The organism is Nonomuraea sp. NPDC005692 (assembly GCF_040631115.1).
Lineage (GTDB): Bacteria > Actinomycetota > Actinomycetes > Streptosporangiales > Streptosporangiaceae > Nonomuraea.
The window spans coordinates 170,156-214,747 of sequence record NZ_JBEXYU010000016.1 but is presented as its reverse complement, the minus strand read 5'-3'; the positions used below and the strand labels follow the sequence as shown (position 1 = coordinate 214,747).

The 44,592-nt window shown below is 73.9% G+C and carries 32 protein-coding genes (1 of these 32 running past the window's edge); 14 read left to right on the top strand and 18 right to left on the bottom strand.

Annotated features, from left to right (window positions below):
- Positions 1 to 307: 307 nt before the first annotated feature.
- The 4 genes from ABZ459_RS29805 to ABZ459_RS29790 all read right to left on the bottom strand — a co-directional run bounded on the left by ABZ459_RS29805 (position 308) and on the right by ABZ459_RS29790 (position 3,603).
- Entirely contained in the window at positions 308 to 670 is a 363-nt protein-coding gene (locus tag ABZ459_RS29805) for an STAS domain-containing protein (RefSeq protein ID WP_357977092.1), read from the bottom strand.
- Positions 671 to 844: 174 nt separating this feature from the next.
- Complete coding sequence (locus tag ABZ459_RS29800) at positions 845 to 2,305, bottom strand: MFS transporter (RefSeq protein ID WP_357977089.1); 1,461 nt, start codon at positions 2,303 to 2,305, stop codon at positions 845 to 847.
- Positions 2,306 to 2,482: 177 nt separating this feature from the next.
- A complete protein-coding gene (locus ABZ459_RS29795; RefSeq protein ID WP_357977086.1) occupies positions 2,483 to 3,085 on the bottom strand; it encodes a TetR/AcrR family transcriptional regulator in 603 nt (200 codons plus the stop codon).
- A 74-nt stretch (positions 3,086 to 3,159) separates the two neighbouring features.
- Entirely contained in the window at positions 3,160 to 3,603 is a 444-nt protein-coding gene (locus tag ABZ459_RS29790; protein WP_352329152.1) for a CBS domain-containing protein, read from the bottom strand.
- A 478-nt stretch (positions 3,604 to 4,081) separates the two neighbouring features.
- Here ABZ459_RS29790 and ABZ459_RS29785 point away from each other — a divergent pair, with 478 nt between their 5' ends.
- Entirely contained in the window at positions 4,082 to 8,872 is a 4,791-nt protein-coding gene (locus ABZ459_RS29785; protein WP_357977083.1) for a DNRLRE domain-containing protein, read from the top strand.
- A gap of 237 nt (positions 8,873 to 9,109) precedes the next feature.
- On the opposite strand, the gene ABZ459_RS29780 is transcribed toward ABZ459_RS29785, so the two are convergent.
- A complete protein-coding gene (locus tag ABZ459_RS29780) occupies positions 9,110 to 9,652 on the bottom strand; it encodes an RNA 2'-phosphotransferase (RefSeq protein WP_357977080.1) in 543 nt (180 codons plus the stop codon).
- Between the two features lie 35 nt (positions 9,653 to 9,687).
- Complete coding sequence (locus ABZ459_RS29775) at positions 9,688 to 10,656, bottom strand: helix-turn-helix domain-containing protein (RefSeq protein ID WP_357977077.1); 969 nt, start codon at positions 10,654 to 10,656, stop codon at positions 9,688 to 9,690.
- Between the two features lie 83 nt (positions 10,657 to 10,739).
- On the opposite strand from ABZ459_RS29775, the gene ABZ459_RS29770 reads away from it, so the two are divergent.
- From ABZ459_RS29770 to ABZ459_RS29760, 3 genes are read left to right on the top strand one after another with little or no spacing between them, the layout of a single operon-like run.
- Positions 10,740 to 11,957, top strand: coding sequence for an MFS transporter (locus ABZ459_RS29770; RefSeq protein WP_357977074.1), 1,218 nt, complete (start codon positions 10,740 to 10,742; stop codon positions 11,955 to 11,957).
- Positions 11,954 to 12,493: a DUF892 family protein gene (locus ABZ459_RS29765; protein WP_352351383.1), complete on the top strand. Its 540-nt coding sequence runs from the start codon at positions 11,954 to 11,956 to the stop codon at positions 12,491 to 12,493. Before ABZ459_RS29770 ends, ABZ459_RS29765 begins: the two co-directional genes overlap by 4 nt.
- A gap of 57 nt (positions 12,494 to 12,550) precedes the next feature.
- A complete protein-coding gene (locus ABZ459_RS29760; RefSeq protein WP_357977070.1) occupies positions 12,551 to 15,487 on the top strand; it encodes an FAD-linked oxidase C-terminal domain-containing protein in 2,937 nt (978 codons plus the stop codon).
- 76 nt (positions 15,488 to 15,563) lie between these two features.
- Here ABZ459_RS29760 and ABZ459_RS29755 read toward each other — a convergent pair whose 3' ends face one another.
- From ABZ459_RS29755 to ABZ459_RS29745, 3 genes are read right to left on the bottom strand one after another with little or no spacing between them, the layout of a single operon-like run.
- Positions 15,564 to 17,696, bottom strand: a complete 2,133-nt coding sequence (locus tag ABZ459_RS29755) for an ATP-dependent RecD-like DNA helicase (protein ID WP_357977067.1) — start codon at positions 17,694 to 17,696, stop codon at positions 15,564 to 15,566.
- Positions 17,697 to 17,730: 34 nt separating this feature from the next.
- A complete protein-coding gene (locus tag ABZ459_RS29750; protein WP_357977065.1) occupies positions 17,731 to 18,987 on the bottom strand; it encodes an erythromycin esterase family protein in 1,257 nt (418 codons plus the stop codon).
- Positions 18,980 to 20,137: an acetate/propionate family kinase gene (locus ABZ459_RS29745; RefSeq protein ID WP_357977063.1), complete on the bottom strand. Its 1,158-nt coding sequence runs from the start codon at positions 20,135 to 20,137 to the stop codon at positions 18,980 to 18,982. Before ABZ459_RS29745 ends, ABZ459_RS29750 begins: the two co-directional genes overlap by 8 nt.
- Positions 20,138 to 20,268: 131 nt before the next feature.
- Between ABZ459_RS29745 and ABZ459_RS29740 the strand changes: the two genes are divergently transcribed.
- The 4 genes from ABZ459_RS29740 to ABZ459_RS29725 all read left to right on the top strand — a co-directional run bounded on the left by ABZ459_RS29740 (position 20,269) and on the right by ABZ459_RS29725 (position 24,307).
- Positions 20,269 to 20,757: a 2Fe-2S iron-sulfur cluster-binding protein gene (locus ABZ459_RS29740; protein ID WP_357977060.1), complete on the top strand. Its 489-nt coding sequence runs from the start codon at positions 20,269 to 20,271 to the stop codon at positions 20,755 to 20,757.
- The gene (locus ABZ459_RS29735; RefSeq protein ID WP_357977057.1) at positions 20,754 to 21,725 is read left to right on the top strand and encodes a xanthine dehydrogenase family protein subunit M; all 972 of its coding nucleotides are present in this window, start codon (positions 20,754 to 20,756) and stop codon (positions 21,723 to 21,725) included. Before ABZ459_RS29740 ends, ABZ459_RS29735 begins: the two co-directional genes overlap by 4 nt.
- Positions 21,722 to 23,743, top strand: a complete 2,022-nt coding sequence (locus ABZ459_RS29730) for a xanthine dehydrogenase family protein molybdopterin-binding subunit (RefSeq protein ID WP_357977055.1) — start codon at positions 21,722 to 21,724, stop codon at positions 23,741 to 23,743. The genes ABZ459_RS29735 and ABZ459_RS29730 overlap by 4 nt, the downstream gene beginning before the upstream one ends.
- A 66-nt stretch (positions 23,744 to 23,809) precedes the next feature.
- Positions 23,810 to 24,307, top strand: coding sequence for a DUF6328 family protein (locus ABZ459_RS29725; protein WP_357977052.1), 498 nt, complete (start codon positions 23,810 to 23,812; stop codon positions 24,305 to 24,307).
- On the opposite strand, the gene ABZ459_RS29720 is transcribed toward ABZ459_RS29725, so the two are convergent.
- The 7 genes from ABZ459_RS29720 to ABZ459_RS29690 all read right to left on the bottom strand — a co-directional run bounded on the left by ABZ459_RS29720 (position 24,259) and on the right by ABZ459_RS29690 (position 32,130).
- A complete protein-coding gene (locus tag ABZ459_RS29720) occupies positions 24,259 to 24,597 on the bottom strand; it encodes a monovalent cation/H(+) antiporter subunit G (RefSeq protein WP_357977049.1) in 339 nt (112 codons plus the stop codon). The genes ABZ459_RS29725 and ABZ459_RS29720 overlap by 49 nt on opposite strands.
- A gap of 5 nt (positions 24,598 to 24,602) precedes the next feature.
- Positions 24,603 to 24,863, bottom strand: coding sequence for a monovalent cation/H+ antiporter complex subunit F (locus ABZ459_RS29715; RefSeq protein ID WP_352351365.1), 261 nt, complete (start codon positions 24,861 to 24,863; stop codon positions 24,603 to 24,605).
- Positions 24,860 to 25,402, bottom strand: a complete 543-nt coding sequence (locus tag ABZ459_RS29710) for a Na+/H+ antiporter subunit E (RefSeq protein ID WP_357977046.1) — start codon at positions 25,400 to 25,402, stop codon at positions 24,860 to 24,862. The genes ABZ459_RS29715 and ABZ459_RS29710 overlap by 4 nt, the downstream gene beginning before the upstream one ends.
- A complete protein-coding gene (locus ABZ459_RS29705; protein ID WP_357977043.1) occupies positions 25,399 to 26,967 on the bottom strand; it encodes a Na+/H+ antiporter subunit D in 1,569 nt (522 codons plus the stop codon). The genes ABZ459_RS29710 and ABZ459_RS29705 overlap by 4 nt, the downstream gene beginning before the upstream one ends.
- A gap of 21 nt (positions 26,968 to 26,988) precedes the next feature.
- The gene (locus tag ABZ459_RS29700; RefSeq protein WP_357977040.1) at positions 26,989 to 27,813 is read right to left on the bottom strand and encodes a Na(+)/H(+) antiporter subunit C; all 825 of its coding nucleotides are present in this window, start codon (positions 27,811 to 27,813) and stop codon (positions 26,989 to 26,991) included.
- Positions 27,810 to 30,581 carry a Na+/H+ antiporter subunit A gene (locus tag ABZ459_RS29695; RefSeq protein WP_357977037.1) on the bottom strand — a complete coding sequence of 924 codons (2,772 nt, stop codon included), beginning with the start codon at positions 30,579 to 30,581 and terminating at the stop codon, positions 27,810 to 27,812. Before ABZ459_RS29695 ends, ABZ459_RS29700 begins: the two co-directional genes overlap by 4 nt.
- Before the next feature lie 145 nt (positions 30,582 to 30,726).
- Positions 30,727 to 32,130 carry an alpha/beta hydrolase gene (locus ABZ459_RS29690; RefSeq protein ID WP_357977035.1) on the bottom strand — a complete coding sequence of 468 codons (1,404 nt, stop codon included), beginning with the start codon at positions 32,128 to 32,130 and terminating at the stop codon, positions 30,727 to 30,729.
- Between the two features lie 127 nt (positions 32,131 to 32,257).
- On the opposite strand from ABZ459_RS29690, the gene ABZ459_RS29685 reads away from it, so the two are divergent.
- Positions 32,258 to 32,626, top strand: a complete 369-nt coding sequence (locus ABZ459_RS29685) for a hypothetical protein (protein ID WP_357977033.1) — start codon at positions 32,258 to 32,260, stop codon at positions 32,624 to 32,626.
- Positions 32,627 to 32,720: 94 nt separating this feature from the next.
- On the opposite strand, the gene ABZ459_RS29680 is transcribed toward ABZ459_RS29685, so the two are convergent.
- Positions 32,721 to 33,140, bottom strand: a complete 420-nt coding sequence (locus ABZ459_RS29680) for an SRPBCC family protein (protein WP_357977030.1) — start codon at positions 33,138 to 33,140, stop codon at positions 32,721 to 32,723.
- 179 nt (positions 33,141 to 33,319) lie between these two features.
- On the opposite strand from ABZ459_RS29680, the gene ABZ459_RS29675 reads away from it, so the two are divergent.
- The 5 genes from ABZ459_RS29675 to ABZ459_RS29655 all read left to right on the top strand — a co-directional run bounded on the left by ABZ459_RS29675 (position 33,320) and on the right by ABZ459_RS29655 (position 44,385).
- Complete coding sequence (locus tag ABZ459_RS29675) at positions 33,320 to 34,900, top strand: TIGR02677 family protein (protein WP_357977028.1); 1,581 nt, start codon at positions 33,320 to 33,322, stop codon at positions 34,898 to 34,900.
- Positions 34,897 to 36,087, top strand: a complete 1,191-nt coding sequence (locus ABZ459_RS29670; protein ID WP_357977025.1) for a TIGR02678 family protein — start codon at positions 34,897 to 34,899, stop codon at positions 36,085 to 36,087. The genes ABZ459_RS29675 and ABZ459_RS29670 overlap by 4 nt, the downstream gene beginning before the upstream one ends.
- On the top strand, positions 36,084 to 40,163 hold the full coding sequence (locus ABZ459_RS29665; protein WP_357977022.1) for a TIGR02680 family protein: 4,080 nt from the start codon (positions 36,084 to 36,086) through the stop codon (positions 40,161 to 40,163). The genes ABZ459_RS29670 and ABZ459_RS29665 overlap by 4 nt, the downstream gene beginning before the upstream one ends.
- Before the next feature lie 61 nt (positions 40,164 to 40,224).
- On the top strand, positions 40,225 to 41,781 hold the full coding sequence (locus ABZ459_RS29660) for a beta-N-acetylhexosaminidase (protein ID WP_357977019.1): 1,557 nt from the start codon (positions 40,225 to 40,227) through the stop codon (positions 41,779 to 41,781).
- Positions 41,782 to 41,802: 21 nt separating this feature from the next.
- Entirely contained in the window at positions 41,803 to 44,385 is a 2,583-nt protein-coding gene (locus ABZ459_RS29655) for a hypothetical protein (RefSeq protein ID WP_357977016.1), read from the top strand.
- A 78-nt stretch (positions 44,386 to 44,463) separates the two neighbouring features.
- Here ABZ459_RS29655 and ABZ459_RS29650 read toward each other — a convergent pair whose 3' ends face one another.
- Positions 44,464 to 44,592 carry the final stretch of a carbohydrate kinase gene (locus ABZ459_RS29650; protein ID WP_357977013.1) on the bottom strand. 804 nt of this gene lie beyond the right edge of the window, so the window shows 129 of its 933 coding nt (coding positions 805-933); the start codon falls outside the window, past its right edge — the gene reads right to left on this strand; it ends in the stop codon at positions 44,464 to 44,466.

Genomic DNA, 44,592 nt, shown 5'->3' with positions numbered 1-44,592 from the left:
CGATCTCACCCAGCAACCCGTCGGCATCCTCGGGCAGACGAGTACGGAAATCACCGTCACGGACCGCCGTCAGCCCGCCGAGCAGCTGACGCAGCTCGGTCTCGCCGACCTCGGAAGGGCCTCGGACACGTTTGCCGCGCCCGCTCGAACGTGCGTTGCCGACCGTGGGGTCGCTCATGTCGTGTTCCTCGTTCCGTGCTCGCCCGGCATGGAAGAACTTCAACCCTGGGTAGCGGAAGAGTAGCCGCCTGCGCCCAGACGCGCGCTAGCCCCGAAGTTAGCCGAGATTGCCCCCGCGCGCCGCCCGTCACACGGAACGTTCCGCGGCGGCCCTGGCGGCGGCCACCGCCTCCTCGACGGTGTCGTGCACGGGGACGTGCCCGAGCACCCCGGTGATGTCCAGCAGCCGGGCGGGCAGGGGCTGCACGGCGGCCAGGCGCACCGCGCCCGACCGCCTGAGCTGGTCGGTGGCGAAGGCCAGCAGGACGTGCAGGCCCGAGCTGTCCACGAACGGGACCCGGGCCAGGTCGAACACGACCTGGTGGCCGGGCTCCGGACGGTCTCTGAGGAAGCTCTCGAACTGGGCGCGGTTGGTGGCGTCGAGCTCGCCGGACACCACGATCACGGTCACGCCCGGCTGCTCCCGGCGCAGGAGCGTCAGCGGTGGCATCGCCGTCGCCCACCGCGCCTCGGACGCGACGCGACCGGCGGAGGAGGGGCGCCGACCGGCGCCCGGTGATGACCGGCCCCGGCGGAGGCCGGGTGTGTCGAGAAGCCGCGTCCCGCGGGGGGCGGAGCAGTCACGCAAGCAGAATAGCCTCCCGGGGTCGCCGGGGACATCCCGTCAGTGGCCGTGACCGTGACCGACGAACGCGCCCGCCGGCCTGCCGGGCGGGACGAGGCCGAGCGAGATCACCGCCGCCACCCCCGCGACGACCGCGCACAGCACGAGCCCCGAGGTGAAGCCGCCGGCGCCCGCGCCCGGCACCAGGCTGGACGCGGCGACCGTGGAGACCACCGCCACCCCGATCGAGCCGCCCAGCTCGTGGAAGGTGTTGATCACCCCGGAGGCGACGCCGTTCTCGCCGGGCGGCACGTTGGCCATCGTCGTGGTGGTGGCGGTCACGAACGCCGGCCCGATCCCCACGGCGGCCAGCACGAACCCCGGCACCAAGGTGGTGAACGCGCCCGCCTCGGGGGAGACCCGCGTCATCAGCGCCGCCCCCGCGGCGGTCAGCAGGAACGACGCCACGGCCACCGGCCGGCCCCCGACCTTGCCGATGAGGCGGCCGCCGAGATGCGCGCCGAGCGTGATGGCGACGGCGACGGGCAGGAACGTGAGCCCCGTCCGCAGGGGGCTGTAGCCCAGGACGTGCTGCAGGTAGAGGGAGCTGAGGAAGAACAGGCCCAGCATCAGTCCGGTGGCGACCAGCATGACGAACGCGCCCGAGACGACAGGCCGCCTGGCCAGGGTCTCGACCCGCATGAGCGGCGCCCGTACCGACCGCTCGACCAGCACGAACGCGACATAGGACAGGGCCGCTCCGGCCAGCGGCAGCACGGTTCCCGCGGAGCCCCAGCCGCCGTCGCCGGCGGAGACGAGCCCGTAGATCAGCAGGGCGGTCGCCAGGGTGACGAGCAGCGCGCCGCCGACGTCGACACGACCGCTGCGCCGGGCCTCGTTCTCGATACCGCCCTCGACGCCGTCCTCGGCGCGGGCGGGGACGACGCGGGGGACGGCGGCCAGCACCAGCAGGCCGACGGGGACGTTCACGAAGAACACCCACGTCCAGCCGGGGCCGTCGGTCAGGACGCCGCCGAGCAGCACGCCGATCGCCGCGCCCGAGCCGCCGATGGCCGCCCACACGGCGAGCGCGCGGGCCCGGCGCTCGCCCTGGAAGACGGTGGTGACGACGGCCAGAGCCGCGGGGGACATCAGCGCGGCACCGACCCCCTGGACGGCCCGCCCGGCGATGAGCGTGCCGCCGTCGTCGGCCAGGCCGCAGACGAGGGAGGCCGCGGTGAACAGCGCCAGCCCGGCCAGGAGCGTGCGGCGGGCGCCGAGCGCGTCGGCGAGCCGCCCGCCGAGGACCATCAGGCCGCCGAAGCACAGGGTGTACGTGGTCACCACCCAGGTCAGCGCCTCCCGGCCGAGTGCGAGGTCGGCGCCGATGGTGGGCAGGGCCACCTGGACGACGGTGATGTCGATGATCAGCATGAACTGCGCCAGGCACAACAACGCCAGCACCGCCCAGCCCTTGCTCTGTGCGGGGGCGGAAGCCCGCGTCCCGACGTGATGGGTCATCTCGTGTCTCCTTAACTCGTACACTTGTGTTCAAGTTAAGCACAAAGAAAACGGTACGCCGGTAGGGTGTCGCGCCGGGCTTGGGAGAAGGGGGCTGAATGCCCACGCCGGGGCAGCCGAGCGTGAGGCCGTGCCGGAAGACCGGCGGGGGGACGGGGAGTGCCTGGAGGGTGGCGGTCAGGCCGGGGAGGGCGCGGTGAGGAGGGAGAGCATGGTGCGGATCAGGACCGGCTCGACCTCCTCGGCGGCCAGGCGGCCGGCCTCCCGTTCCTGGGCCGCGCTGTGGATGATCGCGAAGAACGTCGTCACCAGCCACTCCAGCGGCAGGTCGGTGCGGAAGTCCCCGTCGTCCTGGCCGCGGGCGATCAGGCGCTCCACCCGGCGCAGCGGACGGTCGTGGTGCTCGCGGATGCGCTCGGTGGGCAGCACCCGGTCGGCGGCCACGAAGAGCCGCCGGTGACGGTCGAGGATCTCCCACGACGAGTGCAGCAGCCCGGCCATCGCCTCCGGCGCGGGAGCCGTGTCGAGTGCCTCGCCCTCCAGGACGGCGTCGGCCAGCCCGACGGTGTGGTCGAGGACGGCGTCCACCAGAGCCTCGCGGGAGGGGAAGTGCCCGTACAGGGTGACCCGGCCGACGCCCGCGGCCTTGGCGATCTCGGCCACGCTCGCGCCCGGGTCGTCGCTGAGCAGCCGTGTCCCGGCCTCCAGGATGGCGGCGATGTTGCGTTCGGCGTCGGCCCGCCGGGCGGGGACGGGCTGTCGGGCGGCGGTCTTCCCCATGGGCACCAGCCTACGACGCCCCCGGCCGGGGATCGCCGCTGCCCTCGGCGCGTCACCGGCCCCAGGAGAGGTGGTCAGAGGGCGAGCGCGTGGTCCAGGAGGGACTGGAGGGTGACGGCTCCGGCGACCCGGCCGTCCTCCACGATCGCCACCAGCGGGCTGCGCGTGCGGGCCATGAGCGCCGCCAGCTCGAGCACCGTGGCCTTCATGTCCGCCACCGGCAGCTCGCGCGGCTGCTCAGGAAGGCACTCGCGGACGGTACGCGTGCCGAGCCGGCGCAGGAACAGGTCGGCGTGGGCCTCGTCCACCACCCGGGCCAGGGCCGGGTCGTCCTGGCAGTAGGGCGGCACAGCCAGCCGGAGCACCTGCGTCCCAGGGAGGATGCTGTGGGGACGGCCGTCGTCGCCGATCACGATGAGGCCGGGCAGGTCGCGCTCGGCCAGCAGCCGGGCGGCGTCGAGCGCCGACATGTCCAGCGTGACCGCCGGGAACTCCGTGACGAGATCGCGTGCGCGCATGGGTGATCATCCTCCGGCCCACAGCCTAGCCAACCCCCCTCTCGCCCGGCGCGCAGGCAGGCGGGTGGGACGTGGGCAGTGATCGTCGGCCGAATTCCGCGGTACGCCTCCGTCATCCGCCGAGTTGCCGGATCGCCGGCGAAGAAAGCGTCCGCCGTGCGCGGCGCCCGTCGGCCCGTGCTTTGTTTCCGATCGCCATGATGACGAAAACGGGGGCTGTTTTCGAAGCTCTTTCCTGGCGGCAAAACCAGGCTCGAAGGTGTGGCGCGACACCATGAGTAGGGGCCGATCCTAAACGGTCGCCGCGAAATGCATATCACTCATCGAGATGTCCCTGCAACGCTCTTCCGGGTCGGAGAATGAGCGGCTTCGGTCGATCACGGAGCATCCCGTTCCCGTTACTGGAAACGATCTTTACATTCAATCCCGCGCATGTGACGATCACTGCGTTTTCCGACATCTGTTCGAAAGGCTGTGAGTGAACACACGTCGATTAGCGTCCGGCTTTTCCCACCGGACGCGCCGTCGCGCTGCCCTGATCACCACTCTGACGCTGCCGCTGTCGCTCCTGAGCGCCCCCGCGATCGCCCAGGGCCCCACGTCGCCCCCCACCTCGGCGCCTCCGGCGACGCCATCGGCCACCACGCCGCAACCGGCACTCAAGGCCGCCTGGCAGCAGGCGGCCAAGTCCGGCAAGCCTGTTGAAGTCCCGTCCCAGTTCACCGAGACCATGAAGGTCTGGGCGAACCCCGACGGCAAGCACATGCGGGCTGAGCTGTACACCCGGCCCGTCCAGCTCAAGAACCCGGCCAGCGGCGCCTGGGAGCCCGTCGACACCCGCATCGTCACCCGGGACGGCAAGCTGCGGGCCGCCCGGGTCAAGACCCCGCTGACCTTCGGCGGGCGCGGCGCCAGACAGCTGGTGTCGGCGGAGGGCGAGCGGGGCGCGACCGGGCTGCGCGTCACCCGGGCGTTGCCGGAGCCGAAGGTCTCCGGCAGCACGGTCACCTACCCCGACGCCGTCGCGGCCGGAGCCGACCTGGTGGTGCAGGCCCAGCCTGACGGTTTCGTCTCGCAGGTGGTCTTCCGGCAGCGGCCGGCCGGCCCGGTGACCGTCCGGCTGCCGCTCACCCTGCCCAAGGGCACCGCCTTCGGCACCACCTCCGATGGGCAGCCGCAGCTCAAGGACGCCAAGGGCAAGGCCGCGGCGGCGCCGGTCGTCCTGACCGCCGTGGACGCCAAGGTCGAGACCGGGCCCGACGCCGGCAGGTCCGCCCCCGTCCGGGCCCGGGTGGACAGCTCCGGCGCGACGCCGGAGCTGGTGTTCACGCCGGACGAGAAGTTCCTGGCCGATCCGGCGGTGACCTACCCGGTGACGATCGCCGCGGCCGACGACTGGTTCGGCGGCGGCGAGCCCGACGACGCCTGGGTCAGCAAGAACAACCCCGGCACCAACAACGCCGCGGCCGGCTGGCTACGCGCCGGCACCACCTCCACCAGCGCCGACGTCGCCCGCGTGTACCTGAAGTTCGACACCGACGACCCCGTGCTCAGGGGCGCCACCGTGGTGGACGCCGACCTGTCGGTGTGGAACTACAAGTCGGGCGGCCCCGGCGGCCAGCTGTGCGGCGACACCATGGGGTCGGGCATCGCGGCCGCCCTCGTCACCTCGGCCTGGGACACCTCCACCTTGAGCTGGTCCCGGCAGCCCACGGCCGCCGGCAGCCTGGAGGGCGTGAACAAGGCCGGCTACAACTACGATGCCGACCCCACCTCCTGGTGCGCCACGGAGGAGACGCTGGTCCACCGCGTCACGAACATGGCCAGCGCCTGGATCGAGCAGGGCGTGGCCAACCACGGGCTGGTGCTGCGGGCCGTCAACGAGACCACGGCGATCAACTGGCGCCAGTACTACTCCAAGGAGCAGAACGGCGACCCCTACCCGGGCTACCGCCACCCGCCCACCCTCATGATCCAATACACTCCGGCGCCTGAGCCGCAGGAGGTCGCCATCGTCCGCGACTATCCCGGCGGCCAGGAGGTTCCGGCCGGCTCCTTCGCGGAGGACAAGGCCTGGGCGACGTCGTCGATGCGCGACGGGGAGACGGTGCCCGGCCGCGCGATCACGCCGGAGAAGGCGCTGGACGAGGCCATCGCCCGGAACAGCACCGTCGAGCTCGACGCGATGGACGCGTCCTACCCGAGCGGCCTGTCCGACGAGGAACTGGTCGCGGGGTTCGACCCGGTCTTCGAGGATCCGGGAACGCCGCCCGCGCCCAACCCCGACCCGACGCCGACGGCGCCCGGCAAGGTGCTCAACGCCAACCCGTCCTTCGAGAGCGACCTCCAGCCGTGGACGGCGACCGGCGGCACCTTGGAGCGGTCGGCCGACCGCGCACACGAGAGTGGCGGGACCGCGTCGGCGAAGGTGGTCGTGCCCGCGGGCGGTCAGGCGGAGGTCCGCTCCGAGACCGGGATCGCGGTCCGTCCGAACGCCCTGCACGCGACCAACGGCTGGTTCTACCCGCAGGGCGGCGGCGTCGCCCTCGCCTGGGGCGTGGACTGGTTCGACTCCGCCGGAACCCTGCTCAAGTCCAGCACGGCCGAGCGCACCCTGGCGGCCGACACCTGGACCGCCGTCGACGTGACCGTTCCACCGCCCTCCGGGGCCGCGACGGCGCAGCTGAAACTGTCGGTCAAGGCCGATCAGGACGCTGCGGCGACGTTGTACGCGGACGAGCTGAAACTGCTCGGCAGCGGAGGCACCGACCCGGGGCCCGGTCAGGAACGCACGATCGAACTCCCGCTGAAGGAGAACCTCTCGATCGACAGCGAGGGCGCCTTCGACGACAGCGGCGCCAACCTGTGGGCGGGCCTGTACGACGGCCCCAACAACCCGGTCAAGGAACGGACCTACCTGCGGTTCGACTCCGCCGCCATCACCGGCAAGCAGGTCAAGTCGGCGGAGCTGCGCCTGTCGAACGTCTATGGGTACGGATGCGGCGACAGCGGCGCCGGCATCCTCGCCCAGCAGGTGACCGGGGCCTGGGGCGCCGGCACGCTGAGCTGGGGCGCGCAACCTGCGGTGACGGCCGCGAACCAGGCCACCGCTCGTGACCCGCAGCCCTGCCGGAACGAGGATCCGGTCATAGGCGACACGTGGACGTGGCCGGTCACGGGCATCGCGCAGGCGTGGGGCTCGGGCCAGCCGAACCATGGGCTTCTCCTCCGAGGCGTCCACGAGTCGTCCACCGCCTCGGCGTACGACCGGGGGTTCGCCTCCTCGCGGTCGGACAGGCAGGCGCCCACGCTGGTCGTGACCTACCTCGACACCACGACCCCGACCCCCACTCCCACGCCGACCCCGACGCCCACGCCGACCCCGACTCCCACGCCGACCCCGACCCCCACGCCCGGGGACGACACCACGCCCCCGGAGGTCGTCGAGGTCCAACCCGCCAACGACGCCGAGAACGTGCCGGCCGGCGCCAAGGTGATCGTGCGGTTCAACGAACCCGTCACGAACGCCCGGCTCTCGGTGACCGACCTGTTCGACGAGCAGGAGGTGGCGGGGCAGTCCAGCATGAGCCCGGACGGGAAGACGTTGACCTTCACGCCCTCCCAGGGGCTCGGCAGCTACTACACGGCGGAGGTGAGCGAGGCCAAGGACGCGGCCGGCAACATCATGATCGGCTCCTATCCCTGGTGGTTCACCAACTACCAGTGGGCCCCGCTGAGGGCGACGGCCAAGAAGGCCGCGCCCGGCGCCCTGGCGGCCGGCAAGCTGCGCGTACGCGGTGCCAAGGAGTCGTCGGGACGCCTGATCGTCTCGACGACGCAACCTTCCTTGCTGGTCAACGTCCCCCGCCCGGCAGGTCGGCACGCTTCGGCGGAGGTCCAGGTCGAGCACGCCTCGGCGCGTCAGGGCAAGGGCGTGATCTGGACGGGCAGGGCGCAGGCCGGCGCGAACGGCTCCCCGGCGATCACCGGCATCCAGGTGCCCGCGGGCAAGCTGCGTGACGGCTGGCAGGTGCGCTGGCGGGCCCGGGTGTCACTGGCGGGAGCCGTGGGCGCCTGGTCGGACTGGCAGCCGTTCACGGTGGCCGAGACCGCGGGCGGGTCCGAGCTCGCCGCCACCGCGGTGGCGGACGCGGCGAGCATCAAGAAATACCTGCCCACCGACAAGGACATCGCCCAGGACGTCACCTTCACCGAATGCCAGGCGGGCGCCACCACCGAGTCCTGGAACGGTTACACCAAGAACCGTTTCGCCTACTGCAACAAGGGGCCCTGGGTGAGCCGGATCACCGCGAAATACCCGGACGGTCAGGAGCAGGTGCTGACCAAGGTGCAGGGCAAGCGGCTGGTACGGATCTCGACGGACCAGACCGGCCGGGAGTTCGAGGTCACGACCCGCGTCTGGGTCGACGCGGGAGGCTTCGGCGCCCTCGCGACGGCTCCGCACGCGTTCTGGACCGAGGTGAGCGACCCCGGGCCGGGAGCCGGTGCCTGCCAACTCGTCTCCAGGACCGGGACGAAGTGGGCCACTCCCTCGCAATGGAACAACGCGAGCCAGGAGTGGCAGATCACTGAACGTTTCCGTACCGACCGCGCGGACGGCGAACACAAGATCGGCTCCTGCACGCTGACCCCCGCCCTCGCGCACGACCACCAGGGCAAGCGGGCCGCGCCCGGCTTCCGGTCCTTCACGGTCAGGTGTGACACGTCACCACTCGTCAACTGGCACAACAAGGACGCGCAGGGTAATTCCGTGGGCGGATGCGTGGTCATGGACGCCATTCCCGCGCAGTCCTTCGCGAAGGACGACAAGAACGACAAGGGCGTGGCGGTCGACCAGATCTACGACCACATCAAGCGCGCGCTGACGCCTGATTCCTTCACCAATCCGGTGCCCGGCGGCGTCACCTTCCCGGACCTGCGCCAGGCGAAGAGCATTCCGGGCGGGACGCCGCAGAACCCGTTGTCCCGCGTGCGATACTCGCCGCAGGTCGACGCCAACCGTCGATTCGCCGGTAAAACGTGCGAGTTCGAGTTCGGCAAGGAGCAACTCGCCCCCGAGGACGCCGAATGCGATGAGTTCCCCTTCGCCTCGACAATGCAGGGAGCCGCTTACGCGAAACCGGAACACAATTTCTCGGTGCAGATCCTCGGCAAGGAACAGAAGCTGGGCTATGGCGCGATGCTGCAGGCCTGGTACAGCAACAACCGAATCCTTCGGCAGGACAAGTTCTACATGCGACTGAAATAGCCGCCGCCGCGGCCCGCTTCCCGCAGCCCGGGAAGCGGGCCGCGCTGCCCTGGAACTGAAGGAACGCCGTCATGGAAAAGATCCTCGCTGAGCGCTCCGACGGCATCGAGGTGTGCCGTTTCCACGCGTCCGCGGACGTCGAGGCCGCCCAGGATCTCCGTCCCCGCCGGCCGGGCATCTGGGACGTCGGCGTGTTCGTCCGCCACGAGAGCTGGGACGGTGACGCGCCGGGGAGGGTCAGGAGGGGAGGCGCAGGTAGCCCGGTGGGACGTGGGCGGTGAGCCAGACGCCGTTGGCGCTGCGCAGGAAGAGGTGACCGGCGACGTGCATGTCCCCGGCGGCGACCGCCAGCACCACCGGCCTGCCCCTGCGCGCGCCCACCCGGACGGCGGTCTCCCGGTCGGGGGACAGGTGCACGTGGTGGCGGCTCATCGGCCGCAGGCCCTCCCGGCGGATCGCGTCCAGGTTGCGCGCCACCGTCCCGTGGTAGAGGTACGCGGGCGGCTCCACGGCGGGCAGGCCGAGCTCCACCGGCACGGAGTGGCCCTGGCTGGCGCGGATCCTGCCGTCCTCGATGGCGTAGCGCCGCTTGTCGTTGGTCTCCACGACCTGGCGCAGCTCGTCGGGGGTGATCGGGAAGTCGTGCGCCGCGGCGGCGGCGAGCAGGTCGTCGACGGCGACCCAGCCGGCCGGGTCGAGGGTGAGCCCGATGCGCTGCGGGTCGTGGCGCAGGTGCCTGGCCAGGTACTTGGAGATGCGGATCATGCGTCGTTCGTCCATCGAGATCCCATTGTGGCAGCGAGGGGCGGGCGCGGTCAGTTGGTTTGTGCCCGTACGAGGTCTTCGCCGACGGACGTACGGCCGTAGAGCACCGAACGGCCCGCCCGGACGCGGCCGACCAGCCCTGCATCGAGCAGCACCTTGAGATGGCGGCCCACCGAGCCCAGGCCCTGGCCGGTGAGCGCGACGAGCTGCGTGGTGCTCTTCGGGGTGTCCAGCAGCACCAGCACGCCCGCCCGCGCCCCGCCCAGCAGCCTGCCCAGCGCCTGCGGCGTAGGCGGCGGGCCGACGTCGGCCAGCGGCCCCGAGCACGGGTAGACGATCGCGCAGCGGCGGGAGCCGTGCCAGCTCACCCAGCCCTGCCGCGGCGTGACCGGCACGAACATCAGCCGGGCGCCCGCCAGGTCCCGCGGCGGGTGGTCGTGGGCGTTGATCTGCAGCCGTCCGTCGCCGAGCCAGCGCAGGCCGGGACGCATGCCGTCCAGCGCCGCCGCCCAGCCGCCCCGGCCCAGCCGCGCGGCGCGGGCCGTGACGTCGGCCTCGATGATCCGGCGGCGCCGCGGCCAGGTCGGCAGCACGGTCTCGCGCCACACCCACTCCAGCCGGGCGGCCATGCGTCCGGGCAGGTCGTCGCGGCGCAGCGCGGCGGGCACCGGGCCGCCCAGCGACTCGACCAGGTCCGCGCGCGCCTGCTCGGGCGGGGTGTCGCGGACGCTCGCCACCTCCTCCTCGAAGGCGGCCTCGCCCTCTCCCTCGGGCGTGGGCGTGAGGAAGGTCGCGTTCCACGTACGGCCCAGCGCGGCGCGGACGAGCAGCGCCGTGACCGGGTCGGCGGCCTGCTCGGCGCGGTAGGCGGGCAGGTGGGCGGCCAGCCAGGCGTCCTCTCCGGGATGGGCGGCGACGGCGCGGTCCAGCGTCTTCAGCGCGGCGATCGTCTCGGCCAGCGGCGACAGGACGAACCGGCCGTCCGCGAGCGTGTCCGCGTCGACCTGCCAGAAACCCACCACGTCCTCCCCGCCCCCGCGTTGTTTCGCGGGTGGGCGAAACAGTAACGCCTGCCGCCGCCGGTCGCGAAGACTGCCGTCCCATGCGCACGTACCGGGACCTGTTCGGCAGGTCCGGATTCACCCCGCTCTTCCTGGTCTCGTCCGGGCAGGTGGCCGGGCAGACGGTCAGCGGGCTGGCCCTCGGCACCCTCGTCTACGCCGACACCGGATCGCCGCTGCTGTCCGGGCTGGCCATGTTCGGCCCGGCGCTCGCCCAGGTGGTGGGCGCGGCCACGCTGCTGTCGGCGGCCGACCGGCTGCCGCCGCGGGCCGCCCTGTCCGGGCTGGCGCTGGCGGCCGCGCTCGGCGCCGCCTTCCTGGCCCTGCCCGGCCTGCCGGTGTGGGGCATGCTCGCCGTCGTGCTGGCACTCGGCGCGCTGTCCGCGCTCGGCGGCGGCGTCCGGTACGGGCTGCTGAACGAGCTGCTCGACCGGGACGGGTACCTGCTCGGCCGGTCGATGCTCAACATGTCCTCCGGGATCGTGCAGATCGCCGGGTTCGGCGCGGGCGGCGTGCTGGTGACCGTCCTGTCGCCGCGCGGGACGCTGCTCGTCGCGGCGGCCCTCCACCTGGCCGCCGCGCTGGCCGGGCTGGGGCTCGGACGGCGGCGGCCGCGCGCGTCCGGACGGCCCTCACCCGCCGAGACCTGGCGCGACAACGCCCGCCTGTGGTCCGATCGGCCGCGCCGGCACGTCTACCTGGCCCTCTGGCTGCCCAACGGCCTGATCGTCGGCTGCGAGTCGTTGTTCGTGCCGCTCGCGCCGGACCGGGCCGGGCTGCTGTTCGCCTGCGCCGCCACCGGGATGCTCGCCGGTGACGTGCTGGTCGGCCGGTACGTGCCGCCGCACTGGCGGGCGCGGCTGGTCACGCCGCTGTACCTGCTGCTCGCGCTGCCGTACCTGGTGTTCGTGGCCCACCCGTGGCCGGTGCTGGTGGCGCTCGCCTCGGCAGGGTTCGCCGCCACCCTGCTGCTGCAGGAGCGGCTCATGGCGCTCACGCCCCCCGAGCTGAGCGGGCACGCGCTCGGGCTGCACTCCTCCGGCATGGTCGCCATGCAGGGGCTGGCCGCCGCGCTCGCCGGCGCCCTGGCCGAGCACACCTCGCCCGGCACGGCCATGGCCGTGCTGGCCGCGGCGTCGGCGGCGGTCACGCTCGCGCTGGCGCCCCGCCTGCGGTCCGCCCGTGTCGCAACCCCGGCGCAGGCTCCGGCGAAGTTACCGTTGACCAGGGGAAATCGCCGGGGGAAGGACACATCATGACGCAGACGGACGACTTCGTGCTCGACGTCACCAGGATCCGCGAGCAGGTGCGGCAGAAGATGGACGAGGGCCCGATCACGCAGACCTTCGGCCGCGACCCGGAGAAGGTCATCGAGATCCTCAACGACGTGATCGCCACCGAGGTGGTGTGCTGGCTCAGGTACACCAGGCACGCCATCTCGGCCAAGGGCATCGACCGCGCGCAGGTGGCGGCGGAGTTCACCGAGCACGCCAAGGAGGAGCTCGACCACGCGCTGCGCGCCGCCGAACGCGTCAGCCAGCTCGGCGGCGAGCCCGACTTCGACCCGGCCAAGCTCGTCCAGCGCTCGCACACCGACTACCAGGTGCCCGCCGACACCGACCTGAAGGCGCTGCTGGAGGCCAACCTGTGGGCCGAGCGCATCGTCATCTCCACCTACCAGGAGATCATCCGCTGGCTCGGCGAGGGCGACCCGACCACCCGCCGGCTCATGGAGTCGATCCTGGAAGAGGAGGAGGAGCACGCCGACGACCTCACCGACCTGCTCGGGGTCTAGGACCGGGCTTGGCCCGCCGTTGGGCGGCCCCTGAGCCGGCCCGGGTAAGGGCCCGGCATGAAGAGCCTGGTCAACACGCCCGTCACGCACACGCCGCCGTCCCGCGAGATCGACGTCGAGACGCTGAGCCGACGCCTCGCCGAGGCGGTCGACGGCGAGGTGCGTTTCGACCTGGGCAGCCGCGCCGCCTACGCGCGTGACGCCTCCAACTACCGGCAGGTCCCGATCGGCGTCGTCGTGCCGCGCGACCTGGACGCCGGGGTGGCGGCGGTGGCCGTGTGCCGGTCCAGGGACGTGCCCGTGCTCTCCCGCGGCGGCGGCACCAGCCTGGCCGGGCAGTGCTGCAACGCGGCGGTGGTGATCGACTGGTCCAAGCACTGCGGCGCGGTCGAGTCCGTGGACGCGGCGGGCCGCCGGGTCGTCGTCCAGGCGGGGGCCGTGCTCGACCAGGTGGACCACGAGCTGGCGCCGTACGGGCTGATGGTGGGGCCGCGGCCGTCCAGCCATCGGGCCTGCACGATCGGCGGCATGATCGGCAACAACTCGTGCGGGGCCTCGGCGCAGGCGTACGGGAAGATGTCGCAGTCGGTGCTCCGGCTGGAGATCCTCACCTACGACGGCGTGCGCGCCTGGGTGGGGCCGACGAGCGACGCCGAGTACGACCGCGTCCAGGCCCAGGGCGGCCGCCTGGCCGAGATCTACCGCCAGGTGCGCGACCTGCGCGACGAGACCATGGAACTGGTCCGCACCCGCTACCCCAGGCTGGAACGCCGCATCTCCGGCTACAACCTCGACCAGCTCCTGCCCGAGAACGGCTTCGACCTGGCCCGCGCCCTGACCGGCAGCGAGGGCACGCTGGTGACCGTGCTCCGCGCCGAGCTGCGCGTCGTGCCGGCGCCGCCCGCCAGGGCGCTGGCCGTGCTCGGGTTCGAGGACGTCTTCACCGCCGCCGACGCCGTCCCGGCCGTGGCCCGGCACGCGCCGATCGCGCTGGAGGCCATGGACGAGACCATGTACCGGCTGGCCAAGCGGGAGCACCCCGGCGACCCGGCGCTCCAGGACCTGCCCGAGGGCGGCGGCTGGCTGCTGGTGCAGTTCGGCGGGGACACGCCCGAGCAGGCGCGCGAGCGGGCCGAGACGATGATGCGCGACGTGGGGGAGCGGGCCGGGGCGCCCACGCCCACGCACGCCTTCCTCGGCGACCCGGCCAGGGAGGACCGGCTGTGGCGGTGGCGGGAGTCGGGGCTCGGCGTGGAGGCGTACCCGCCGACCGGCCGCCAGACGTACGAGGGCTGGTCGGACGCGGCCGTGCCGCCCGAGCGGCTGGGCGCCTACCTGCGCGACTACGAGCGGCTGCTGCGCACGCACGACTACCAGGACTCCGCCCTGTACGGCCACTTCGGCCAGGGCTGCGTGCACGGCCGGCTGCCGCTCGACCTGCACACCGACGACGGCATCGCCCGGTACCGCGCCTTCGCGAAGGAGGCCGCCGAGCTGGTCGCCGCCTACGGCGGCTCGCTGTCCGGCGAGCACGGCGACGGCCAGGCGCTGGCCGAGCTGCTGCCCGTCATGTTCGGCCCGGAGGTCGTCGAGGTGTTCGGCCGCTTCAAGGCCATCTTCGACCCACGCGACCGGATGAACCCGGGCAAGGTCGTCCACCCCCGCCACCTGGACCAGAACCTGGCCCAGCACCGCTTCTACCCGCACGAGCCGCGCCAGACGTTCTTCCAGTACCCCCACGACCACGGACGGTTCGGGCACGCGGCCACCCGCTGCGTCGGCACCGGGACCTGCCGCAAGCACACCTTCGAGGGCGGCGTCATGTGCCCCAGCTACCGGGTGACCCGCGAGGAGGAGCACTCCACGCGGGGGCGCGCCCGCCTGCTGGAGGAGATGGTGCGCGGCGACGTCATCACCGACGGCTGGCGTTCGGCGGCCGTGCGCGACGCGCTCGACCTGTGCCTGTCGTGCAAGGGCTGCCGCTCCGAATGCCCCGTGAACGTGGACATGGCCACCTACAAGGCCGAGTTCCTCGCCCACCACTACCGGCACCGCGTCCGGCCGCGGGCCCACTACTCGATGGGCTGGCTGCCGGTGTGGGCCGCGCTCGCCTCGGCCGCGCCCGGCCTGGTCAACGCGGTCAGCTCGGCGCCCGGACTGTCGCGGCTGGTCAAGGCCGTCGCGGGGATCACGCCGGAGCGCGACCTGCCGAGGTTCGCCCGCCAGCGGTTCACCGACTGGTTCAGGCGGCGTCCCCAGAGCCGGCCGGGCACGCGGGGGCGGGTGGTGTTGTGGGCCGACACCTTCACCGACCACTTCGACCCGCACATCGGGCGGGCCGCCGTGGACGTGCTGGAGGCGGCCGGGTTCGAGGTGGTGGTGCCGCCGGTGACGCTGTGCTGCGGGCTGACCTGGATCAGCACCGGGCAGCTCGGGGTGGCGCGGCGGGTGCTGGCGCGTACGGTGGGGGCGCTCGCCCCCTGGGCCGAGGCCGGGGTGCCGGTGGTCGGCCTGGAGCCGAGTTGCGCCGCCGTGTTCCGCTCCGACGGGCCCGAACTGCTCAACACGGCCGAGACGCGGCTGCTGGCGGAGCGGTTCCTGACGCTGGCCGAGCTGCTGGAGACGCGCGCCGCCGACTGGCGGCCGGCCACGACCGGCGGGCAGGCGATCGCGCAGGTGCACTGCCACCAGAGCGCCATCATGGGCTACGACGCCGACCGGGCCGTGCTCGACCGCTTCGGCATCCGGACCAGCGTGCTCGACTCCGGCTGCTGCGGGCAGGCCGGGAACTTCGGGTTCGAGCGGGAACACCACGAGGTGTCGAAGGCCTGCGCCGAGCAGGGGCTCTGGCCGGCCGTACGGTCGGCGGGGCCAGGGGAGGAACTGCTCGCCGACGGCTTCTCCTGCCGCACCCAGATCGCCGCCGCGGGCACCGGACGCCAGGGCCGCCACCTGGCCGAACTGCTCGCCACGGCCCTCGTCCGCCAGGACTGACCCGGCCGCGCCCCGGCCCGGCCCCGCCCCGGCCAGGCACGCCCCGGTCACGGCTGCGGCCGGGACCGGGACGGCGTCAGGCCGACAGGCTCTGGGACAGGCGGCGGGGCAGGCCGGTGTTGCGGGGGCGGCCCACGCGGTGGACGGCCAGCTCCAGCGCCTCGCGCTGCCCCACCAGCACGACCCACGCCTTGGCCCGGGTCACCAGCGTGTACAGCAGCTTGCGCCGCAACATGATCCCGCCCGCCTCGGCCACGATCGGCGCCACCACGAACGGGTACTCGCTGCCCTGCGAGCGGTGCACGCTGATCGCGTAGGCGTGGGTGAGGTCGTCGAGCTCGCCGAACCCGTACTGGACGGTCTCGCCGTCGTCGGTGCGGACCTCGACCACGCGGTCCTGCGGCAGCACGGCGGTGACCGTGGCGGTCTCCCCGTTGAAGACGCCCTTGTCGTAGTTGTTGCGGATGGGCATGACCCGGTCGCCCACCCGGAACACCGACGCCCCCGACCAGTGCTCGGGCTTGTCGTCGGCCGCCGGGTTGAGGCGGTCCTGGAGCAGCCGGCCCAGCGTCACCGCGCCCGTCTCGCCCTTGCGCATCGGGCACAGCACCTGCACCTGCTCGGGCGGGACGCCCTGCTTGCGCGGGATCGCCTCCATGGCCAGATGGGCCACCCGCTCGGCCACCCGCGCCGGATCGTCGAGCTCCTCGAACCAGAACCCGCCGCGCCCCGGCGTCGCCGGCATGCGGCCGGCCCGGATGAGGTGGGCGGCCTCGACGATGCCGCTGCCGCCCGCCTGGCGGAAGACGTGGGTGAGCCGCACGCGCGGGATCGCCTCCACGCGCAGCAGGTCGGCCAGCACGTCGCCGGCGCCGATGCTGGGAAGCTGGTCGCTGTCGCCGATGAGCAGGAGATGGCTGCCCGGCTGGACGGCCGCCGTGAGCCGGGTGGCGAGATGGAGGTCGAGCATCGACGCCTCGTCGACCACGATCAGGTCGGCCTGCGCGGGCGCCTCCTCGAACAGCGTGGACGGATCGGGATCGGGCTGGTGGGCGAGCATGCGGTGGATGGTCATCGCGGGCATGCCGGTCAGCTCCGACAGGCGCTTGGCCGCCTTGCCGGTGGGGGCCGTGAGCGTGACCGTGCCGCCCGACGCCCGCACCGTGGTGGCCACGGCCTTGACCGTGTGGCTCTTGCCGCAGCCGGGCCCGCCGGTGATGATCGAGACAGTGCAGGTCAGCGCCATGTTGACGGCCGCGCGCTGGTCGTCGTGGAGGGTCTCGTCCTCGCGGAAGGAGCGCAGCGGCAGCGTGGAGCGGGCCCGCATGAGCCGGGTGAGCTGCTCGGTGAGCTGCCGCTCGCGGGCGTGCACGTGTTTGGCGTAGGCCACCGCCCGCCCCGGCTGCTGCTCGTCGGCCTCGACCACCACCCGCCGCTCGGCCACCAGGGCGTCGATCATCGGCCCGACCGCCTCGGGATCGAGCTCGATCAGCTCGGCCGCCCCCGCCACCAGATGGGGCACCGGCACGAAGCAGTGGCCGTCGCGGACCGCCGCCGACTCCAGCCGGTCGAGCAGCGCCGCCTTGATCCGCTGCGGGCTGCGCTCGGGCACCCCCCGCTGCAGCGCGATGCGGTCGGCGACGCGGAAGGCGATGCCCCTGACCCGGCCGATCAGCCGGTAGGGGTCGGTGGCCAGGACCTCCTCGGCCTCGCCGCCGAACACCTGGTGGATCTTGGCCGCGAGCAGCGGGCTGACGCCCAGCCCCTGCAACGTCACCATCAGCGCGGCGATGGCCTTCTGCTCCTGCCACGCCTGGACGATCTGCGCCTGCCGCAGCGGCCCGATGTTGACGACCTCGGTCAGCCGCCCGGGCTCGGCGTCGATGACCTTGAGCGTCTCCTCGCCGAAGTGGTCGACGATCGCGTACGCCAGCCGCGGCCCGATGCCCCGGATCAGCCCCGACCCGAGGTAGACGCGGATCGCCCGGACCGTGGCGGGCACCACCCGCTCGCACCCGGCCACCGCGAACCGCCTGCCGTGGCGCGCGTGGTGGCTCCAGTCGCCGGTCAGCCGGAGCGTCTCGCCCGGCTGCGCGCCCGACAGCGCCCGGCCGGTGGCCACGAAGTCGGGCACGCCCTCGGCGCTCATGCGCGCGACGGTGTATTCGTCGTCTCTGACGTAGACGAGCTGCTCGACCGAGGCCTCCACAGCAGCGATCAAACCATCTGCCACCGACAGTCCGTCACATGGCGCTGGGATAGGTCTCCGGCTCGACGTCGTCCCACGGCTCGGCGTGCAGCGGGTGCAGGGCCTCGGTGACGTCCAGCCAGAGGAAGGCGTCGTAGCGGTCGCCGAGCGCGGTGGGCACGTAGTTGCCCCACTTCTCGCGCTCCGGCCGGTAGACGACGCCGATCGCGCGGTGGTCCAGCGGCTGGTCGAACCAGCGCGGACGGGGCCGCCGGGGCGTCACGAACAGGGCGCGCTCGCCTCCGAGCGCATCGTGCAGCAGCGCCTCCAGCGATCCGGGCCGGGCCGGCGGGACGGGCATGACGTGCGCCCGCGTGCCCCAGCTCGCCCCGGCCACGACCGTCCCCCGGTAGCCGCCGAAGCCGACCAGGACGACGTCCTCGCCGTGCCGCTCGCGGGCCAGCTGGCCGAGGTTGGTCATGCCGGCGGCGGCCATGTCGGTGGCGCGGGCGTCGCCGACGTGCGTGTTGTGCGCCCACACCACGCCCTTGGCGCCGTGGAAGGCGGTCAGCCGGTCCAGGGTGTCGGCCATGTGCACGTCCCTGATGTTCCACGAGCCGGGGCCGCCGCCGACCATGGTCCGGTAGTAGCTCTCGGCCCCGGCCACGACCTCGGCGTTCTGCCGGGCCTCGAAGCCGTCCTCGTCGGCGGGCGCGGCCGCCACGACCGCCCTGAGCAGCTCCACGACCTCGTTCTCGCAGGAGTCGGGGACCAGGCGGGTCTCCAGGCCGTACCGCTGCGGGTCGTGGCCGTAGGACTCGAAGCAGTACAGGGCCTCCATCACCGTGCCGAGCTGGTCGGGCAGGTGGTCGACGGCGTAGCGGCGTACGGCGCGCAGGGACTCCCAGAGGCTGTAGACGTCGAGGCCGTGGAAGCCGACGCGCTCGCCCGGCGGCAGGGCCGAGTTCCAGCGGCGCAGCCAGCGGCAGAACTCGGCGACCTCCTCGTTGGCCCACATGAACGCGGGCCAGCGCTGGTAGGCGTACAGGGCGTCGAAGGGGTCCTCGCCGTCGCGGGTGACCGCGCGGTGGACGCGCTCGCAGTCGGGCCAGTCGCCCTCGACGGCGACGAACCCGAAGCCCTTCTCGGCGATCAGGCGGCGGGTGAGCGCGGCCCGCCAGGTGTAGAAGTCGTGGGTGCCGTGACTGGCCTCGCCGATCAGCACGAGACCGGCCTCGCCGACGCGGTCGAGCAGCGGGTCGAGATCCTGCTCGCCCGACAGCCGCAGCGCCGAGCGGGTGACGTCATCCATAGCCGTCCTCCTCTGCCGGCCGGAAGACGCCCAGGCATTCGCGGGCGAGCTGGAGCTCCTCGCGCACCTGGACGACCAGGACGGGCACGGCGGCGCCCGGCCCGCTGACCGGGCCGTCGTCGTGCCGGTTGCCGGACTCGGGCGGCTCGACGCCGAGCAGCCCGAGACGGCGGCAGACCGCCTCGCGCACCTCGGGCTGGTCCCAGCCGATCTCGCCGGTGAACACCAGCGCGTCGATCCTGGACAGCGACGTGGCGGCGGCGGCGATCTCCCGGCTCACCCGGTGGCAGAACACCTCCAGGGCCAGGGCGGCGTCGGCGTCGCCGGCGCGTTCGGCCTCGACCAGCTCGCGGGTGTCGCCCGAGCGGCCGCCGGACAGCCCGAGCAGCCCGGACCGGCGTTGCAGGCCCTCGCCCAGCTCGTCGGCCGACAGGTGGCCCTGCGACAGCAGCCACACCAACATCCCGGGATCGACGCTGCCCGAGCGCTTGCTCATCGGGACGCCGTCCAGCGGGGTGAACCCCATCGAGGTGTCCAGGCTGCGCCCGCCCGACACCGCGCACACCGACGAGCCGCCGCCCAGGTGGGTCAGCACCAGCTCCAGGTCGGCGAGCGGCCGGCCGAGCAGCTCGGCCACCCGGTCGGCGGTCCAGGCGTAGGACAGGCCGTGGAAGCCGTAGCGGCGCAGGCCGTACCGGTCGCGCCACTCGCGCGGCAGGGCGTAGACCGCGGCGGCGTCGGGCAGGCCGGCGTGGAAGGCCGTGTCGGGGCAGAGCACGTGCGGCACGGCGGGAAGCTGCTCGCGGGCCGCCTCCAGCAGCGCCAGCGCGGGCGGCAGGTGCAGCGGCGCCAGGCTCACGACGCCGCGCAGCGCCTCGACGGTCTCGTCGTCGGCGACCGTGGGCGCGCGGACGACGTCGCCGCCGTGCACCAGCCGGTGCGCCACCGCGCGGATGTCGCGGTCGAAGTGGCCGCCCAGGAACGCCGCCAGCTCCTCGCGCGCCGAGCCCGGGTCCGCGGCCCGTTCGGCGTGCGCGCTGTCCAGCACGCAGCCGCCCTGCACAAGGTCGAGGCGCAGGCTCGACGAGCCCGCGTTGACGGTGAGCACCGCCTCGGACTCCGCCACCTGCTCGTCGAACGCTCGCCCCATGCATCCCTCCGCCGGCCGATCCCTCCCCGGCTACCCGCCGGCCGCGACCCGACACCTGGACTCCGTCACCTTTACCCCGAGATGTCCGAGCCCGTGGTTGCCCCCGGCGGTGGCCGGGTAGGCGAGCGCCTATGGACATCACCCTGCAGGTGAACGGCGTGCCGCACACCGTGGCCGTCGACCCCAGGATCTCCTTGCTCGACCTGCTGCGCGAACGGCTCGGCCTGACCGGCTCCAAGAAGGGCTGCGACCACGGCCAGTGCGGCGCGTGCACGGTGCTGATCGACGGCCGCCGGGCCAACTCCTGCCTGGCGCTGGCCGTGGCGGTGGACGGCAGCGAGATCGTCACCGTCGAGGGGCTGGCCTCGGGCGAGCAGCTGCATCCGCTGCAGGCCGCGTTCATCGAGCACGACGCCTTCCAGTGCGGCTACTGCACGCCGGGCCAGCTCTGCTCGGCGGTCGGCATGCTGGGCGAGCCCGGCCCGAGCGCCGTCACCGCCGACCTCCTCCTCGACCCGGCCCTGACGCCCGAGGAGATCAGGGAACGCATGAGCGGCAACCTGTGCCGGTGCGGCGCCTATCCCGGCATCGTGGCCGCGATCGGCGAGGTGGCCCGGTGAAGCCGTTCGACTACGTCCGCGCCCAGAGCCCGTCGGACGCGGTCGGCCGGTACGGCCCCGGCACGATGTACCTGGGCGGCGGCACCAACCTGGTCGACCTCATGCGCCTCGGCGTGGCCGCCCCCGACCACCTCGTGGACGTCAGCCGCCTGCCGCTGGACGCCGTCGAGCCCGTACGCGACCGGCTGCGGATCGGCGCGGCCGTGCGCAACAGCGACCTGGCGGCCGACCCGCTCGTCCGCGCCCGCTACCCCATGCTCGCCAGGGCCGTCCTGACCGGCGCCTCCGGCCAGGTCAGGAACATGGCCACGGTGGCCGGCAACCTGCTGCAACGCACCCGCTGCCCCTACTTCCAGGACGTCACCAGGCCGTGCAACAAGCGCGAGCCCGGCACCGGCTGCCCCGCGATCGAGGGCGACCACGGCAACCTGGCCGTGCTCGGCGCCTCGGACGCCTGCGTGGCCACCCACCCCTCGGACATGGCCGTGGCGCTGGCCGCGCTCGACGCCGAGGTGCACGTCACCGGCCCGGCCGGCGACCGGATCATCCCCATGCCCGGCCTGCACCGCCTGCCCGGCGACGCGCCCGAGCGCGACACCGTGCTCGAACCCGGCATGCTGATCACCGCCGTCGAGCTGCCCGCGCCGCCCCCGGGCGCCTCCCTCTACCGCAAGGTGCGCGAGCGGGCCTCGTTCGCGTTCGCGCTGGTGTCCGTCGCCGCCGTGCTCGACGTGCGCTGGGACGGCGTGGTGACCGGCTGCCGCATCGCGCTCGGCGGCGTGGCCCACGCGCCCTGGCGGGCCGAACGCGCCGAACGGGCGATCATCGGCGGCCCCGCCACCGGCGAGGCGTACCTGCGGGCCGCCGAGGCCGAGCTCGACCAGGCCCGCCCGCTGCCGCGCAACGCCTACAAGCTGCCGCTGGCGCGCAACCTGATCGTCCGCACGCTGGAGGAGCTGACGCCGTGAACCGCATCGAGGGGCGCGTCAAGGTCACGGGGCTGGCCACGTACGCCGCCGAGTACCCGGTCGAGGGCGTCGCCTACTGCTACCCGGTGCAGTCCACGGTCGCCAGGGGCCAGATCACGCGGGTGGACGCCGAGGAGGCGCTGGCCATGCCGGGCGTGCTCGCCGTGCTGTCCGTGGAGGACCCGCCCGACCTGGCCGAGGACGCCGACCCCGAACTGGCGCTGTTCCGCTCCAGGGACGTCGTCTACCGGGGCCAGCTCGTGGCCGCCGTCGTCGCCGGCAGCTACGACCAGGCCCGCGCCGCCGCCGACGCCGTCCGCGTCGAGTACCGGCCGCAGGCGCACGACGTGCGGCTGCGGGCCGACCACCCGGACCTCTACCGGCCGGAGGTGGTCAACCCGAACCTGCCGCCCGACACCGAGAAGGGCGACGTGGAGGCCGGGCTGGCCGCCGCCGCGTCGGCCGTGGACGTGACGTACACGACGCCGCCGCTGCACAACAACGCGATGGAGCCGCACGCCGCGGTGGCCGTGTGGGCCGACGACGGCCGGCTGCTGGTCTACGACTCGACCCAGGGCACCAGCGGCGACCGGGACAGCATCGCCAAGACCCTCGGCCTGCCCGCCGCCCAGGTGCGCGTGGTGTCCAGGCACGTCGGCGGCGGCTTCGGCTCCAAGGGCACCACCAGGCCGAACGCCGTGCTCGCCGCCCTGGCCGCCCGGGCCGCCGGCCGTCCGGTCAAGGTCGTCTTCACCCGGCAGCAGATGTTCGACCTCACCGGCTACCGCACCCCGACCGTCCAGCGGCTGCGGCTCGGCGCGGACGCCGAGGGCCGGCTCACCGCGGTCGAGCACACGGCGTACGTGCAGACCAGCAGGCTCGTCGAGTTCGCCGAGCAGGCCGCCACCCCCGGCCGCGTCATGTACGCCACGCCCGCGCTGCGCACCGCGCACCGGCTCGTCCGCCTCGACGTCGCCACGCCGTCCTGGATGCGCGCCCCCGGCGAGTGCCCCGGCATGTACGCCCTGGAGTCGGCGATGGACGAGCTGGCGGAGGCGGCCGGGATCGACCCCGTCGAGCTGCGCATACGCAACGAGCCCACGACCGAGCCGGACGGCGGGCTGCCGTTCAGCTCCCGCAGCCTGGTGACCTGCCTGCGCGAGGGCGCCCGCCGCTTCGGCTGGGACCGCCGCGACCCGGCGCCCGGCGTCCGGCGCGAGGGGGAGTGGCTGGTCGGCACCGGCGTGGCCGCCTCCACCTACCCGGCCAGGCGCGGCCCGTCGCAGGCCACCGCGACCGTGCGCGACGGCGACTTCGTCATCCGGGTGGCCGCCGCCGACATCGGCACCGGCGCCCGGACCGTGCTCACCAGGATCGCGGCCGACTGCCTCGGCGTCGCCCCCGGCCGGGTGCACGTCGAGCTCGGCGACAGCGACCTGCCCGCCGCCCCCGTCGCGGGCGGCTCGATGGGCACGGCGTCGTGGGGCTCGGCCGTCGTACGGGCCTGCGAGGCGCTGCGGGCCGACGGCGGCGAGGGGTCCGCCGACACCACCGAGGAGGTCAAGGCCGACGAGGAGCTGGCCAGGCACGCCTTCGGCGCCCAGTTCGCCGAGGTCAGGGTCAGCTCCGTGACGGGCGAGATCCGCCTGTCGCGGCTGCTCGGCGTGTTCGCCGCCGGCCGCATCCTGGACGCCAGGCTGGCCAGGTCGCAGTTCGTCGGCGGCATGACCATGGGCATGGGGATGGCGCTGATGGAGGAGACGCTGACCGACGACGAGTTCGGCGGCTTCCTCCACCGCGACCTGGCCCAGTACCACGTGCCGGCCTGCGCCGACGTGCCGGCGATCGAGGCGGTGTGGATCGACGAGCAGGACGGCCTGCTCAACCCGATGGGCTCCAAGGGCATCGGCGAGATCGGCATCGTGGGCACCGCCGCCGCGATCGGCAACGCCGTTCACCACGCCACCGGCCGGCGGGTGCGCGACCTGCCCATCACGCCCGCCAAGATCCTCGCCTGAGCTCCGAAATCCATGTTTCGACCGGCCTCCGCCAAGGAAGAGGAGAACATCCAACGAGGAGGCCGAGTGAAGAACGAGTCGCACGAGGAACGCGCCGACCGCAACTTCGTCGAGCTGCTGCAGGGCGCCCGCGTCGCGGTGACCGGCGTGCAGGTGCTGTTCGCGTTCCTGCTGACCGTCCCCTTCTCGCCCGGCTTCGTCAAGCTGGACCAGACCGACCGCTGGCTCTACTTCGCCGCGCTGGTCAGCGCCGCCATCGCGTCGATCTGCTACATCGCGCCGACCGCCCAGCACCGCGTGCTGTTCCGGCAGGGCCACAAGGAGACCCTGGTACGCCGGTCCAACACCTACGGCCTGTTAGGAGCGCTCGCCCTGGTGGTGTCGATGACCACGGCCACCATGCTGGTGATCGACTACCTGTTCCACTCCACCCTGGCCCTGATCACCGCCGGCGTCCTGGCCGGGCTGGCCGCCTGGACCTGGTTCGGCCAGCCCGCCCTCGACCGTAGGGGCGATCAGTCCTCCTCCGAGGGCGGCATCTCGGTCTCGTCCCGCGACGACTGACGCGAGTAGGCCGCCCGTCCCACCATGTACGCCGCCACCGACACGGTGATCACCTGCGAGGCCCCCACGATCAGCAGCGGCCCCGCGTTCCACCAGGTGGGCCGGTGGAACCACATCGCGGCCAGCACCAGCAGCACGCCGAGCACCTGCGGTTTGGTGCCGGCGTGCATCCGGTCGAGCGTCGTGCGGAAGCGCACCAGCCCGGCGCCCGCCGACAACGCCAGCACGGCCCCGAGCACCAGGCAGACCGCCGCCGCGGCGTCCATCACGCCGTCCATCACGCCGTCCATCACGCTCACCCCGACCGCCCCGGGAAGAACCGGGCCAGCGACACCGAGCCCACGAACCCCAGCAACGACAGCACCTGGAGCACCGGCAGGTCCGAGTAGTCGTCCCTGACCACCGCGAACAGCCCCACCGCGCACATCGCCAGCGACGTCAGCACGTCCAGGGCGACCGCGCGGTCCAGCATCGAGGGCCCGCGCCCCACCCGCCACAACGCGGCCGCCGCCCCGCCGCCCAGCAGCGCGATCGTCACCAGGTACACCGCGCTCACCGCAGCTCCTCCCGGTCCGCGCGGGTGCCGAACGCGGCCACGATCCGCGACTCCAGCCCGGCGACGTCCTCGCGGACCGTCTCGGGGACGCCCTCTCCGGCCAGCCCGAGCACGTGCAGCATCAGCTCTCTCCTGTCCATGTACGCCTCCACCACCAGGCTCCCCGGCATCGTGGACAACGCCACCATGATCATCACGGTCATCGACTCCGACGACGTGCGCAGCCGGACCAGGACCAGCTGGGTGGGCGGATCGCCGGGCCGCACCACCCACGCGACCACCCGCACGGTCGAGAGCAACATGTCCCACCCGAACCACAGCAGGAACCGCGCCAGCGGCAGCGGCCGCACCCTGATGCCCGGGTCCAGGACGGGCAGCGGCAGCAGCCACGTCACCACCACCGCGGTCGCCAGGCCGCCCAGCACGTTCCCCGCCGACAGCTCGCCCCACAGCGTCACCCACACCAGCGTCAGCCACGCCACCAGCGGCAGCGGCACCCGCCGGCCGAACAGCCGCGGCGCGAGCAGGCCGCCGCTCACCGCCGCGTCCCCAGCACGGCGGTGATGTACGTCTGCCGCTCGCTCAGCTCCGTGGCCACCCGCTGCGTCAGCGCCGCCAGTGGCCCGGCCAGCACCGTGAACGACAGCCCGAACGCCACCAGCGCCGCCGTCGCGCCCAGCAGCACGGGCGGCAGCGCCGTCGTCGTCACCACCGGCTCCTCACCCGTCGCCTCCTCGCTCTCCATCACCTGGCCCAGCCGCTCCTCGCGCGGCGCGCGCCAGAACGCCTTGCCCCACGTCCTGGCGATCGCGTACAGCGTCAGCAGGCTCGTGAGCAGCCCGCCCGCCACCAGCACGGCCGCCGCCGGGCCGCCCTTGGCCAGGCCCGCCTGCACCAGCAGCAGCTTGCCCAGGAACCCCGACATCGGCGGGATGCCCGACAGGTTCATCGCGGGCACGAAGAACAGCACGCCCAGCACCGGCGCGGTCCTCATCAGCCCGCCCAGCCGGTTGACCGAGGTGGTGCCGGTGCGCCGCTCGATCAGCCCCGTCACCAGGAACAGGCTCGTCTGCACGGTGATGTGGTGGACGATGTAGAACACCGCGCCCGCCAGGCCCGCCACCGTCGACAGCGCCACCCCGAACACCATGTAGCCGATGTGGCTGACCAGCGTGAAGGACAACATGCGCTTGATGTCGGTCTGCGCCACCGCGCCCAGCACGCCGGCCAGCATCGTGGCCAGCGCCACCGCCATCAGCAGCGTGGAGACCGGCCCGCCGGGGAACAGCAGCGCCTCCAGCCGGATGATCGAGTACACGCCGACCTTCGTGAGCAGCCCGGCGAACACGGCCGTGGCCGGCGCGGGCGCGGTCGGGTAGGAGTCCGGCAGCCACGCCGACACCGGGAAGATCGCCGCCTTGATCGCGAACGCCAGCAGCAGCGTCAGCTCGACCAGCAGCTTGACCTGCTCGGGCAGCGTGCCGAAGCGCTCGGCGAGCTGCGCCATCGACAACGTGCCCGTCGCGCCGTAGGTCACCGCCAGCGCGATCAGGAACAACATCGACGACGCCAGCGCCATCAGCGTGTACGTGGCCCCCGCCCGCATCCTGGACTCGGTCCCGCCGAAGGTCAGCAGCACGTACGAGCCGCTCAGCAACATCTCGAACGCGACGAACAGGTTGAACAGGTCACCGGACAGGAACGCGTCCGCCACGCCCGCCACCATGACCAGGAACGCCGGATGGAAGATCGCCATCGGCGCGTCGTGCTCCGCCTCGTCGTAGGCGTTGGCGATCGAGTACACCATCACGCAGAGCGTCACCGCCGACGACACCACCAGCACCAGCGTCGAGAGCCGGTCGGCCACCAGGCAGATCCCGACCGGCGAGGCCCAGCCGCCCAGCTCGGTCACCAGCGGGCCGTGCGTGTCGGCGTGCGCGAGCAGCAGCACCGACACCGCCAGCGAGATGCCCAGCGTGGTGACGCTGATGGCCGACTGCAGGTGCCGCAGCCGCCCGCCGATCGCCAGCTTGATCCCCGCCGCCAGCAGCGGCAGCAGCACCGGCACGCACACCAGCCCGCGCAGCTCGACCAGGTCACCCACGGGCCCCGCCCCTGCCTGCCACTAGTCGTCGCCCTCCAGTTCGGGGTCGTTGGCGAGCGCCTGGCGGGCCCGCTCCTCGCGGATGGCCGAGCGCATCTGCCTGCGGGCGTCGCGCTGCCTGGCCTTGATCCGCCGGCGCAGCTCCTTCTCGCCGGACGCCTGCTCGGCCCGCCGCCGGGTGTGCTCGCGGCGCAGCTCGTCGATGCGCTCGGCGTTGTCGCCGGCCTCCTCGCCCGGCCGGTCCCGCTGCCCGGCCTCCTCGAACCCGCGTTGCAGCTCCTCCTCCGACAACCCTTCGGCCATCCGGGTGCGCATCCACTCCTCCAGCTCGGTGTGCACGCGGGCGATCCGCCGTTCCAGGTCGTCCTCCTGCAGCCGCTCCCGCTCGGCCTGCTCGGCCTCCAGCCGGGCCAGCTCCGCCCGCTGCTCCACGACCAGCCGCCGGTAGGCGTCCTGCCGGGTGCGCAGGGCGTGGCTCAGCTCGCCGCGCCGGGCCCGCAGCCGCACCCGCCGGTCCTCGGTGTCGTCCTGGACCTCGTCGCTGCCGGTGAGCTGCCACGAGCGGTGCACCATGGCCAGCACGAACGCCGTCACGCCCAGGGTGATCACAATGGCGGTGAGCACCATCGCCTGCGGCAGCGGATCGGCCATGTCCGCCACCGGCGTGCTGCCCAGGATGGGCGGCCCGCCGGCGTTCCCGCCCGCGGTGACGATCAGCAGGTTCACGCCGTTGCCCAGCACGACGACCCCGGCCAGCACCCGTACCAGGCTCCGCTCCAGCAGCAGCGTCACGCCGGTCGTGATCATCACGCAGCAGCACACGAGCGGCGCCAGGGAGATCGTCACGAGCTCTCCTCCGCCTCGATCTGCCGGTCCAGTTCGGCGCCGAGGCCGCGCAGCACGTCCTGGACCATGCCGGTGACCGAGACGTACACGCCGAGGTCGAACAGCAGGCCGGTGGACACGTGCAGGCTGCCGACCAGCGGCAGGTGCACATCGGCCGCCAGCATGTCCAGCGCCGCCCGCCCGAACAGCAGCCCGGCCAGCGCCGTGCCGGTCGACAGGGTCAGCCCGACGCCCATCAGCACGCCGGCGTGCACCGGGACCGCCGCGGCCAGCTCGTACCGGCCGCCGGCCAGGTAGCGGACGGTGATCGCCAGCCCGGCCACGATGCCGCCGGCGAACCCGCCGCCGACCCCGCTGTGCCCGACGAACAGCAGGAACACCGAGAGCACGAGCACCGTGTGGAAGGTCAGCCGGGCCGCCACCTCGAAGGCCACGGCCCGCTGGCCGCGCGGCAGCGTCGAGGACAACCAGTGCGTGCGCTCGGCGGGCACCCGGCCGCGGTCGTCCCGCTCGATCTCGTACGTCCTGCGCCGCAGGAACACCAGGCTCGTCACGCCCAGCGTCAGCACGACCAGCACGGTGCTCTCGCCCATCGTGTCCCAGGCCCGGATGTCCAGGATGATGGCGCTGACGATGTTGCGCGCCCCGGCCTCGCGCGCCGCGGCGGGCATCATCGACCCGACGGCCCACGTGCTCCGCGCGCTGGTGGCCAGCAGGCCCGCCCCGGTCACCACCACCCCCACGGCCAGCCCGAGCCCGAACCGGAACAGGCGCGACAGCCGGGGCCTGACCGGGGTCACCGGCAGCCGCCGCAGCACCAGGGCGAACACCACCAGGGCCAGCGTCTCGGCGAGGAACTGGGTCAGCGCCAGGTCGGGCGAGCCGTGCGCGAGGAACAGCAGCGCGGTGCCGTACCCGATGACGCCGACGACCACGGCCAGCAGGATGTAGGCGCGGGCGAACAGCGCCAGCGCCGCCGCCGCGGTGATCAGGACCGCCAGCACCGGCTGCTCCACGCGCTCCCAGGCGACGACCGGCACGTCCAGGTGCGGCACGCCGCCGTAGGCGACGGCGAACACGCCGACGCCGGTCGTGGCGGCCAGCGTGAGCAGCAGGTAGTCGGGCAGCGAACCGCGCTGGACGAAGCCGGTGGCCTGGACGGCGAACCGGTCCAGGCGGCGGACGAGCGACCAGAAGATCTGCGTCGAGTCCAGCACGTGCAGCGCCGCGCCCGCCCTGGCCACCGGTTCCCTGGCCAGGAACAGCAGCACCCCGGCCGCCAGCGCCACGGCCGACAGCAGCAACGCGGGGGACAGGCCGGCCCAGATCGCCAGGTGCGTGGCATGGCCCGGGTCGCGGAAGGTGCCGGTGTAGCCCGACATCGCGCCGCCGTACCAGGAGGCGAAGGGCGCCAGCGCCAGGCCGAGCACGGCCAGCAGCGCGGCGGGCGCGAACATGGCCGCCGCCGTCCGGTGCGCCGGCGTGGCCGGCACGCCCGGCTTGGCGGCGAAGGCGCCCCACAGGAACCGCAGCGTGTACGCCGCAGTCAGCGCCGACCCCGCCACCACCCCCGCCAGCACGAGCGGCCGGTCCAGCAGCGCCTCCAGCGCCGCCTCCTTGCCGGCGAACCCCGCGAACGGCGGCAGCCCCGCCATCGACGCCCCCGCCAGCACCGCGGCCGCGCACACCCACGGCATCGACCGGCCCACCCCGCTCAGCTCGCGCAGCTCACGGGTGCCGGTGGCATGGTCGACGACGCCCACGACCAGGAACAGCGCGGCCTTGAACAGCGCGTGCGCGGCCAGCATGCCCACCCCGGCCAGCGCCGCGCCCCGGGTGCCCGAGCCGAACAGCGTGATCAGGAAACCGAGCTGGCTGACCGTGCCATAGGCCAGCAGCCGCTTCAGGTCCGTCTCGCGCAGCGCCCGCCAGCCGCCCAGCAACATGGTCAGCACCCCGAGCGGCACCGCGACCGCCCGCCACACCGGCACGTCCCCGAACGCCGGCCCGAGCCTGGCCACCAGGTACACCCCGGCCTTGACCATGGCCGCCGCGTGCAGGTACGCCGACACCGGCGTCGGCGCCGCCATCGCGGCCGGCAACCACGTGCTGAACGGGAAGATCGCCGACTTCGCCAGCGCCCCGGCCAGCACCAGCACCAGCCCGGCGGCCAGCGGGCCCGCCTGCGGCGGCCGGGCGACGACCCCCGACAGCGCGTACGTGCCCGCCGCCTGCCCGACCACCACGAACCCGGCCAGCATCGCCAGCCCGCCCAGCGTGGTCACCGTCAGCGCCTTCATCGCGGCCCGCCGGCTCGCCCGGCTCTCCGGGTGGTAGCCGATCAGCAGGTAGGAGAAGACGGTGGTCAGCTCCCAGAAGACGTACAGCAGGAGCAGGTTGTCGGCGGTGACCAGCCCCAGCATCGACCCGGCGAAGGCGGTCATCGCGCCGCCGTAGCGGCCCAGCCCGTCGTCGCCGGCCGGGAAGTAGCGCACGCTGTAGACCAGGACCAGCACGCCCACGCCGGTGACCAGCGCCGTCATCAGCAGGGTCAGCGGGTCGGCCCGGAAGGACAGCTCCAGCCCGAGCGCGGGCGCCCATCGGGTGTCCTCCCGCGCCGGCAGCCCCCGCACCCCGAGCCACACCGTGTACGCGAAACCGGCGCCGGGGGCCACGGCCAGCAGCAGGAAGGAGGCCCGTCCCATGCGCCGGGCCAGCCAGGGAGCGCAGACCGCCGCGAGCGCGTGCAGGACCAGCAGCGACTCCATGGGCTCCTCGGGCGGGAATTTCCGGCTACGTCCGCCCAATCTCTCCCGCCCGGTCGTGCCCGCCGCGCAGGCGCGGCCAGGGTTGACCCGAACGTCACCAGTCCCTCACCCGCCCATGAGCGGGTGGGGGACCGGGCCGACGCCGTCAGACCTTCGCGCAGGCTCCCGGGCGCGGCGCGCGAGCCGTGATCACGTACCGGTCGATCTGCCGGTCCAGGCAGGACGAGCTCCCCTTGTACGCCGTGTGCCCGTCGCCGTCGTGGGTCAGCAGCACGCCGTGCTCCAGCTGCCCGGCCAGCCGCCTGGCCAGCTCGTACGGCGTGGCCGGGTCACGCGTCGTGCCCACCACCACGATCGGCGGCGACCCGTGGGCGCGCACCTTCCTGGTGAACCTCTCGCCCCTGACCGGCCAGTACGCGCAGCGCTGCTCGGGATGGTCCAGGCAGTTGACGGCGGTCAGCGCCTCGCTGCTGTTGTCGTAGCTACCGTCGGGACGGCGTCCGTGGTTGACGTCGGCCAGGGCGAGCATGGCCGTGCCGTCGCCCCTGAAGGCGAGGGTGAGCGCCTGGCGCAGGTAGGGCCAGCTGTCCTTGGCGTACATGGCCTGGTTGACGCCCGAGCGCAGGATGGCCTCGTTGACCTGCCTGCTGTCGCCGTCGTTGCGCAGCGGCGCCCGGTCGGCCCGCTTGTAGAGCGCCTCCAGCCGCCTGGTCGACGCGGCGACGGTGTGGCGGGGGAACGGGCAGTCCCTGGCCCGGAAACAGTCGCGCAGGAACGACTCGCGCGCCATCCGGAACCCCCGCTCCTGCGCCGCGCCGAACTCGGCGAGCGTCTGGCCGGGGTCCTCGGCGCCGTCGAGCACCATGGCGCGGATCCGGGTGGGGAACAGGTCGGCGTAGCGGGCGCCCAGGTAGGTGCCGTAGGAGAAGCCGAAGTAGGTCAGGCGGGCGTCGCCCAGGGCGGCCCGCATCACGTCCAGGTCGCGGGCGACCTCGCCGGTGCCGACGTGCGCGAGCAGCTGCTTGCCGGAGTTGGTCGCGCAGCCCTGGGCGAAGATCTTCATCCACGCCTTGGCCCGCTTGACCTCGGCCGCGTTGTCGGGGGTGGGGTCGGCGGCGAAGTAGGCGTCCAGACCGAGGGGCGACAGGCAGCGCACGGGGGCGGAGGCGCCCACGCCGCGCGGGTCGAAGCCGACCACGTCGAAGTGCTGCCGGACGGCGGCCGACATGACGGTCTTGTCGGCCTTCAAGATGGTCGCGCCGGCGCCGCCGGGACCGCCGAAGTTCAGCACGATCGAGCCGATCCTCCGGCCGGTCGCGGGCAGCCGGACCATGGCGATCCTGATCCGCCGGCCGCCGGGCCTGGCATAGTCGAGGGGGACCGCCAATTTCGCGCACTGGAACCCGCTGCCGCACCCCGACCAGGCCAGGCGCTGACCGTAATAGGCGTCGAGCCCGCCGTTCGTGGCCGCGTCCGCGGCGCCGGACAGGCCGGCCGCGGCGATCAGACCTGCGAGTACGGGGGAAAGAATCGTGATTAAACGTCGCATAACCAAAAGTTGAAGGGGATACCTTGCGAGCCCCTTTAAGCGTGGTGGCACAGATCATTTGCAAGAAGCACGCCGGGCTGGGTATCGAGCAGGTCATCCGCACGATTACCAGGGGGAACAGGCCGCCATGTCGCAGCAGAACCGTCCCGTCGAGGGCAAGCACAAGTACGAGCAGCACGTCACCTCGACCGACGAACACGAGGAGCGGCCCGGCCGCAGTCTCATCACCACCGACCACGACGTGATCCAGGAATGGGCGCAGGAACGCGGCGCCAAGCCCGCGACCGTGCCCGGCACCGAGCACCAGGGCAGGGCCGGCGTGCTCCGCTTCGACTTCCCCGGCTACGGCGGGGGCGACCTGGCGGAGATCACCTGGGAGGAGTGGTTCGAGACCTTCGACCAGCGGAAGCTGAACTTCATCTACCAGGAGCACAAGAAGGACGGCAAGCAGAGCAACTTCTTCCGGCTGGAGAACCCGGACCGCGAGGACGCCTGAACCCCGGCGGGCGGGCCCGCCCCCGCCCGCCCGCCGGAGCCGGCCGCCCTCGCAAGGAGGCCGCCGTCCGGCCGCGCCCGGGGAAGCCCGCCGTTCAGCCGCCCTCGGAGACGCGGCGGGTGACCTCGTCGGCCAGCCGGTCGAGGGAGCGGTCGAGCAGCTCGCGCACCTCGTCGGCCCTGGCGCTGGAGGCCGGCTCGTCGAGCAGCGACAGGTGGACCGTCACCTCGCTCGTGCCGGCCGCCGAGTCGGACACCTGCAGCCAGCCCGCGTAGTCGGGGTGGTCGCGGCCGCCCCACTCCACCCGGAGCTGCTCCTCCCGGACGCGGAACAGCCCCTCGTGCCGCCCGCTGCCGGGCACCAGCTCGCCGCCCGCCTCGACGGTGCCCGCCCCGCCGTCGCCGACCCACAACCCCTGCGGCAGCCACCGGTCCATCAGCTCGACGTCGGACGCCACCCCGAACACGATCATGCTGTCGGCCGGCATCCCGCGCGTCGCCTCGATCTCCGCCATCACAGGCCCCCGTCTTCCCCGAATGCCGCCGTACCGGGCGCGGACCGCGCCGCCTGCCACCGGCAGCCGAACGCGGCGACCATACCCGTGGCATCTGCTCGCAAACCGGCCCCCGCGGTGCCCGTCTCTCCGGCTACGGTGGCTCCGGTGAAACCGCGGCGAGAGGGGAGAACGGCGCGATGGCGGAGCTGCCACGAGTGCCGCCGGAGATGTTCCGGTTCGCCACCACTGAGCGGGCGGATCTGCACACGGCCCTCCTCGACGTCCTCGGCGCCGCCGCCGAGCGCCTGGAGCCCGCGCTGACCGCCGACGAGGTCCGCGACCGGCTGCGCGCCCGCGGCTGGTACGCCCCCGTCGGCGACCACGACCTCACCGGCGCGCTGCGGCAGCTCGCCGGCTGGCGGCTGGTCGAGGTCGTCTTCGACCACGCCGCCGGCTTCGCGACCGCCGAGGAGTACGAACGCAGGAACCTGCGCTACGCCCTGACCGCCGAGGGCGAGGCCGCCCACGCCGGGCTGCGGCGGGCGTCGGAGACGCTGGCCGCGGCGGGCGCGTTCCACACCGCCGTGCTCGACGCCCTCGCCGACCGGCTGGAGGAGCTGGAGGCGCTGCTGGCCGACCCCGACCCCGGCCGCGACCGGCGGGTGTTCACCTGCCTGCGGGAGCTGGAGTGCCACCTCGACGGGCTGCGCCGCGACACCGTGCGGCTCAACGGCGAGCTGCGGCGGCTGCTGCGCGCCGACGGCGCCGGCGTTGGCACGTTCCACGAGGCCGAGGCGGCCACCGTGGCCTACCTCCAGGAGTTCGTGACCGGGCTGGAGCAGCGCGGCGAGACGGCGGCGCGGGCGCTGCGCGGCGTGGCCGGGCGGGGCGTCGGCGTGCTGCACACCCGCGCCCTGGCCGGCGCCGACCTGCCCCGGATCCCCGGGACCGACCTGGCCACGCCGTGGCTGGCCGCCCGCGCCGCCGCCTGGGCGGAGCTGCGCCAGTGGTTCGACCCCGACCTCGACGGCGGCACCGGCGGCGAAGGCGCCGAGAGCGGCGGTGCCGGGCCCCGGTTGCGGCGGCTGCACGAGGTCGCCGGCGAGGCCATCGTCACCCTGCTCGGGCTGCTCGACCGCGTCACCGCCGCTCGCCGTCCCGCCTCCAGCGCCGCCGCCGACTTCCGCGCGCTGGCCCGCTGGTTCGCCACCGCGCCGGGCGAGGACGACGCCCACCGGCTCTGGGACGCCGCCTTCGGCCTCGGCCCCGCCCGGCACGCCCACCTCGGGCACGCCGACGCCGAACTCGTCCCGGCCGGGACGTCCTGGGCGGAGGCCGGGCCGGTGGCGGTCTCGGCGCTGCTGCGCTCGCGGGGCAGGACCGAGCGCATGGGCCGCACCGGGCGGGTGCGCGACGTGGCCGCGCTGCGCGCCGAGCGCCGCGCCCGCGCCGAGAAGGAGCACGCCGGGCTGGAGGCCGCCTGGCAGGCGCTGGCCACCACCGGCTCGGTCCGGCTGTCCCAGCTCGGCGCGCTCGACCACGACACCCTCGGCCGGCTGCTCGACCTGCTGGGCCGGGCCCTGGCCGCCCGTCCCGACGCCACCGGCCTGCGCCGGGCCGTCACCTCCGACGGCCGGGTCGAGGTCGTGCTGCGGGCCCCCGGCGACGGCGCGGTCGCGGTGCTGCGCACGTCCGAGGGCTGGTTCCGCGGCCCCGACTACCTGCTCGACGTGCGCTCCCCGGGCGCCCGCGACCACGGGAGGGCCGAAGGGGCATGAGCAGCCTGGCCAACCAGCTCGTCAGGGCGGAGAAGGAGGAGATCGCCCGCGCGATCAGGACCCTCCTCGCCCGGCCCTTCCTGGCGGCGGACGACGAGCCCGCCGCCTTCGCGGTGATCAGGAAACGGCGGGAGCCGCTGACCCGGTGGTTCGACTACTTCTGCGGCTGGCGGCTGGTCGTGGAGCCCCGCGAGGGCTACGCCCGCCTGGTCAAGGTCGGGTCGCGGCCGACGGCCACCCGCCCGGCCCGGCGTCGCGCCGGCGGCCCGCCGTTCGACCGACGCCGCTACACGCTGCTGTGCCTGTGCGCGGCCGAACTGCTCGCCGCGCCGGTCGCCACGATCGGCATGCTGGCCGGACGGGTGGCGCGGGCGGCGGCGGTCGAGCCCGGCGTGCCGCCCTTCGACCCGGTCGGCGCCGACGAGCGGGCCGCCTTCGTCGACGCGCTCAAGCTGCTCGAACGGCACGGCGCGATCACCGCCACCGACGGCACGACCGACGCCTACCTCGGCGACGAGGAGGCCAAGGTGCTCTACCGCGTGGACACCACCCGCGTGATCAGGCTGCTGGCCGCCCCCGTCCCGCCCTCCCGCCTGCCCGGCGCGGCCGGTACCCCCGCGGCGCTCACCGTCGAGGCCCGTTACGGCGGCGACGAACCCTCGGAGACCCAGCGCGCCCTGTGGGCCCGCCACTCCGTCATCCGCCGCCTGCTCGACGAGCCCGTCGTCTACCGCGACGAGCTGACCCCCGCCCAGGCCGCCTACGCCGCCTCGCTCACCGGCCGCCGGATGATCCGCAGGGCCGCCGAGGAGGCCGGGTTCGTGCTGGAGGAACGCGCCGAGGGCCTCCTGCTCGTCGACACCGAGGCCACCGCCACCGACACGAGGTTCCCCGACGACGGCGGCCACGCCAAGGTCGCCGCCCTGCTCCTGCTCGACCTGCTGGTCACCGCCGGTCCGCTGCCCGCGGGACGCCTCGACGAGGAGGCCGCCGAGCTGCTGCGGCGCTTCCCCCAGTGGGCCAGGGCCTACCAGTCGGACGGCGGCGCGCCTCGCCTCGCGGCCGACGCGCTGGCGGTGCTCGCCATGTTCGGGCTGGCCCGCCGTACCGGCGACCGGGTGGCCGCCCTGCCCGCCGGAGCCCGCTACCGGGTCGATCGCGGCCCGGCCGACACGGAGGACGCATGACCGTCACCGAGCTCACGCCCGCCCGCACCGCCCCGGGCATGGACCGGCGCTGGATCCCCGTACGCGCCGGGATCCTCAACGTGTGGCGCTACCACGACGAGGTGTTCGAGTTCCACCGGGGCAGGCTGCTGCTGCGCGGGCCCAACGGCAGCGGCAAGTCCAAGGTGCTCGAACTGCTGCTGCCGTACGTGCTGGACGCCAGCCTCAAACCCAGCAGGCTGTCCACGTTCGGCGGCACCGAGCGGACCATGCACTGGAACCTCATGGGCGAGGGCGCGAGCGGCGTCACCCGCGTGGGCTACGTCTGGCTGGAGTTCCAGCACGCCGACGGCCGCTGGTTCACCTGCGGCGCCCGCCTCCAGGCCACCGCCCACACCAAGAACGTCACCGCCGCCTACTTCACCACCGGCTCCCGCGTCGGCCTGCCCGGCGGCGTCCGGCTCACCGGTGACGGCGGCCAGCCGCTGACCAGGGCCCAGCTCGCCGACGAGCTGGGCGAGGCCGGCACGGTCCACGAGTCCGCCGACGCCTACCGCGCCGTCGTGCGCCGCACCCTCTACACCGCGCTCAACGAGCAGCGCTACGACTGCCTGCTCACCGCGCTGCGCCAGCTCCGCACCCCCAAACTGTCCGAACGCCTCGACCCCGGCCTGCTGTCCGACCTGCTGTCCAGCGCCCTGCCGCCGCTCGGCGAGGGCGAGATCCACGAGATCGCCGACGGGTTCGAGCGGCTCGACCGGCGGCGCGAGGAGCTGCGCCTGCTCGACCGCGACGTGCAGGAGGCCGACCGGCTGGCCGACGTCCAGCGCGGCTACGCCCAGAAGGTGCTGCGCGCGGCCGCCGCCGCGGCCCTGTCCGCCGGGCAGGCCGTCGACGCCCTCGCCGCCGAGGTCAAGGCCGGACGGGAGGCGCTCAAGCAGGCTGACGGCGAGCTGGCCGCCGCGGCCGTCCGGCTGTCGGAGGAGGAGGCGCAGGAGCTGGCCCTGGCCGCGCAGATCGACGGGCTGAAGGAGAGCGAGGCGTACCGGTCCGGGCGTGACCTGCACCGGCTGCGCACGCAGGCGGGCGAGGCGCACGAGTCGGCGGCCCGGCTGCGCGACCAGGCCGGGGCGGCGGCCCGCAGCGCGTCGGCCAGGCAGGAGCTGTCGCTGCGCGCGGCGGCCGTCGCCCGAGCCGCCACCGGCCTGGCCGACCGCGCCCGCGCCGAGGCCCGCCGGGCCGCCGAGCGCGCCGGGCTGCTCTCGGTCCACCTGGAGTGCGAACGCCCGGTCCCCGAGCCCGCGAGCGCGCAGTCCGGGGGCGCCCCCGGCGAGGGGGAGCGGGGCGACGACGGCGAGGAGTCCGTGCGCCGCGCCCGCGAGCTGCTGCGCGCCGCCGTCACCAGCCGCGCCGGCCAGATCCGCGAGGTCGCGGCGGCGGCCGTCGAGCACGAGGAGGCGATCGGCCGCCGCACCACCGCCGAGCACGACCGCGACCGGGTCCGCGACGACCTGACGGCCGCGACCGCCGCCCACGACCAGGCCGGCGCGACCCGCGACGAGCGCGCCCACGACCTGGCCGCCGCCCTGGAGGAGTGGGCCCGCGGCTGCGTCCACCTCCGGCTCGACCCCGAGGAGCTGGCGGGCCTCGCCGACCGGTCCGACCAGGCCGACGAGCTGGTCGGCGCGGCGCGCACGGCGGCCGCGGTCCGGCTGGCCGCCCGCGAGCACCACCTGACCGGCCTGCGTGACCGGCTGCACGCCGAGCGCGCCGAACTGGCCCGCGAACGCGAACGCCTGGCCGACCGGACCGCCCTGGAGCCGCCCCCCTCGCCCGCCCGCCCCGCCTCCAGGTCCGGACGGCCCGGCATGCCGCTGTGGCGGGCGCTCGCCTTCCGCTCCGGCGTCGACCCGGTCACCCAGGCGGGCGTCGAGGCGGCGCTCGAAGCCTCGGGCCTGCTCGACCTGTGGCTGCTGCCCGACGGCGGCATGGACCCCGGCGAGCACGACGCCTTCGCCGCCTCCGCCCTGGCCCGGCCCGCGCCCGGCCACAGCCTGGCCGCCGTGCTGTCCGCCCAGCCGGGCGCGCCCGTCTCGGCCGAGCGGGTGCTCGCGGGCGTCGCCTTCGCCCCCACGGCGCTCGGCCTCGACCATCCGGCGGCCGTCGGCGCCGACGGCACCTGGCAGCTCGGCCCGGCCGCCGGGCGCTGGGTCAAGCCGGAGCCCTCCTACATCGGCGACGCCGCCCGCGAGCGCGCCCTGCGCCGCCGCGTCGCCGAGCTGGACGACCGGCTCTCCGACCTGGCCGGCACGATCGCCGAGTGCGACCACCTGTTCAGGGTGCTGGCCGGCGACCGCGACACGCTGGCGGCCGAGCTGCGGCGGCGGCCCGACAGGAGGCCGTACGACGGGGCCGCGCGGGCCCTGGACGCGGCCGTGGGCAAGGTCGCCCTGCTGGAGGACCAGCTGCGCGCGCACGAGCAGCGCCTGCACGAGCGCGAGAAGGAGGTGGGCAGGTCGCTGCGCCGGCTCACGGAGCTGGCCGCCCGGCACGCGCTGCCCGCCGCCCGGCCCGCGCTCGACCGGCTGGAGGCCGCCCTGCGCGCCGCCGAGACCACCGGCGCCGTCTGGCACGACCGGCGCGGCGACGCCCGCGCGGCCAGGGACCGCGCCGGCCAGGCGGCCGAGACCGCCCGCGAGTACCAGGACCTGGCCGTACGCGCGATGGAACGGGCCGAGGAGGCGGCCGACGCGGCCGTCGTGCTGGCCGAGAAGCTGGCCGCCGTCGAGCCCGCGGCCGGCGGCGAGGACCCCGACCTGCTCGGCCGGCTCCAGGACGCCCAGACCGCCCACCAGGGCTGCCGCCGCCTGATCCGGACGATCCACGACGACACGGCCCGGCTCAACGCCCGCCTCGGACGGCTCAGGGGCGAGCTGGGCCGGGCCGAGGAGAAGCACGCCGAGGCCGGTCGCGTCCGCGAGGCGGTCTGCGAGCGCCTGCGCCGCCTGCTGGCCGGCCACCTGGCCGCCGACGCCGGCGTGCCGGCCGGGCTCGCCCCCGACGCCGGGGTGCGGGCGGTCCTGGAGGCGGCCGGGGACGTGGCCGGGCGGCTCGCGGCGGTGCCGCACGAGCAGCGGACCGTCAGGGAGGCCGAGGCCCGCCTGCGGGACGCCTTCCACCACGCCAGGGAGGTCCTGGCCGGCCGGGCCGAGCTGGAGCTGGCCCCCGACGAGGACGTCCAGGTGCTGACCGCCACCGCCGGCGGCGTGCGGGCGGGCGCGGCGGCGCTGGGCAGGGCGCTGCGCGGCGAGCGCGACGAGCGGCGCGGCGACATCACCGAGGCCGAGCGCGACCTGTTCGACCGCACGCTCGCCGGTGACACGCGGCGGCACCTGGCCGACCGCATCCGCCAGGCCGCCGCGCTGGTCGAGGGCATGAACCAGCGGCTCGAACGCGTCCGCACGGCCTCGGGGGTCGCGGTGCGCCTGGTGTGGCAGGTCGATCCCACCCAGTCCCCGGCCACCCGCGCGGCCCGCGAGCTGCTGCTGCGCGACCCGGCCGGGCTGAGCGAGGCCGACCGCGAGGCCCTGTACGCCTTCTTCCGGGACCGCGTCGAGGAGGCGCGCGCCGACAACTCCTCGGCCGGCTGGGAGGACCAGCTCATGAGGGTGCTCGACTACACGTCCTGGCACCGGTTCGTGGTCCGCCTCGACCGCGGCGACGGCCAGGGCTGGCAGGACCTGACCAGGAAGCTGCACGGCGCCCTGTCCGGCGGGGAGAAGGCCATCGCCCTGCACCTGCCGCTGTTCGCCGCCGTGGCCGCCCACTACCGCACCGACCCCGGCTGCCCCCGGTTCATCCTGCTGGACGAAGTGTTCGTGGGCGTCGACCGGGCCAACCGCGGCCAGGTCTTCGACCTGCTGGTGAACCTCGGGCTCGACCTCGTGCTCACCTCCGACCACGAGTGGTGCGAATACCGCGAGCTGGACGGCATCGCCATCCACCAGCTCATCACCGGCGACGGCGACGACGCGGTGACCACGGCCCGCTTCGTGTGGAACGGCTACCGGACCGTCGCCACCGAGACCCTTGATTAGAAAGGTTCTTTACCACCAGCGATCGCGTCCGTATGGTGGGGGCAACCCTCGGGAGGCGGTCATGAAGATCCGCACCGCTGCGGTCGTGCTGACGACCCTGCTCGCCATGTCGGTTTCCGCATCCGTGCCCGTCGCACCGAGCGCCACGGCGGCGGCCGCCGTCGCCTTCGGGGCGATCGTGCCCGCTCCGGTGAGCGCGGTCCAGGCGGCGGGGGTGACGTACCGGATCACCGCCGCGACGGCCCTGTACTCCGACGCGCCCGAGGTGGGCGAGCAGCTCGCGCAGCGGTTGCGCCGCTCGACCGGCTACCCGGTCCCGATCGTGACGGCCCCGCCGGCGGACGGGATCACGCTGCGGCTGGGCACGGTGGCCGGCGGGGAGGAGGCGTACCAGCTCGACGTGACCGCCACCGGGATCGTCGTGCTGGCCAACGGGGCCGCCGGGCTGTTCAACGGCGTGCAGACGCTCCGGCAGCTGCTCCCGTACGCGGCCGAGGCCGGCACGGTGCAGCCGGGCCCCTGGCCGGTGCCCGGCGGACGGGTCGTGGACCGGCCGCGTTATCCGTACCGGGGCGCGATGCTCGACGTGGCCAGGCACTTCTTCCCGGTGGACGCGGTCGAGCGGTACCTCGACCAGATCGCGCTCTACAAGATCAACCGCCTGCACCTGCACCTGTCCGACGACCAGGGATGGCGCATCGCGATCGACTCCTGGCCCCGGCTGGCCTCCTACGGCGGCGGCACCGCGGTCGGCGGCGATCCCGGCGGCTTCTACACCAAGGCCCAGTACCAGGAGATCGTCGCCTACGCCGCCGCGCGAAATATCACCGTAGTTCCGGAAATCGACATGCCGGGGCACACCAACGCCGCCCTCGCCTCCTACGGCGAGCTCACCTGCGACGGCGTCGCCCCGCCGCGCTACACCGGCACGGACGTCGGGTTCAGCTCGCTGTGCACGTCCAAGGAGATCACCTACACCTTCGTCGACCAGGTGATCGGCGAGCTGGCCGCGCTCACCCCCGGCCCTTACCTGCACATCGGCGGGGACGAGGCGTCCTCCACGACGCCGGCCGACTACCGGACGTTCGTCGACCGGGCGCAGGGCATCGTGGCCGCCCACGGCAAGACGGTGATCGGCTGGCACGACGTCGTCAACGCCACCCCGCTGCCCGCCACGGTCGTCCAGTACTGGGGCAGCGACCCCACGGAGACGGCGGTGTCGACGGCGGGCCGGAAGGTCGTCATGTCCCCGGCGAGCCGCGCGTACCTGGACATGAAGTACAACCGGCGCACCCCGCTCGGCCAGACCTGGGCGGGCACCATCGAGGTCAAGGACGCCTACGGCTGGGATCCCGGCGCCTACCTCAGAAGGCTCCCGCCCGAGCAGGTGCTCGGCGTCGAGGCGCCGCTGTGGACCGAGACGCTCAGGACGTCGGCCGACCTCGAGTACATGGCCTTCCCCCGCCTGCCCGCGCTCGCCGAACTGGGCTGGTCCCCTTCCGCCACGCACGACTGGACCGTGTTCCGGCAGCGGCTGGGCGCGCAGGGCCCGCGCTGGCGCGTCATGGGGATCGCCTACTACCGCTCCACCCAGATCGCCTGGCCCTCCGGTTCTTAGGAGCCCACTCAGGAGCTGCGCATGTCCCGATCGATCAGATGCGTCCTGGCCGTGCTCGTCCTGCTGCTCGCCTCGGGGGTGGTGAGCGCCGGCAGCGCCGTCGCGGCGGCCGGTTCGACCGAGCTGGCCTCGGGCTGGGCGCTGCGCCCGGCCACCGGCCTCGCCGACACCGGCGCGGCGATCTCCACGCCCGGGTACGCCACCACCGGCTGGAACCCGGTCACCCTGCCCTCGACCGTCCTGGCCGGGCTGGTCGCGAACGGCGTCTACCAGGACGTCTACTTCGGCCAGAACCTCAAGAACGTGCCCGACCTGACCACCCAGGACTGGTGGTTCCGCGGCGAGTTCACCGCCCCGGCCACGGCCCCCGGCCAGGTGTACTGGCTGCGCTTCAAGGGCCTCAGCTACCGCGCCCAGATCTGGCTGAACGGCGTGCAGCTCGACGCCGCGGCCGTGGGCACGTTCGTCGGCCACGAGTACGACGCCACCGCCGCGATCCGGCCCGGCGCGGTCAACGCGCTGGCCGTCCGGGTCACCCCGCCGCGCCACGACTGCAAGGACCTGTCCACCTGCACGGTCGACTGGAACCCCGAGGCCCCCGACATGAACGCGGGCATCTGGAACACGACCCTGCTGGACACCACGGGCCCGGTGGCCCTGCGCGACCCGTACGTGCGGACCGCCCTGTCCGGCGCCGCCGCCGACCTGACCGTCTACGTGGACGCCGTCAACGCGACGAACGCCCCCGTCACCACCACGGTCAGCGGCACGATCACCAAGGCGGGCCGGCCCGACCTCACCTTCTCCCAGACCGTCACGCTGGCCGCCCGCGAGCGCAAGGAGGTCGCCTTCGCGCCCCTGCACGTGAGCGATCCGGTGCTGTGGTGGCCGTACCAGTTCGGCAGCCCCGAGCTGTACCGCCTGACGGTCGGCGCGGGCGCCTCCGACAGCAAGACCATCGACTTCGGCATCCGCCAGGTCACCGACTACCGCACCACCGTCAACGGCACCTCGTTCGCCGGATACAAGATCAACGGCCGGCCGATCCTGCTGCGCGGCGGCGGGTACGTGTGGGACCTGATGCAGCGCTGGGACACCAGGACGAACGCCGCCCACATCGCCTACGTCAAGGACATGGGCCTGAACACCATCAGGCTGGAGGGCACCCTCGGCAACGAGGAGCTGTACGACATGGCCGACAAGGCAGGCATCCTGGTCATGCCGGGCTTCGTCTGCTGCAGCGCCTGGGAGGACGACAGCGCCTGGACCGCCGAGCAGGAACAGGTCGCCCGCGCGTCGCTGGACAGCCAGCTCCGCTCACTGCGCCACCACGCCTCGGTGTTCCTGTGGACCTACGGCAGCGACCAGCCGCCGACGGCCGCGCACCTGGCCGCGTACAAGAGCGTGGCCGCCGCCCTGCACTGGCAGAACCCCACCCTGGACAACGTCGCCACCTGGTCCAACGCCGACGCCGGCATGAAGATGGACGGCCCGTACGTGTGGGAGCCCCCGGTGCTGTGGTGGGACGAGAGCAGGAGCGGCGGCGCGTACGGCAGCACGGGGGAGGAGGGCACCGAGTCGCCGCCGCCCCTGGAGACGCTGCAACGCTTCCTCGCGCCCGCCGACGTCTGGCCCATCGGCACGGCGTACAACTACCACGCCGGCAAGCCGGGCAGCGTGTTCGACACCATCGCCCCCTACAGCACCGGCCTGGCCAAGCGCTACGGCACGCCCGTCTCCGCCGCCGACCAGTCCCGCAAGTCCGAGGCGCAGAACTACGAGAACGCCCGCGCCTTCTTCGAGGCGTGGAGCGCCAGGCAGCACGTGCGCTCGTTCGGCTCGGTCTTCTGGATGCTGAACAACGCCTGGCCGTCGGTCCACTGGAACCTCTACGACTACTACCTCAAGCCCGGCGGCGGCTACTTCGGCACCAAGAAGGCCACCGAACCCGTGCACATCGCCTACGACTACCTGACCCGGGCCGTCCACGTGGTCAACTCGACCCTCACCACGCGGTCGGGGCTCACGGCCACGGCGTCCGTGCACAACCTGCCGGACCTGGCCCAGAAGTACACCGCCTCGGCCCCGGTCACCGCCACGGCCAACGCCGGCGTCCAGGTGCTGACGGTCCCGGCGGTCACCGGGCTGTCGCGGACCTACCTCATCAGGCTCCAGCTCAAGGACGCCGCCGGCGCGAAGGTCAGCGACAACGTCTACTGGTACTCCACCGCGCCCGACACGCTCGGCAACAAGAGCAACTGGTACCGCACCACGCCGAAGACCTACGCCGACCTCACCGGCCTGAACGCCCTGCCCGCCGCCGACGTGGCCGCCACCGGCGTCCGCGCCGTCTCCGCCGGGACCGAGACCGTCACGATCACCCTGCGCAACCCCTCCGGCCTGGCCTTCCTCCTGCGCCCGGAGGTGATCGCGGACGGGCGCGAGGTCGTACCCGTGACCTACACCGACAACTACGTCACGCTGTGGCCGGGGGAGACCACGACGATCACGGCCACGTACCGCACGACCGACCTCGGCGGCCACCAGCCGGCACTCCGCGTCCGCGGCTACAACGTCCCCACCACGACCATCCCCCTCACCTGACCCGCCTTCCCGACCACGAGAGACCCGCAGCCCCGGGCGGGACCCCGGCCGCTCGCCGGGGTCCCGCCCGGGTGCCGGTCAGGGGGTGGCCAGCGCGTCGGCCCAGGGCGGGTTCGCGCCCGCCACCGAGCAGGTCAGCGCCGACACCCGGGCCGCGAACGACGCGGCGGCCACGGCGGTGTCCAGGTCGAGGCCGTCGAGCCGGCC

Bases quoted from the DNA above. Each gene is read 5' to 3' on its own strand.
- ABZ459_RS29805 (WP_357977092.1), bottom strand. From the start codon at position 670: ATGCCACCGCTGACGCTCCTGCGCCGGGAGCAGCCGGGCGTGACCGTG.
- ABZ459_RS29800 (WP_357977089.1), bottom strand. From the start codon at position 2,305: ATGACCCATCACGTCGGGACGCGGGCTTCCGCCCCCGCACAGAGCAAG.
- ABZ459_RS29795 (WP_357977086.1), bottom strand. From the start codon at position 3,085: ATGGGGAAGACCGCCGCCCGACAGCCCGTCCCCGCCCGGCGGGCCGAC.
- ABZ459_RS29790 (WP_352329152.1), bottom strand. From the start codon at position 3,603: ATGCGCGCACGCGATCTCGTCACGGAGTTCCCGGCGGTCACGCTGGAC.
- ABZ459_RS29780 (WP_357977080.1), bottom strand. From the start codon at position 9,652: ATGGACGAACGACGCATGATCCGCATCTCCAAGTACCTGGCCAGGCAC.
- ABZ459_RS29770 (WP_357977074.1), top strand. From the start codon at position 10,740: ATGCGCACGTACCGGGACCTGTTCGGCAGGTCCGGATTCACCCCGCTC.
- ABZ459_RS29765 (WP_352351383.1), top strand. From the start codon at position 11,954: ATGACGCAGACGGACGACTTCGTGCTCGACGTCACCAGGATCCGCGAG.
- ABZ459_RS29760 (WP_357977070.1), top strand. From the start codon at position 12,551: ATGAAGAGCCTGGTCAACACGCCCGTCACGCACACGCCGCCGTCCCGC.
- ABZ459_RS29750 (WP_357977065.1), bottom strand. From the start codon at position 18,987: ATGGATGACGTCACCCGCTCGGCGCTGCGGCTGTCGGGCGAGCAGGAT.
- ABZ459_RS29745 (WP_357977063.1), bottom strand. From the start codon at position 20,137: ATGGGGCGAGCGTTCGACGAGCAGGTGGCGGAGTCCGAGGCGGTGCTC.
- ABZ459_RS29740 (WP_357977060.1), top strand. From the start codon at position 20,269: ATGGACATCACCCTGCAGGTGAACGGCGTGCCGCACACCGTGGCCGTC.
- ABZ459_RS29720 (WP_357977049.1), bottom strand. From the start codon at position 24,597: ATGGACGGCGTGATGGACGGCGTGATGGACGCCGCGGCGGCGGTCTGC.
- ABZ459_RS29695 (WP_357977037.1), bottom strand. From the start codon at position 30,581: ATGGAGTCGCTGCTGGTCCTGCACGCGCTCGCGGCGGTCTGCGCTCCC.
- ABZ459_RS29690 (WP_357977035.1), bottom strand. From the start codon at position 32,130: ATGCGACGTTTAATCACGATTCTTTCCCCCGTACTCGCAGGTCTGATC.
- ABZ459_RS29685 (WP_357977033.1), top strand. From the start codon at position 32,258: ATGTCGCAGCAGAACCGTCCCGTCGAGGGCAAGCACAAGTACGAGCAG.
- ABZ459_RS29680 (WP_357977030.1), bottom strand. From the start codon at position 33,140: ATGGCGGAGATCGAGGCGACGCGCGGGATGCCGGCCGACAGCATGATC.
- ABZ459_RS29675 (WP_357977028.1), top strand. From the start codon at position 33,320: ATGGCGGAGCTGCCACGAGTGCCGCCGGAGATGTTCCGGTTCGCCACC.
- ABZ459_RS29670 (WP_357977025.1), top strand. From the start codon at position 34,897: ATGAGCAGCCTGGCCAACCAGCTCGTCAGGGCGGAGAAGGAGGAGATC.
- ABZ459_RS29665 (WP_357977022.1), top strand. From the start codon at position 36,084: ATGACCGTCACCGAGCTCACGCCCGCCCGCACCGCCCCGGGCATGGAC.
- ABZ459_RS29660 (WP_357977019.1), top strand. From the start codon at position 40,225: ATGAAGATCCGCACCGCTGCGGTCGTGCTGACGACCCTGCTCGCCATG.
- ABZ459_RS29655 (WP_357977016.1), top strand. From the start codon at position 41,803: ATGTCCCGATCGATCAGATGCGTCCTGGCCGTGCTCGTCCTGCTGCTC.